This window comes from Micromonospora sp. IBSANI012, from assembly GCF_052814045.1.
The window spans coordinates 5,498,366-5,553,154 of the sequence record NZ_CP199933.1; the positions used below are offsets into that span (position 1 = coordinate 5,498,366).

Here is a 54,789-nt window from a genome sequence, read left to right on the forward strand (position 1 = left end):
TAGGTGGGCCAGCCGTACCGGATCCGGTCGGTGGCCTCGACGATGCGCAGGGCCGGGCCGGCGTCGTCCGCGAAGAGGGTGCGCAGCCGGGCGCGTGACTCCTCCGGGCCGATGGCGGCGAGCTGGTCCGGGGTCAGTTCCGCCGGCTGGGGCGGGTTGGCGAACCACCAGATCTCGTCGTCGCCCACCGGGATCCAGCAGAAGAAGCACCGCCGACCGAAGACCATGTTCATCACGCCCGGCTCGCCGGGCAGCCCCAGGCCGCGGGTGAAGCCACTGGCGTTGAGCAGCGGGACGTAGCGGGGCGCGGGCGCCGCCGGGTCGATGATCTCCCGGGTCCGCGAGCGCAGCCCGTCCGCGCCGATCAGGAGGTCACCCTCGGCGCTCCGACCGTCGGCGAAGCCTGCCCGTACGCCCGCCCCGGTCGACTCGGCCGCGACCAGCCGGGCGCCGTGCACGATCGGTACGCCCTGCCGGGCGGCCTCGTCACGCAGCGCCCGGTAGAGGTCGGACCGCCGCACCGTGGTGCTGCCCCGCCCCCGGGTACGGGTGCCGCTGGTGCCGAACTCGCCCAGCCGGCGGCCCTGGTGGTTGAACATCGCCATCCGGGGAGTCGGGTGGCCGAGCCCGGCGACCAGCTCGTCCAGGCCGATCGCGCGCAGCGCGTCCATTCCGTTGACCGAGAGGGTCAGGAAGGAGCCCACGCCGACCGCGTCCCGCTCGTACGCCTCGTGGACCACCGAGTCGATGCCGGCGCGGCGCAGGGCGAGGGCGGCGACCGGGCCGGCGATGCCGCCACCGATGATCAATGCTTTAGTCATGTAATGACTATACATAGAATGACTATGGTGGGGAAGACCGTCACCTAAGGTGAGGCCATGGCCGCCCGCGCACACCGCCACTCACCGCTGGCGATGATGGTGCTCGCCCTCCTGGTCGAGCAGCCGATGCACGCGTACCGGATGCAGCAGCTCATCCAGGAGCGCGAGAAGCAGGACGTGGTCAACGTCGCGCAGCGCAACAGCATCTACCAGGCCATCGAGCGGCTGCGGCGCGACGAGCTGGTGCGGGTCAGCCACACCGCCCGGGACGAGCGGCGGCCGGAACGCACGGTCTACGAGCTGACCGACGCCGGCCGGCGGACGCTGGACGGCTGGCTGGTCGAGGCGCTCGCCACCCCGGCGCGCGAGTTCCCCGAGTTTCCCGCCGCACTCTCCTTCCTGCCGCTGCTGCCGCCGGCCGAGGCGGCCCGGCAGCTCGAACGACGCGCCGAGACCCTCGCCGCGCGGCTGCGCGAGCGCGAGGCCGTCCTCGCCCGGGTCGACCTGCCGCGGCTCTTCCTGGTCGAGGACGAGTACCGGCTGGCACTGCTGCGTACCGAGCTGGAGTGGGTCCGCGGCCTCGCCGCCGACCTGCGCGCCGGGACGCTGACCTGGTCCGGCGAGTGGCTGGCCGGCTGGACCGGCGCGGCGGACGGCGCCGGGGAATGACCGGTGTGGCGAACGCCACCCGACGCGTCTGACCGATCGGTCAGGCTCTGACCGATCGGTCAGGCATGCTGGAACGCATGGCACGGACGACCCCGCAGACCCACGGCGAGATCCTGGCCGCGGCGGCACGGCGGTTCGCGGTGACCGGCTACAAGGGCACCTCGTTGCAGGACATCGCCCGCGAGGTGGGCTGTTCCAAGGCGGCCGTGCTCTACCACTTCGCCAGCAAGGAAGCCCTGCTCGCCGAGCTGATGGCCCGGCCGATCGAGGTGCTGCGCCAGCTCGACGAGCGGATCGCCGCCCTCGACGGCGCCGCCGCCCAGCGCGCCGCCGCCGAGGGCTTCGTGGACCTCGCGGTCCGCTTCCGGCGGGAGATCGCGCTGCTGCGCGGCGAGTTCCCCGAACTGCTGGCGCAACCGGCCTTCGCCCACGTCCAGCGCATCTCCGAACGGCTGCTCGACGCGCTCGCGGGGCACTGCGAGGGCCTGGGCGGCCGGATCGCGGCGATGGTCGTGCTGGCCGGGGTGCCCCATGCGTGCGCCGAGTTCGTCGACGTGCCCGACGACGAGTTGCGCCCCGCCCTGCTGGCGATCGCCACCCGGGCGCTGGCACCGCTCGACCCACCCAACCCCGAATGAGGACAAGGATCTGATGGCGACCCTGCTGTACCGGCTCGGCCGGGCCTCATTGCGCCACCGGCGACTCGTCGTCGCCGTCTGGCTCGTCGTACTCGTCGGCCTCGGCCTCGCCGCGGCGACCCTGCGCGGCCCGACGGCGAGCAACTTCACCATGCCCGGGACCGAGTCGCAGCAGGCGCTGGACCTGCTGGCCGAGCGGTTCCCGGCGGCCAGCGGCGCCACCGGGACCATCGCGGTCAAGGCGCCGGCGGACGGCCAGCTCGCCACGCCCGAGGGGCAGGCGGTGGTCAAGGGCGTCGTGCAGGAGGCCGCGACCCTGCCCGGCGTGGTCGGCGCCGTCGACCCGTTCCAGGTCCAGGCCGTCTCCCCCAACGGCCGGTTCGCCCTGGTGCAGGTGCAGTTCGCGACGGGCGCCGACGAGGTCACCGACGACCAGCGCGAGGCGTACGAGAAGGTCGGCGCGCAGGCCGAGGCGCAGGGCTGGCAGGTCGCGCCCGGCGGCGAGGTGCTCAACTCCGAGCCCGAGGTCGGCTCCACCGAGGCGCTGGGCGTGCTGGTCGCCGCGATCGTCCTGATCATCACGTTCGGCTCGCTGGTCGCCGCCGGCATGACCATGCTCAACGCCCTGATCGGCGTCGCCGTCGGCATGGCCGGCCTGTTCGCGCTCAGCGGCGCGGTCGAGCTGACCAGCACCGCGCCCATCCTGGCCCTGATGCTCGGCCTGGCCGTCGGCATCGACTACTCGCTCTTCATCACCTCCCGGCACCGGCAGAACCTGCTCGACGGGCTGGAGCCCGACGAGGCGGTGGGCCGGGCCGTGGGCACCGCCGGCTCCGCCGTCGTCTTCGCCGGCGCCACCGTGGTCATCGCGCTGGCCGGCCTGGCCGTGGTCAACATCCCCTTCCTCACCGTGATGGGTCTGGCCGCCGCCGGCACCGTCACCGTGGCGGTGCTCGTCGCGATCACCCTCCAGCCGGCCCTGCTCGGCTTCGCCGGCCGCAAGGTGCTCCCCCGCAAGCTGCGCCGGGCCGACGCCGCGCCGGCCACCGGCGACACCCCGTCCGCCGAGGACCGCTCCAACTTCGGCTTCCGCTGGGCGCACTGGGTCACCAAGCTGCGGATCCCGGTCATCCTGGTCGGTTTGCTCGGCCTCGGGCTGCTCGCGCTGCCGGCGCAGGACATGCGGCTGGCCCTGCCGGACGCGGCCACCGCGCCCGAGGGAAGCGCGGCCCGGGCCAGCAACGACGTCATCCGCGAGGGCTTCGGGCCCGGCTTCACCGGCCGGCTCGCCGTGGTGGTCACCTCGGACTCCCCGCAGGACACCGCGGCCGCCGTACCGCAGGTCACCGCGCTGATCCAGCGCACCGAGGGCGTGCTGGCCGTGGCCCCGCCGCAGGTCGACCCCTCCGGCCGGACGGCGCTGCTCGGCGTCATCCCCAAGACCGGACCGACCGACGCGGCCACCGAGACGCTGGTCCACGACATCCGCGACGGCGTCGGCTCGATCGGCAACGCCGAGGTGCTGCTCACCGGCGTCACCGCGATCGGCATCGACGTCTCCGAGAAGCTCTCCGACGCGCTGCCGGTCTACCTGCTGCTCGTCGTCGGGCTGTCGATCCTGCTGCTGATGCTGGTGTTCCGCTCGATCCTGGTACCGGTCAAGGCGGCGCTGGGCTTCCTGCTCACCGTGGCCGCCACCTTCGGCATCACCGTCGCGGTGTTCCAGCAGGGGCACCTGGCCGACCTGGTCGGGCTGGACACCCCGGGCCCGCTGATCAGCTTCCTGCCGATCCTGCTGATCGGCATCCTGTTCGGACTCGCCATGGACTACGAGGTCTTCCTGGTCTCCCGGATGCGGGAGGACTTCGTGCACGGCGACACCCCGCGCCAGGCCACCATCAACGGGATGGGCCACGGCGCCCGGGTGGTCACCGCCGCCGCGCTGATCATGATCTCGGTCTTCGGCGGCTTCGTCTTCCTCGACGACCCGGTGATCAAGTCGATGGGCTTCGCGCTCGCGATCGGCGTCGCCATCGACGCCTTCGTGGTGCGGATGACCATCGTGCCGGCGGTGATGTCGCTGCTCGACCGGACGGCCTGGTGGCTGCCCCGCTGGCTGAACCGGGCACTGCCCAACGTGGACATCGAGGGTGAGGGGCTGCGCGCCCACCTCGACCGGGAGCCGGTCGACGCCTGACGGACGGGCCTGCCCGGCCGGCCTACACGCCGGCCGGGTAGGTCTCCATCTCACCCATCGCGCTCAGCGCGGGCAGCGGATGCAGCGCGGTGGTCTCGTCGCACCAGATGAACCCGTCGTACCGCTCGGCCAGCCGGGTCGGCACGTAGTTGCCCCAGGACTCGAAGGTCGGGTCGTAGACCACCCCGATCGCCCGGTGGTCGACGGTGCCGGTGATCCACTCCGGCTCGTCCGCACCGCCGAAGACCAGCACCGCCCGCTCCGGCATCAGCTCGTGCAGCCGCCGCTCCACCGAACCCTCCCGGGCCGGCGGCACCACCATCGCCTCGGCCGGCGAACCCCAGCGCGGCGCGGCGACGACCGTCCCCCGGTAGCTGCCGAAGCCGACCAGCACGACCCCGTCCCGGCCCAGCCGTTCCCGGCCCAACTGGCCGATGTTCACCATCCCGTCGGCGGCCATGTCGGTGGCCCGGGCGTCCCCCACGTGCGTGTTGTGCGCCCAGACGATCCCCCGCGCCTGGGGGCCGTAGTGCTCCAGCAGGCGGTCCAGGGTGTCCGTCATGTGGATGTCCCGCACGTTCCACGACTCCGGGCCGCCGCGCACCATCGCCCGGTAGTAACGCTCCGCGCCGGCCACCACCTCCGCGTTCTGCCAGGCCGCGAAGGCATCCGGGCCGTCCGCCGCGGCGTGTGCCCGGGTACGCGCCAGCAGGCGTACCACCTCCTCCTCGCAGCGCGCGGAGACGAACCGGCTGGCCGCGCCGTACTCCTCGACCTGCTTGCCGTACGGCTCGAAGCAGCGGTAGGCCTCCTGCGCCGCCTCCAGCGACTGCGGGTCCTCCTCGCCGAGGTAGTCGAAGATGGCCTGCATGGACTCCCACAGGCTGTACACGTCCAAGCCGTGGAAGCCGGCCCGCTCCCCCGCCGGGCGTTCCATGTTCCAGGCCCGCAACCAGCGGCAGAACCGGTTCACCTCGGCGTTCGCCCACATCCAGGTGGGCCAGCGTTCGAAGCATTCCAGCGCGAGCCGCGGGTCGGCGGCGCCGCCGGGCGCGCCGGTCACCGACCGGTTCACCCGGTCGCAGTCCGGCCAGTCGCCCTCCACCGCTACGAAGGAGAAGCCGTGCTCGGCGATGAGCCGGCGGGTTAACTGCTCGCGCAGCCGGTAGTAGTCGTAGCTGCCGTGCGTCGCCTCGCCGATCATCACCACCCGGGCGTCCCCGACACGCGCGAGCAACGGATCGAAGTCGCTCGGCGCGCCGAGCCGCTGAACCAGCATGTCCGCGGCTACCCGGCGGGTCGGCGACCAAACTCAGACGGTGGCCGCGGGCGTCGATGGCCGTCCCGGTCTCACCTCTCCAACCGGCCATTCCGCCGCTCGCGGTGTGCCGGCGCGCAGGACGGGTAGCCGGGCGGCATGACCGTCACCGGCGCGCAGTTGCAGGACTACCTGGCCGGGCTCGACTACCCGGTCTCCCGCGAGGACCTGGTCCGCTGGGGTCAGGAGAACGGGGCCAGCACCGAGCTGTTGCAGATGTTGCGGGCGTTGCCCGCCGAACAGTTCAACGACCCCGCCGAGCTGCACGAGGCGCTGACCACGCTCGCCTGAGCAGGCCTGGCTCAGGGCAGGCGAGCCCGGGGTGCCGGTCGCGCGGGTCGCGGGCGTGCAGCAGACGGAACAGGACCAGCCACTGCTCCGGCCAGACCAGCCCGACCGGCGTGGCCGGGTCGAGCCGGGCGGCCCGTAGCGCACCGTCCACCCGGCCGCGCGGGTGCGCCGTGCGCAGCGAGGCGGCGAGCGAGCCGCCGGCGCCGCCGAACCCGAGCTCGACCATCCTCCGGTACGCCGGCAGTGCCGCCCGGGGCAGCAGCGGCTCGGGGCGGCGCTCGACCCGCAGGATCCCGCCGTCGACGCCGGGCACCGGCCGGAACGCGGTACGCGGCACCCGCCCGGCCAGCCGCCAGTGGTGTTCCGGCCAGGTGAGCACGGTCAGCCTGCTCCACCGGCCGTGGTCGCCGGTGCGCTTGCGGGCGTACTCCAGCTGGGTGAGCAGCGTCGCGGCCCGCAACCCGGGCGCGGCCAGGCACCAGCGGACCACCGCGGCCGTCAGCGACCAGGGGATGTTGCCGACCACGGAGAACGGCTCGTCCGGCGGCGGCGCGGCGAGGAAGTCCTCCTGCCGGTGGCTGACCTGGGGCAGCTGGGCGGCGAGGGCGGCCAGGTCGCCGGCGGCGGCCGGGTCCACCTCGTACGCGACCAGCCGCGCGCAGCGGGCGGCGAGCGGACGGGTCAGCTGACCCCGTCCCGCGCCGACCTCCAGCAGCAGGTCGTCGGGGCCGGGCCGGGCGGCCCGGACCAGCCGCGCGACGGCGGCCGGATCGGTCAGGAAGTTCTGGGACAGTACGCGACGGGACCGGTCGCGTGCGGTGGTGCGGGATCGGCGGGGCGCCACGGGGATCGTCCTGTCTGTCGCCGGTCGGCGACGGGGTACGGACAGGCAGCGCACATGGCGGGCCTGTCCGAGCGGATCGGGACTCGGACGACCCTGGAAATTCGGCGGGGGACGCGGACGTGCGCCCGCCGACCGCGAGGTGTCAGCGGTCAGCGGTGCGGCGGCGCCGGGTGCGACGCGACGCACCGGCCCCCGGTCGGTGGACCGGTCGGCGACGGTGCGGAGGTCAGGTCAGGCGCGGCGGTGGGCGTCCCGGCCGGCCAGGGCCGGGCGCCGGACTCGCGGGCGGGCAACCAGGAGGAGGCCCCGCACGGCCGGCGCGGCGGCCACGTCGATCAGGGCGTGCGTGAACATGTCGGCCAGGCTAGCGGCGGGCCGGTCGCCCCGCGACGGGTTTCCGGAACCGTCCGGGTCGTCGCCACCCGCCGGCCACCTGGCTGTTCGACTCGCCGAGTCGCCACCGAGATCGCCGGCTGCGGCCGGCGGGCTGTCGCGGCTCGCCCGGCTACGGCTCCGGGTTACGGAGGGTAGCGTCCGCCCCCCACTCCCCACATCGAGCGATATACCTCTGAGGCATAAATATGCCTCAGAGGTATATCGCTCAACACTCATATGCCCTGGGACGGGCGACATGCCCGGCCGGCACCCGCCGGCCGGGGTCACGGACCGGCCGGACCCCGGGAGGGGCTCAGATCTCGACGGTGCGGCCCTCGGCGCGGGCGACCTCGGCGGCGGACAGGATCGCCACCACCTCCCGACCGAAGCGCACGTCGCAGCGGTGGTCCCGGGTGCCGGCGTCGATCTCCTCGAGCAGCTGGTCGATCGCCGTGCCGAAGGCGGTGATGGCGTCGCCGTCGCCCGGCGGCACCGTCTCGGTGCCGTTCTCGCCGAAGAAGACGAAGTCGCGGGTCGTCGCCTCACGAGGCGCGTCCAGGGTGAGCGAGATCGCGCTGGTGGCGCCGCCGACGTGGGTGAGCAGCAGGTGGACCAGGCCGCTCGGGCCGTTCATCGCGGCCACCCGGGTGACCCGGCCGAGCACCGGCAGGATGATCGACAGCGCGTGCGGACCGATGTCCCAGAGGGCACCGTGCTCGATCCGCCACTGCGACTCGCCGTACGGGCTGCCGGGCTGGTAGATCGAGGCGAACATCGTCGCCCGCGCGTGCTGCCAGCCGCCGGCCGCGGCGGTCGAGGCGAGGAAGCCGGTGACGTTCGGGTGGAAGCGCTGGGTGAAGAAGACGACCGAGGCCACCCCGGACTGCTGGGCGGCGGCCACCACCCGGTCGGCGTCGGCGAGGGTGAGCGCCAGCGGCTTGTCCAGCAGCAGGTGCCGGCCCGCGATGGCGGCGCGTACGGCGAGGTCGGCCTGGATGTCGGGCGGGAGCGCCACGGCGATCGCGTCGCACTCGTTCAGCAGCGCGTCGACGTCGCCGAACGCCGGTACGCCGTGCCGGTCGGCCAGCGCGGCGGCCCGCTCCGGGTTGCGTCCCCAGACCCCGACCAGTTCGGCGCGCGGGTGCGCGTCGATCGCGGCGGCGTGCGTCTCCGCCGCCCAGTGACCGGTGCCAAACAAGCCGAACCGCAGCACGAGTACCCCCGGTGTCGTCGTCCGCCACGGCGGTGCCGTGGCGTGATCCAACCTAGTCGCCCCCGGCCGGGCACGTCCGGCCGACCTGGCCGAGTGACCGGGGCGAGGGCGATTACTACGACGATTAGTAGGCTGTGCCGGTGACCGAGACTGGGACGGTGTGCCCGCGATGACCAGCGCAGCCTCAGCCGGCTCGCCGGTGGACGGGATCCTCGCGACGGCAACGATCGTGCTGTCGCTCGTACTCGCGCTCTGGAGCCTGGTGGCGGCGCTGCGCCACCGCGCGCCGGACCGGCTCCAGTTCGTCGGCCTGGCGGTGCTGGAGGTGGCGCTGCTCGCGCTGGCGGTGGCGGCGCTGGTCGCGCTCGGCGGCGGCGAGCGGCCGGGCGAGCCCGGCGCCTTCTTCGGCTACCTGGTGACGCTGGTCTGCCTGCCGCCGCTGGCCTGGGTGCTGGCCAGGATGGAGCCGACCCGCTGGGGCTCGGCGATCGTCTGCGCGATCTGCCTGGTCACCCCGGTGGTCGTGGTCCGGCTCCAGCAGACCTGGGAGGTCCTCGGTGGTTGAGACCGGCACCTCCACGCAGGCCACGAACAAGGGTCCGGGTCGGCTGCTGATCGCGGTCTACCTGCTCTTCGCGATCGCCGCGACCTCGCGGGCCGGGCTCCAGATCGCCACGAAGTTCGACGAGGCGCCGGTGGCGTACCTGCTCTCCGCGCTGGCCGCGGTGATCTACATCGTCGCCGCCGTCGGGCTGGCCCGGGCCGGTCACGCCGGCCGCCGGGTCGCGCTCGCCTGCTGCTCGGTGGAGCTGGTCGGGGTCGTCGGGGTGGGCGTGCTGAGCCTGGTCGACAAGGAACTCTTCCCGGACGAGACGGTCTGGTCCGGATTCGGCAGCGGCTACGGCTACATCCCGCTCGTCCTGCCCGTCCTCGGCCTCCTCTGGCTCTACCGCACCCGCCACACCCCCACCTGACCCAGCGCGACCCCGCCGGCGGCCGCACTTTCGGAGAAGAAGTGGCCTCGGAAGCCGGAATGGCCACTCCTTCTCGGAAAGAGTGGCCAGTTCGCGGTGCGGGGGGCGGGGTCAGTCCTTGGGGCCGCCGGCTACGTAGATGACCTGGCCGGAGACGAAGGACGCACCCTCGCTGGTGAGGAACGCGATGGTGTGGGCGATGTCCTCCGGGCGGCCGCAGCGGCGGACCGGGATCTCGGCGGCGGCGTGCTGCTGCAGCGCCTCGAAGTCGACCTTCATCCGGGCGGCGGTCGCGGCGGTCATGTCGGTGACGATGAAGCCCGGCGCGACCGCGTTGACCGTCACGCCGAACGGGCCCAGCTCGATGGCGAGCGTCTTGGTGAAGCCCTGGAGGCCGGCCTTGGCCGCCGAGTAGTTCGCCTGGCCCCGGTTGCCCAGCGCCGAGGTGCTGGAGAGGTTGACGATCCGGCCCCACTTCCGGTCGACCATGTGCTTCTGGGCGGCCTGGCTGAACAGGAACGCGCCGCGCAGGTGCACGCCCATCACGGTGTCCCAGTCGGCGTCGGTCATCTTGAACAGCAGGTTGTCGCGGAGCACGCCGGCGTTGTTGACCAGCACGGTCGGCCCGCCCAGCTCGGCGGCGATCCGCTCGACGGCCGCCTCGACCTGGGCCCGGTCGGACACGTCGGCGCCGACCCCGAGCGCCCGGCCGCCGTCGGCGGCGATCGCGTCCACGGTCTCCTTCGTCGCCGACTCGTCGATGTCGACCACGGCGACGGCCATGCCGTCGGCGGCCAGCCGTCGGGCGGTGGCCGCGCCGATGCCGCGCGCGGCTCCGGTCACGATGGCGACGCGGGGCTCCTCCGACATGATTACCTCCCGGTAACTTGTGGGTCGATCGAAGGAGCTTAACCCAGGGGTACGCCCACCCGGAGCGGCCCGCAACGGCGGTCCGCGCCGCCGGACGCGGGCCGGCTCTCCGAGCACATCGGACACCGCCGGGCTCGGCCGGAGGTCGGGCGGGAGGGTCAGACCGCCTCGCCCCGGCAGAGCCGGATCCAGCGGTATCCGTAGCCGGCCAGCTTGAGGTTGTCCAGCTTGCCCACCTCGCCGTACCCCCGATCGGCGAGGACGTCCGTCGGCAGGTCCGCCTCGGGGGCGAGGACGCTCAGGTCGACCTCGACGTCCTCGGTGCCCAGGTTGTGCAGGAAGACCATCGTCCCGGTCGGGCCGTCGGCGCGGTGCGCCAGCACCCCGGCCGGCATCGGCACGTCGATGTGCGTCGTCGCGCCCGAGCCGATCTCGGGGGCCTCGCGCAGCGTACGGATCATCCGCTCGAACCAGCCCAGCAGCGACTTCGGGTCACGGCGCTGGGCCGTCACGTTGACCTTCTCGTAGCTGAACTCACCCTTGTCGATCACCGGTCGGACCAGCTTGTCCGGGTCGGCGGTGGAGAACCCCGCGTTCGGCTTGTACGACCACTGCATCGGGGTGCGGATGGCCTCCCGGCCGGGCAGCGACAGGTCCTCGCCCATGCCGATCTCCTCGCCGTAGCGCAGCACCGGCGTGCCGCGCAGCGAGAACTGCAACGCGTACGCCAGCTCGACGCGGCGGCGGTCGTTGCCGAGCATCGGGGCCAGCCGGCGCCGGATGCCCCGGTCGTAGATCCGCATGTCCTCCTCCGGGCCGAACTCGGCGTACACCTGGTTGCGCTGCTCGGCGGTGAGCCGGGAGAGGTCGATCTCGTCGTGGTTACGCAGGAAGGTGGCCCACTGGCCGCCGGCGGGCAGCGCCGGGGTGTCCCGCAGCGCCTCGATCACCGGCTCCGGGTCCTGCCGGGCCAGGGCCAGCATGAGCCGGCCGTTGAGCATGAAGTCGAAGAGCATGTGGATCCGGTTGCCGGAGCCACCGGCGTCGCCGAAGAACGTGGGCAGCTGGTCCGGCTCGACGTTCGCCTCGGCCAGCAGGACCGCGTCGGCGCGCCGCCACTGCACGTGCTGGCGCATCTCGGTGAGGAACTCGAAGTCCTTGGGCGAGTTGGGGTTGCCCGGCTCGGTCAGCTCGATGATGAACGGCACCGCGTCCATCCGGAAACCGGAGACGCCGAGCTGGAGCCAGAACGACATCACCTTCTTGATCTCCGCGCGGACCTCCGGGTTGGCGAAGTTGAGGTCCGGCTGGAACTTGTAGAACCGGTGGTAGTACCACGCCTTCGCGGTGCGGTCGTAGCTCCAGGTCTCGTTCTGCTCGCCGGGGAAGACCATGCCCTGGTGCCGGTCGTCCGGCTCAGTGTCGGACCAGACGTACCAGTCCCGGTACGGCGAGTCGGGCGAGGAGCGGGCGGACTGGTACCAGGGGTGCTCGTCGGAGGTGTGGTTGACCACCAGGTCGATGATCACCCGGATGCCCCGGTTCTGCGCCTGGTGCAGCAGCTCCGCGAAGTCGCCGAGGGTGCCGAAGCGGGGGTCCACGTTGTAGAAGTCGGTGGCGTCGTAGCCGTCGTCGCGGTTCGGCGAGGGATGGATCGGGTGCAGCCACAGGCAGGTCACCCCGAGCCGGGCCAGATAGTCCAGCCGGCCGATCAGCCCTCGAATGTCACCGACCCCGTCGCCGTCGGAGTCCGCGTACGTGTCGATGTCGAGGCAGTAGACGACGGCCTCGGAGTACCACCTGTCACCCATGCCGAACTTATGTCTCCGATCGGCCGTCCCGGCAAACGCGAGACCGCGGCCGCCGGCGGTCCGATCGGCGCTGTCCCGACGGGTACGGTGCCGGGATGGGCGAGGACGAGAGGCTGCGGGACGTCGACTGGACCGACGGCCGCTGGCTGCGCGAGCCGGTACGGGTCGAGCGGACCGACGCGGGTGACCTGCTGGTGGAGCCGGGCGCGGAGAGCGACTTCTGGCGGCACACCAGCTACGGGTTCGTGCACGACGACGGGCCTGCCCTGCTCGCCCCGCTGCCCGGCGGCAGCGCCGTCGAGGTGAGCTTCCGGCTGGACTACGGCGAGCAGTTCGACCAGGCCGGGGTGCTGGTCCGGGTGGACGAGCGGAACTGGGTCAAGGCCGGAGTGGAGGTCAGCGACGGCGAGCCGCAGCTCGGCGCGGTGGTCACCCGGGAGGTCTCCGACTGGTCGGTGGCGCCGGTGCCGGACTGGGCCGGGCGGGAGGTCACCGTCCGGGTCAGCCGGGACGGTGACGCGCTCACCGTCCGGGCCCGGGTGGACGACGAGCCGTGGCGGCTGGTCCGGCTCGCCCCGCTCGCCCCGGAGGCGGCGGCGTCGGCCGGTCCGTTCTGCTGCTCGCCGACCCGGTCCGGGCTGACCGTCCGGTTCACCGGCTGGCGCCAGGGCCCGGCCGACCGCGAACTGCACCCCTCGACCTGACCCGCCCGTCAACGACACGACCCGCGAGTTGCGGAGTGTCGCGGTGTCGCGGGCGCTTGATACCGCGACACGCCGCAAGGGGCAGGTCGGCGGGCGGCCAGGCCTGAGCGGGTGGTCAGTGGGGCGGGTCACCGGCAGGTGTGGGGGTCGGATGCGCGGGTACCACTGTTCGATCCCGGCTGCTCTCGGAAGGACGCCCATGGCTCTCGCCCAGAACGTCGACCCGAACCAGTTCACCGGGCTGACCGGTTGGGTGGCGAGCGTCATCGACTCGCTGGGCGCGGTCGGGGTCGCGCTGCTGGTGGCCCTGGAGAGCATCATCCCGCCGATCCCCAGCGAAGTCGTGCTGGCGATGGCCGGCTACCTGGCCAGTGCGGGCCGTTTCCACCTGGTGGTGATCGTGCTCGCCGCGACGGCGGGCTCGTTGCTGGGCGCGCTGGTGCTCTACTGGCTCGGCTCGGCGCTCGGCGAGGAACGGCTCAAGCGCTGGCTGGACCACATCCCGCTGGTGGACTCCGACGACCTGGAGAAGGCCGACCGCTGGTTCGAGCGGTACGGCCGGTGGGCGGTGCTGATCGGCCGGGTGGTGCCGGTGGTCCGCAGCCTGGTGTCGGTCCCGGCCGGGGCGAACCGGATGCCGCTGGGTGAGTTCGTCCTGTTGACCACGCTGGGCAGCGGGGTGTGGAACACCCTGATCGTGGGGCTGGGCTACGCGCTCGGGTCGCGCTGGGAGGACGTCGACCGGTACAGCAGTTGGTTCAACTACGCGATCTTCGCCGTCTTCGCCGTGATGATCGCGAGCTGGGTGGTGAAGAAGGTCCGCAAGCGCCGGGCGCGGCGCGACCGGCAGTCGGTGACCGCCGGTCGCTGACCGCGACGCCGTCGCTCAGTACTTCGCGGTGATCGAGGTGAACTCCCAGGTGTTCTGGGCGATGCCGGAGCAGTTGGAGACCACTCCCCCGCCCGGGCAGGGGCGGTCCCGGTTGACCGACCAGAAGGTGAAGCGGGACAGGCCGCGGGCCTTGGCCCAGTCCCGGATCTGCGTCCAGGTGGCCGGGGAGGTCAACTCCTGCTGGTCGGAGAGGCCGTTCATGCCGGAGATGCCCATGTGCGCGTACGCGGTGGCGTCCGACCAGCCGAAGGCCGTCTTCAGCGCGTTCTTCAGGCCCTCCGCCGCGTTGACCGTGTTCTGGTACATGTTCGCGCCACCGCCGAAGTCGAACGGCATGATGGTGAAGGTGTCGATGTTCGCGCCGAGCGCGGCGGCCCGGTTGATCAGCCGGGTGCCCCAGTAGTTCGGCCCGGTGGTCGAGGTGCCGAACGTGACGATCGTCTTGATCCCCGGGTTGTTCTGCTTGACGATCTTCAGCGCGCCGAGGATCCGGTCCTGCACCACCTCGTTCTCGAACTCGTCGCTGTTCTCGATGTCGATGTCGATCGCCTTCAGCCCGTACGCGTTGATCACCTGCTGGTACGCGCCGGCCAGGGCGGCGGAGGAGGAGCAGTTCGGGCCGAGCTTGTTGCCGCTCCACCCGCCGAAGGACGGGATCACGTCACCGCCGGCGGCCTTGATCGCGGCGATGGTGTTGGCGTGCGCGCCGCCGGTGAGCGGGCCGCTGCCGTCCCAGGCCGGGGTGCAGCCTCCGCCGGAGAGGACGAACGCGATGGTGAACCACTTGATCCCGGTCGCCCCCATCACGGTCGACGGCGCGGGCGGGTCACCCCAGCCCGGGTAGAGGTAGGGCGCGGCGGCCATCGGGGCGGTGCCGCCGGTGCAGCCGGTGGTGGTGGCGGAGACCGGCGCGGACTTCGCCGACTCGCCGGCGGAGTTGTACGCGGCCACCGTGTAGCTGTGCGCGGAGCAGGCGGCCAGCCCGCTGACCGTGGTCGAGGTGCCGGTGAGGGTGGCCCGGACGGTCGAGCCCTCGTACACCCGGTAGCCGGTGACCGTGCCGCCGACGGCGTTCCACGCCAGCGCGATCGAGGACGCGGTGGTGCCGGTGACCCGCAGGCCGCCGGGGGTGGCCGGGGCGGACGGGTTGCCGCCGCCTCCGCCGGTGCAGGAGCCGCCGTTGACCGTGCAGTTGGTCGGGTCGCCGTTACCGCTGACCACGAAACCGAACGTGGTGCTGGCACCGGGGGCGAGGGTGCCGTTCCAGGACTGGTTCAGCGCGGTGACGTGCTGGCCGGAGGTGGTCAGCCGGGCGTCCCAGAACGTGCCGAGCGAGCTGCCGGCGGGCAGGTCGAACTGCACGTTCCAGGAGCTGATGCTGGCCGAGCTGTCGTTGGTGACGGTGAACTTCGCCTCGTACCCGCTGCCCCAGCTGGAGGTGCGGACGAAGGCGGCGGTGGCGGCGGACGCGGCCGGTGGGGCCACGACGGTGGCCGCGACCAGGGCGGCGGCGAGCGCGACGGCGAACGTCGCCACGCGTGGGGAGCGGAGTTTCACGGTGGCCTCCAGGGACCTGTGGTGGGGGGACCGCCCGGGGGGTGGGCGGGGTCGCCGGCCCGCAGGGGGGCGGGTCGGTGGCGCGGGAGGACCGGCCCGGCGCTGCGTTGGGCCGGCGGTGCGGACGGACCGGCCGGGGATGGGCCGGGGGTGCGGAGGACCCGGGGGTGGGCCGGCGGTGCGGACAGCCCGGCCGGGGGTGGGCCCGGTGGTGCGGCGTGGCCGGCCCGCGGGACGGCGGACCGGCCACGCCCGTCAGGGCAGGGTGGCCAGGTGCGGTTTGACGGTGCGGGCGAAGCCGTTGCCGTTGCTGACGTCCCAGTTCACCGACCAGGTCATCGCGCCCCGGATGCCCGGGTAGGTGCGCGGCGGCCGGAAGCTGCCGCAGTTGGTGCCGCGTGCCAGGCAGTCCAGGGCCGCGTTGACCACGCTCGGCGCGACGATGCCACCGCCGGCGGCGCCCGGACCGGCGGGCAGACCCAGGCCGACCTGGTCGGGGCGCAGCCCCGCCTCCAACTGGATGCAGGCCAGGGCGACGATGAAGTTCACCGTGCCCTGCGAGTACGCGGCGTTCTGGTCGCAGCCGAGCATCGCCCCGGAGTTGTAGAACTGGGTGTTGACCACGGTGAGGATGTCCCGGATGTCCAGCGCCAGCTTGAAGTAGCCGCTGGTGGGCGACTGCATGTCGATGGTCTGCGGTGCCATCGTGATGATCAGGCCGGCGCCGACCTTCGCCCGCAGGGCGCGCAGCGCCTGGGCCATGTACGTCGGGTTGAGCCCGTTCTCCAGGTCGATGTCGACCCCGTCGAAGCCGTACCGCTTGATCAGCGCGTGGACGGTGTCGGCGAAGGCGGTGGCCGAGGTGGCGTCGTTGACCGCGACCCGGCCGGCCTCGCCGCCGACGGAGAGGATCACCTTCTGGCCGCGCGAGCGCAGGGTCTGCACGTCGGCGGTGAACTGCGCGTCGGTGTAGCCGCCGAGTGCGGCGGACAGGCCGGGGTCGACCGCGAACGCCACCGCGCCGGGCGTGGCGGTGGCCTCGCCGAAGGCGACGGCGACGATGTCGTACTCGGCGGGCACGTCGCGCAGTCGCAGCTCGACCGCGGGGTTGTCGAAGTTGTGCCAGTAGCCGGTGAGCAGGTGCTTCGGCAGCCCGCCGGTGGGCGGCGGCGGGGTGGTGGTGGGCGGCGGGGTGGTCGGCGCCGGGGTGGTGGGCGACGGGGTCGGGATGGTCGGCGTCGGGCTCGGCGGGGTGCTGCCGCCACCGCAGGGCGCCCCGTTCAGCAGGCAGTTGGTCGGCGAGCCGGTCCCGGCCCCGAGGAAGCCGAACGACACCGAGGCGCCCGGGGCGACGGTGCCGTTCCAGGACCGGTTGGTGAAGGTGTACCGCTGGCCGGAGCTGGTGAGCAGCGCGTCCCAGTAGCTGCCGACGGTCGTCCCGGCGGGCAGGTCGAAGGAGACGGTCCAGCCCGAGATGGTGCTGCCGCCGCCGTTGGTGATCGTGTACTTCCCCTCCCAACCGCTGCCCCAGTCGGAGGTCTTGACGAAGCTGGCGGTCGCCCCGGCCGCGTACGCGGGCAGCGCGACCCAGGCCGCGCCGAGGGTCGCGACCAGCGCGGCGACCAGGGAGAGGAGCAGGGTTCTGGAACGCGTCATGCGACCCTCCGGACTGCGATCGATCCATGGATGTCGACGTGCGCGCTTATTATTAAGACTGTTAACTGATTCTGTCCAGAGTGGTCGACCCATCGATCGGGGCCCGCGTCCGTCGACGCGGGCCCCGGGCGCGCTCAGCGCCGGAAGGTGAACCAGTTGACGTTGACGAAGTCGGCGCTCTGGCCACTGCTGAAGGTCAGGTAGACGGTGTGCCGCCCGGTCGCCGCGGCGACGTTGCCGGGCACCGAGCGCCAGCTCTGCCAGCCGCCGGTGTTGGCGATGGCGAAGCTGCCGATCGGCGCGCTGGTCGGGCTGTCCAGGCGCACCTCGACCAACCCGCTCACCCCGCCGGCCGCCCCGGAGGCCACCCGGGCCACGAAGTCGCGGGGCGGGGTCGCGCCGAAGTCGACGTTGTCGTAGCGGACCCAGTCACCGCTGCGCACGGCGCCGATGTTCTGCCCGCCCTCGGTGCACGCCTCGACGATCACCCCGTTCTGCGCGGTGAACGCCTCGGCCTGGATCGTCCCGTACGCGTCCACGCCGCCGGACGGTGGCGGGGTGGTCGGCGGCGGCGTGGACGTGCCCCGCCGGTAGACCGCCACGTAGTCGACCAGCATCGACCGGCCGGAGACGGTCGAGGCGGTCGGCGTGGCGTAGCCGGCCACCCCGTTCGGGAACGAGCCACCCATCGCGACGTTGAGCAGCAGGAAGTAAGCGGCGTGGCCGGTCATCTGGGTCCAGTACGGCTCGCCGACCTGGTTCTGGCCGACGGTGTGGAACAGCTGCCCGTCGACGTACCAGCGCAGTTGCTGCGGGGCGACCGAGGCGTCCCACTCGAAACGGTAGGTGTGGAAGGCGGACTGGCAGGTGCTGCCGGGGCAGGGCCGGGAGTTGCCGAGGCCGTTGAACTCGTTGCACGGGCCGCCCGGGGCGTACCCGCAGTGCAGCACGCCCCAGACCTGGTTCAGGCCGTTGACGTTCTCCATCACGTCGAACTCGCCGACGCCGGGCCAGTTCTGGTAGTTGCCCCGGTACGGCGAGCCGAGCGCCCAGAACGCCGGCCAGTAGCCGGCGGCCTGCGCGCCGGTGACGTTGGGCATCTGGATCCGCCCCTCGATGGCGAGCACTCCGCCGGCGGGCGGCTTGAAGTCGGTGCGGACGGTCTCGATCCGGGCCGAGGTCCACCGGCCGGCGCCGTCGCGGACCGGGGTGATCCGCAGGTTGCCGGCGCCGTCGTGGGCGAGGTTGGTGGTGCTGGCGGTGTACGTCTGGATCTCGCCGGTGCCCCAGTTGGCCGGGCCACCCGGGTAGCTGGTGCCGGTGTCGACGATCCAGTTGGCCGAGGACGGCAGGGTGCCGGCGGAGCCGGTGAAGTCGTCGCTCCACATCAGGCTCCAGCCGGACGGGGGCGGCGGGACGGCGGCGTGCGCGGTCACGGTCACGCCGGTCAGTGCGGTGGTGGCGACGGCCAGCGCGACGGCCAGCGGGAGCCGTCGGCGCGACCGGGGTGGGCGGGGGGCGGCGGAGGCCGCCGGGGCAGGGTTCATCGGGGTGCCTCTCTGCGGGGGGACGGGTCGAGAGAGCGCTCTCTGACAGCGATTTGTACGCCGTCGGCCGGACAGATGTCAACGCTTGTCGATGGGTTCCCGCTGCGGCCGGCGCAGCGTCAGCTGCTCCAGCGCCGTCCACGCCGTGGTGGTCACCAGGTAGATCACCGCCGCCAGCGGCACCACCAGCGCCACCAGCACGGTCACGTACGGCAGCAGCGGGATCAGCCGGCCCAGCGTGGCCGCGCCCGGTCCCTCGATCGGCGTACCGGCCACCGTGCCGGTCGACGCCGCGGCGCGCTTCGCCCGCCGGGAGGAGAACCAGGCCAGGCCGGTCAGCGCCGCCAGCAGCAGGCCGAAGACCAGCACCACCGGGCCGGAGAGCCCGTCGCCCAGGTGCCAGCCCAGCGGTACCCCGCCCAGCCGCTCGTCGAGCAGCCCGCCGCCGCCCTCACCGGTGGCGAAGAGCCGGTACATGACCAGGAAGAAGGGCGCCTGGAGCAGCGCCGGCAGGCAGCCGGCGACCGGGTTGGCGCCGGCCCGCCGGTAGAGCCCGAACAGCTCGGACTGCAACCGCGCGGGGTCGTCAGCGTACCGCTGCTGGAGCTGGCGGACCTCGGGGGCGAGCGCCGCGCGGCGCCGCTCCCCACGGACCTGCGCCAGGGTGAGTGGCGAGATCAGCAGCCGGACGGCGATGGTGAACAGGACGATGGCGGCGGCGGTGGCCGTCCCGCCGGTCAGCGGCGCGAGCGCGTCGGAGAGCCAGGTGACGACGGCGCCGGCGGCAGCCACCGCGTCGTGCACGGGTGAGAAGGCGAGCATCAGGTGACCCCTCGGTCCGATTCCGGATGTCCCCCGGCCGGGGCCGGTGGGACGGATGACGACGGAATCGGCCGGGCGGCGACGCGCGGGATCAGCCCGCGACCGGACGCCACCCGGCCGAGGGACGCCACCCCGGAGCCCGGGGACGGGGTCGGCCGGCCGCGTCCGGATCGACCTGGCGCGGCACCCGCCGGCGCCGGGCCCGCTCCCGCAGGCCCACCGCCCGCCGGCCACCCCGGGCCGGGCCGCCCACCCGGCGCGGACGCGCCGCCAGCAGCGTCGCGAGCAGCAGCGCGGCCACCACCGCCGCGCCGGCGAGGAGCTCCGCCGGGCGCTGCCCGAGCAGCGTCAGCTCGGTGAGCGCGTACGCCCACAGACCCGTCACCGCCACCAGCAGACCCGGCACGCGATCAGCCTAGGGTCCGCCGTCCACCCCACCGGCGGGATCGGCGACACGCCGCCCCGACGCGCCGGCCCGGCGTTTTCCGTCGCCGCCACCCTGGGTAACCAGAGCCCCGACCGACGCGGACGGACCGTGACCGGTGCGAACGGACGGTGGTGGCGATGACCAGCCAGGTGGCGGCGGCGAGCCAGGCGGCCCCGAACGGCACCGACCTGCTCACGGTGGGCGTCGAGGAGGAGTTCCTGCTCGTCGACCCGCACACCGGCGCCGCGGTGCCCGCCGTCGACCTGGTGATGGAGCAGGTGCCGGCGGAGCTGCGCGGCCAGGTGGAGCGGGAGTTCCAGACCAGCCAGATCGAGATCGGCAGCCCGCCCGGGCTGGAACTCAGCTCGATCCGCCACTCCCTCGGCGTGCTGCGGGCCGCGCTCGCCGACGCCGCCGAGCGGGCCGGCGTACGGCTGCTCGCCATCGGCACCGGCCCGGTCGACGGCCCGGTCCCGCCGGTGGTCGACAAGCCCCGCTTCGACCAGATGATCGAGCGGTTCCGGCTGCTGGTGCCGGGCCCCGGCAACAACGGCATGCACGTGCACGTCGGCGTCCCCGACCCGGAGACCGGCGTCCAGGTGCTCAACCACGTCCGCCCCTGGCTGCCCGTGCTGCACGCGGTGACCACCAACTCCCCGTTCGCCCGGGGCGAGGACACCGGCTACGCGAGCTGGCGCTCGGTCGAGTGGGAGCACTGGCCGTCGGTCGCCCCCACCCCGTTCCTGGCGTCGCACGAGCACTACCAGCGGCTGATCCAGCAGCTCATCGCCAGCGGCGTGATGCTCGACGAGGGGATGCTCTACTGGTACGCCCGGCTGTCGGCGAAGTACCCGACGGTGGAGATCCGCATCGGTGACGTCTGCCCGTCGGTGGACGACGCGGTGCTGGTCGCGGCCATGGTCCGGGCGATGGTGGCGACCGCGATGACGGACATCGCCGAGGGTCGCCCCGCGGTCAACACCGACCACCACCTGCTGGTCGCCGCGCACTGGCGGGCCGCGCACGACGGGCTGGAGGGCGAGGGCGTCGACCTCACCACCGGCGAGCTGCGCCCGGCCTGGGAGCTGCTGGACGCCCTGGTCGAGCGGGTGCGCCCCGCGCTGGAGAGCCACGGCGACCTGGCCGAGGTGACCGACCTGCTGGGCGGGCTGCGCCGGCACGGCAGCGGCGCCGCCCGGCAGCGGGCCGTCTTCGAGCGGACCGGCCGGCTGGCGGACGTGGTGGCGGACGTGGCGCGACAGACCCGCGGCTGATCCCCTGCGTGGGAGACTGGTCACCGTGGCACAACGGCTGATCGTCATCGGCGGGGACGCCGCCGGCATGGCGGCGGCCTCCCAGGCCCGCCGCCGTCGCCGCCGCCGCGACGACCTGGAGATCCTCGCCTTCGAGCGGGGGCACTTCACGTCGTACTCGGCGTGCGGCATCCCGTACTGGATCAGCGGCATCGTCGAGGACCGCGACGACCTGATCGTCCGCTCCCCGGCGACGTTCCGCGAGGAGCACCAGATCGACGTGCGGGTCCGCACCGAGGTCACCGGCATCGACCTGGACCGCCGCGAGGTCGTCGCCCGCGACCTGGACCGCGGCGGCGAGGTCCGCGAGCGGTTCGACACCCTGGTGTACGCCACCGGCGCGGTGCCGACGAAGCCCGACTGGGCCCGCGACGACGTGGGCGGCGTCTTCGGGGTGCAGACCCTCGACGACGGCGCGGCGGTGCGCGACTGGCTGGACGCCGAGCCGAAGCCACGCCGGGCGGTGGTGGTCGGCGGCGGCTACATCGGGGTGGAGATGGCCGAGGCGTTGGTCCAGCGGGGGCTCTCGGTCACCCTGGTGGAGCAGGGCGAGCAGCCGATGTCCACCGTCGACCCGGACATGGCCGCCCTGGTCGCCACGGCGATGCGCGGCCTCGGCATCGAGATCCGCACCGGGGTCCGGGTGACCGGGATCGAGGAGCGCGACGGCCGGGTCGCCGCAGTGGTCACCGACGCCGGGTCGATGCCGACCGACCTCGTGGTCCTCGGCCTCGGGGTACGCCCCAACACCGCGCTCGCCGCGGCCGCCGGCCTGCCGGTCGGCACCACCGGCGGGGTGCGCGTCGACCGGCGGATGCGGGTGCCGGGGATGCCCGACGTCTGGGCGGCCGGCGACTGCGTGGAGACGCTGCACCGGGTCAGCGGGATGGCCGTGCACGTCCCGCTCGGCACGCACGCCAACAAGCAGGGCCGGGTCGTCGGAATCAACATCGGCGGCGGGTACGCCACCTTCCCCGGCGTCATCGGCACCGCCGTGACCAAGGTCTGCGACCTGGAGGTGGGGCGTACCGGGCTGCGGGAGCGGGAAGCGGCGTCGGCCGGCTTCGAGTTCGTCACGGTGCGGGCCGAGTCGACCAGCCGGGCCGGCTACTACCCGGGGACCCGCCCGATGACCGTCAAGCTGATCGCCGAGCGTCCCACCGGGCGGCTGCTCGGCGCCCAGATCGTCGGCCGCTCCGAGGCGGCCAAGCGGATCGACGCGCTGGCCGTGGCGCTCTGGAACGGTATGACCGTGGACGACATGACCGCGTTGGATCTCGGCTACGCCCCGCCGTACGCCCCGGTGTGGGACCCGGTGCTGATCGCCGCCCGCAAGGCCGTCGACGCGCTCGCCGGCTGACCGCCCCGCCCCACAGGGCCTACCAGGGGGAACCGTCCGCCAAGTCGACCCAGTGTCGGGTCGGTACGCCGTACGCTGCCGAGGTGAATCGGGCACGATGCCTCGTCGCGCTGGCGGCGACCCTGACGCTGGCCGCCTGCGATACCGCGCCGACCCGGCCGGCCGGTGGGCCCGCCCGCTCTGCCCCGGCGGCGGCATCCCCGGCGCGGACCGAGCCCGCCGAGATCACGTTGGCCTTCGCGGGCGACGTGCACTTCGCCGACCGTACGTCTGGCCTGCTGGAGGATCCGGCGACCGCGTTCGGGCCGATCTCGTCGGCGCTGTCCGCTGCGGACCTCGCGATGGCCAACCTGGAAACCGCAGTCACCACGCGCGGAACCCCGGAGCCAAAGGAGTTTCATTTCCGGGCGCCGACGAGCACGTATGACGCGGTGAAGGCGGCCGGGATAGACGTCGCGTCGATCGCGAACAATCATGCGCTGGACTACGGGCGGGTGGGGCTGGCGGACACCGTGGACGCCGCCAGGGCGGCCGGAGTGCCGACCGTCGGAGCGGGCGTCGACGCGGCGGCGGCGTACGCACCGTGGATCACCGAGATACGCGGTACGACAATCGCGTTCCTCGGCTTCAGCCAGGTCTCCGAGCTGTGGACGGCGTGGAAGGCCACCGACACCGAGGCCGGCATCGCGATGGCGTGGGACATGCCCCGCGCGGTCGCGGCCGTGCGGACCGCCCGGCAGCGGGCCGAGGTGGTCGTCGTCTACGTCCACTGGGGCCTGGAAGGCGAGGAGTGCCCACCCGCCGAGGCACGCGCGTTCGCCGGTGAGATGGCCAGGGCAGGGGCCGACATCGTCGTCGGCACCCACGCCCACCTGCTGCTCGGCGACGGCTGGATCGGCAAGACCTTCGTCCAGTACGGGCTCGGCAACTTCCTGTGGTGGCGGGACGACGCGTACAGCAACGACACGGGCGTGCTGCGGGTGACCCTCCATGGTTCGGCGATTGTGAAGACGGAACTGGTGCCGGCGACGATCTCGCGGCGCACCGGCCAACCCGAGCTCGCAGGCGGGGAGGACGCGGCCCGAATCTTGCGGAAGTACGCGAGCCTGCACGCCTGCACGGGACTCGCCGCGGCCCCCACCGGACAGCGGCGCTGACGATCAGCGATCAGGTCTGAGCAGGGAGCGGCGGCGCGGCGCGGCGAGCGCGCCCACCGAGGGCAGCCGGCCGAAAAGGGTTGTGCGGGACGACGCGGGTCCGTCGAAGATGGCCGGATGGAGATTCCGGAGCGGTTGTCCTGGGTGCGCCGCACGCCGGTCGGGCGGGCCTGGCTGGCGACGCTGCCCCGGTGGCGCGACGAGTGCGCCGAGCGCTGGTCGCTGCGGCTCGGGCCGCCGTTCCCGTACGCGTTCGCCTCCCTGGCGATGCCCGCCACGCTGCCCGACGGCACCCCGGCGGTGCTCAAGCTCCAGTACCCGGACGAGGACAGCCGCTACGAGGCCGACGCGCTCGCGCACTGGGCCGGCGACGGGGCGGTACGCCTGCTCGCGCACGACCCGGGGCGGCGGGCGCTGCTGGTCGAGCGGTGCCTGCCCGGCTCGCCGGTGCACGAGCTGCCGCCCGACGAGGCGCTGGACGTCGTCGCCGGGCTGCTGCCCCGGCTGTGGCAACCGGCCGACGGGCCGTTCACCACGCTCGCCGAGGAGGCCGCCGGCTGGCGCGCGCGGCTGCCGGTGAACTGGGAGCGGGCCGGCCGGCCGTACGAGCGGCGGCTGCTCGACGCCGCGCTCGGCCGGCTCGCCGACCTCGTCGACGACCAGGGCGAACAGGTGCTGGTCAACCAGGACCTGCACGCCGGCAACGTGCTGCGCGCGACCCGCGAGCCGTGGCTGGTGATCGACCCGAAGCCGCTGGTCGGCGAGCGGGAGTTCGGGGCGGTGCCGATCGTGCGCGGCCCCGAGCTGGGTCACTCGCCGGCGGCGCTGCGACGGCGGCTCGACCGGCTCACCGGCGCGCTGGGGCTGGACCGGGACCGGGTCCGGGGCTGGGCGATCGCGCAGACGCTGGCCTGGAGCACCGACGGGGAGGTCGTCTTCCCGAACCAGGTCGAGTCGGTCCGCTGGCTCGTCGACGGCGACTGAGCCGAGGTCAGCCGGCCTGGCAGGTGGCGCACCAGTAGAGGTTGCGGCCGGCCAGCACGCCCCGGCGCACCGGCGTCGCGCAGACGTGGCAGGGATCGCCGGGGCGGCGGTAGACGTACACCTCGCCGCCGTGCCGGTCGACGCGGGCCGGGCGGCCCATCGCCTCCGGCAGGTGCGCGTCGCGGACGGTGTCGATCCGACCGCGGTCGACGGCCAGCGTCATCAGCTCGACCAGGTCGGCCCAGAGCGCGTCCCAGCCGGCCGGGGTCAGCTCCCGGCCGGGCAGCGTCGGCGGCAGCCCCGCCCGGAAGAGCGCCTCGGTGACGAAGATCAGCCCGGTGCCGGCCACCACGGACTGGTCCAGCAGCAGCGCGGCGAGCGGGGTGGGGCTGCGCCGGACCCGCGCCCAGGCCCGTCGCGGATCGGCGTCGGTGCGCAGCGGGTCCGGGCCGAGCCGGTCGCGCAAAGCGGCGACCTCGGGCGGGGTGAGCAGTTCGCAGGCGGTGGGGCCGCGCAGGTCGAGCCAGTGCCGGTCGCTGGCGAGCCGCAACCGGACCTGCCCGACCGGGGGCGGCGGCTCCCCCGGACCGTCGCTGAACTTGCCGTACAGGCCGAGGTGCACGTGCAGGGTCAGCTCGCCGGCGAAGTGGTGCAGCAGGTGCTTGCCGTACGCCTCGGTGCCGTCGAGGACGGTGCCGGAGAGCCGGGCGGCGCCCTCGGCGAAGCGGCCCTGCGGGCTGGCGGCGGTCACCTTGTCGCCGGCGAACAGCTCGGCGTGCCGGGCCGCCAGGCGGTGGATGGTGTGTCCCTCTGGCACGACGGCAACGGTAGCCGGGTGTGGGGAATCGGGGCGCTGGGTACCACAGCGGTGATACGCGTGGCTGCCCACCGGCGCTTTCCGAGGCCTCCACGCATCGATCAGGAGGTGTTCGTGATGAAGATTCCTTCGCTGTCGCGCCGGACCGAGCCGGCGCCCACGACCGACCGTAACGGCGACGGGCGCGTCGACGGACGCGACCGGAGCGCCACCGTCGACCCGGTCGACCACCCGGCCGACACGCCGGTGGTCACCGACCGGGACGCCGAGCAGACGACGTACCGCAGCAACGCGCTGGCCACCGACGGCGAGCGCGACGCCGACGCGGAGCGCCGGGCCGCGGAGCGCGCCGCGCTGGCCCGGGCGGCCACCGCCCGCCCCGAGACGGCCCACGGCCCCTCCGGCCGGGTCGCCCCGATCGACGACGAGCCCCGGCGTACGACGTCGGACCGGCTCACCGGCGCGGACCGGGACACCCGGCCGGCCACCCCCCTCGCGGACCCCACCGCCGACCGGACGGTCGACCTGGACCGGGACGGTGTCCCCGACCGGGACGAGGCCCGCCGGGGGACCCCGGTGGTCGCCGGCCCGAAGCCGCGGGCCAGCCTGCTGGCGACCCTCGGCCTGATCGTCTCCGTGGTCGGTGCCCTGTTCGTGCTCACCGGCACCCTGGCCGGGTACGGCATCGCGGTCGGCGCGGCCGGCGCGGTGCTCTCCGTCCTGGGCCTGATGGCGACCCGGCGGCGGCACGTTGCCGGCAAGACCGACGCGCTGATCGGCATCCTGCTGGGCCTGGCCGCCGTGGTGGTCGGGGTGGTCGCGATGACCGGCCAGTTCGACTGGCCGACCGCCGACGGCGACTGGGTGTCCCGGTTCCGGGAGTGGCTCGACTCACAGTTTGTCGACCGGTTCTGACGGGCACCTTTCCGCTCGCCGGCGGTGCGCCGGTGACGCCCGAGCAGTCTGGTGGTTCACCAGCCGGGCACGCATCCTGTCGGGGGCGGCGGTTCGCCGCCCCCGAAGCACGTCCAGGGGCCGCCGCCTCCCGTTCCGGGGGTGGCGGCCCTTCGTCTTAGGGCGGCAAGGCCGAACGCAACAGATCACCGCCCGGACGACGCCAGACGCAACGTTTCGTCGGCGTACGCAAGCCTCGGTGGTGGATGTCGTCGGCCGATGCCGCATACCGTTGACGGACGGCGCCAGCCCGTCGGCCGAGGTGGCCGGGCGCGCCCGACCCCCAGGAGCAGGACATGACGATGGACGCCATCAGCCAGCGCTTCCTGATGTGCCGGCCGACGTACTTCGCCGTCGACTACGCCATCAACCCGTGGATGGACCCGACCGCGCCGGTCGACGCCGACCTGGCCATCCGGCAGTGGGAGCAGCTGCGCCGGACCTACCTCGACCTGGGCCACTCCGTCGAGCTGATCGACCCGGTCGCCGGCCTGCCGGACATGGTCTTCGCCGCCAACGGCGGCACGGTGATCGACGACAAGGCCATGGCGGTGCAGTTCCGCGACCCGCAGCGCGCCGACGAGGCCCCCGCCTACCGCGCCTGGTTCGAGGCCGCCGGCTTCGAGATGTACGACCCGAAGCACGTCAACGAGGGCGAGGGCGACGTCCTGCTGGTCGGCGACTACCTGCTGGCCGGCACCGGCTTCCGCACCGCGCACGCCTCGCACGCTCAGCTGCAGGAGGTCTTCGGCTACCCGGTGATCACGATGCAGCTGGTCGACCCGCGCTTCTACCACCTGGACACCGCGCTGACCGTGCTCGACGAGCGGACCGTGGCGTACCTTCCGGAGGCGTTCTCCCCCGGCAGCCAGGCGGTGCTGCGCCGGCTCTTCCCGGACGCGGTGCACGCCACCATGGCCGACGCCGAGGTGCTGGGGCTGAACGCGGTCAGCGACGGCCGGCACGTGGTGCTGCCGGCGCAGGCCACCGACCTGGCCGCGAAGCTGCGCGACCGGGGCTACGAGACCATCGGGATCGACCTGTCCGAGCTGCGCAAGGCCGGCGGCGGACCGAAGTGCTGCACGTTGCGACTCCGTCAGGGAAAGGCGAGCAAGTGATCGAGGACATGCTGCGGACTCCGGCTGCGGTACGGGACGCGGAGAAGCACACCGCGCACAACTACCACCCGCTGCCGGTGGTGATCTCCTCCGCCGAGGGCGCCTGGCTCACCGACGTGGACGGCCGTCGCTACCTGGACTGCCTCGCCGGCTACTCGGCGCTGAACTTCGGCCACCGGCACCCGACGCTGATCCGGGCCGCGCACGAGCAGCTCGACAAGCTGACCCTCACCAGCCGCGCGTTCATCCACGACCAGTTCGCCGACTTCTGCAAGGAGCTGGCGGAGCTGTGCGGCAAGGACCTGGTCCTGCCGATGAACACCGGCGCCGAGGCGGTCGAGACCGGCGTCAAGGTCGCCCGCAAGTGGGGCTACCAGGTCAAGGGCGTCACCCCCGGCCAGGCCAACATCGTGGTCGCCGAGGGCAACTTCCACGGCCGGACGACCACCATCGTCAGCTTCTCCACCGACGAGGACGCCCGCGCCGACTTCGGGCCGTACACCCCGGGCTTCACGGTCGTCCCCTACGGCGACCTGGACGCGCTGGCCGCCGCGATCGACGAGAACACCGTCGCCGTGCTGCTGGAGCCGATCCAGGGCGAGCAGGGCGTCGTGGTGCCGCCGGAGGGCTACCTGCCGGGCGTCCGCCGGGTCTGCACCGAGCGCAACGTGCTCTTCATCGCCGACGAGATCCAGTCCGGCCTGGGCCGGACCGGGCACACCTTCGCCTGCGACCACGAGGGCGTCGTGCCCGACATGTACCTGCTGGGCAAGGCGCTCGGCGGCGGCATCGTGCCGGTCTCCGCGGTCGCCGCGAACGCCGACGTGCTGGGGGTGCTGAAGCCGGGCCAGCACGGTTCGACCTTCGGCGGCAACCCGCTGGCCTGCGCGGTCGCCACCGAGGTGGTCCGGCTGCTGGCCACCGGCGAGTTCCAGCGCCGCTCCGCCGAGCTGGGCGCGCGGCTGCGCGCCGGCCTGGAGGGGCTGCTCGGCAAGGGTCTGGTCGCCGTCCGGGTCCGGGGCCTCTGGGCCGGGGTGGACATCGACCCGGCGCTGATGAGCGGCCGGCAGGCCTGCGAGCGGCTGATGGAGCGGGGCGTCCTGGCCAAGGACACCCACGGCTCCACCATCCGGCTGGCCCCGCCGCTGGTGATCACCGAGGAGGAGATCGACCACGCGGTGGCCCAGCTCGCCGCCGTGCTGGCCGGCTGACCTCGTACGCGCGAAGCGGGCGTCGGGACCACGGTCCCGACGCCCGCTCGTCGTTGGTGGGTCAGTTGCGGGGCAGGCGCATGGCCATGGTGGGCGCCTCGGCCATCACCGAGGTGGGGGTGAACGGGGCGCCGGTGGGCAGCTCGCCGGCGCGACCGACCTGGACGCCCGGGTAGAGCTCGACCATGTCGGCGCCGCCGAGCACCCGGGACTGGTTCGGCGCGAGCGGGATCCGTTCCGCCTCGGTCATCGACCCGTGCGGACGGATGCCGGAGCCGTTGGTGCTCACGTCGGTCACGATCACCTCGCCGACCCGCAGCTCCAGCTTCAGGTGACTGCGGCTGATCCAGCGCCGGGCCTCGTCGTTGAGCCACTGGCCGAGCACGATCCCGCCGCTGGCCTCGGGCGCCCGCCCGACGAACACCGGCTGCTCCTCGGTGAGCACGAACCGCCGCCGGACCAGGCCGCCGATCCGGACCGCCAGCACCTCGGTGCGGGGGCGTGGCCCGGCGTCACCGAGCCGGGCGCCGTGCCGGGGGCAGGTCGGCACCCCGTTGCGCAGCGCGGGTGGCGGCTGGCCGGCCGGCGCGCGCTCGACCCGGGCCAGGTCGGCGAAGGCGCCGCCGCCCCCGCCACCGCCGAAGAGGGCGCACCCCGGCTCCGGGCAGCGCCACTGCCGGGCCAACAGCTTCGCCCCGACCGGCGAGCGGTCCCCCTCGACCGGGGTCGAGCCGCCGCCGACGTGCGCGGCGAAGACCGGGCCACCGGCGCCGGGCACCGGCGCGAGCACCCGGCCCGGCTGCTCCACCAGCCACGGGAACCGGCCGCGCAGGCCGTCGAACCGGACCCGGGTGAGCACCGGCAGGCCGAGCAGGTCGGCCACCTCCAGCATCCGGTCGCCCGGGTTGTCCAGCACCTCGACCAGGCCGTCGTCGGCCCAGCGCCGGACCACCATCCGCTCGTTGGAGGTGAGGTCGGCGTCGGAGAGCAACGCCCGGTGCACCACGGCGTAGACCGGGACGCTGTCCTCCTCCAGCTCGCGGGAGAGGGCGTCGATCACCATGCCGAGCCGCAACAGGCTGGCCGGCCGGCCGCCGTCGAGGTCCTGGTAGCGGATCACCTCGGCCAGGTCGAGGACGGCCCGGGCCAGTGACGGGTCGGTGCAGACGCGCCCCTCGATGGCGTCCAGCACCTTGCTGATCTCGAATCTCATCGGGCGCTCCGGACGATGTCGTCGATCTGGCGCGCCAGCTCCACGTCCCGGTGGGTGACCCCACCGGCGGAGTGGGTGACGCAGCGGAAGGTGACGGTCCGCCACCGGATGTCGATGTCGGGGTGGTGGTCGAGTCGCTCGGCCACCTCCGCCACCCGGTCGACCACGGCGATGGCGGCCGGGAAACTGCCCAGCTCGACGGTGCGGCTGATCTGAGTCGGGTCGCCCGACCAGTCCGCCAGCCCGCCCAGCTTCTCTCGCACCGCCTCGGCGGTGAGCAGGTCTGTCATGGCCCGACCCTACCGGCACCGGCCTGGGCGGGCCCGACGCGCCGGAGGCGGGTCGGCGGCCGTGGACCGGGTGTGTCGGGTCGGGCACCGACGGCGACGGCGAACGGACATCGACACCAGACTGTCGCTTTCGCCCGCTACGCTGACCGACGGCCCGGCCGGTCGCGGGCAGCACGCGCCGCACCGGCCCACCCTTCACGAGGAGAAATCCACAATGAACACTCGACGGCTGGCGGCCACGGGGGTCGCGCTCGTCGCCGCGCTGGGTCTGCTGACCGGCTGCGGCAACCAGGACGGAGCGGACACTCCAGCCGCCGGCGGAAGCGCCGCGAGCGTCGCCCCGAGCAGCAGCCCGTCGGTCGCGCCGCTCGACGAGCTGACCGCCGGCGCGCTCAAGCTCAACGAGGACAGCGTCCGGGCCACCATCACCTCGTCGGTGCTCAGCGGCGGTGGCCTGATGGACCCGCGGACCAAGGCGATGGACATGACCCTCGACATGGGCAGCCAGGGCAAGGTCCGGATGATCACCCTCGGCGACGACGCCTGGATGAAGATCAGCGGCATGGCGGGCGCGCCGAAGAAGTGGCTGCACATGGACGCCACCAAGCTCGGCGCCAGCGGTCAGATGAACCTGATGCCGGACGGCGACCCGGGCGGCGCCAAGCAGATGATCAAGGGGGTCACCGAGGTCGAGAAGACCGGTGAGCACGCCTTCGCCGGCACCCTCGACTACACCAAGGCCAAGCCGGACGACAAGGGCATCAAGGCGCTCGGCGCCAAGGCCAAGGCGGTGCCGTTCACCGCGAAGACCGACGACCAGGGCCGGCTGATCGAGCTGGTCGTCGACACCACCGTGCTGTCCCCGGCGGCCGGCAAGCTGACCACCACCTACACGGACTTCGGCGCGGCCGTCGCCCCGCAGAAGCCGCCGGCCAGCCAGACCCAGGAGGCCCCGGAAGCGCTGATCAAGGCGTTCGGAGGCTGACCGCCCCGCACCCCGACGCGACGGGGCGGCACCGTGACCGGTGCCGCCCCGTCGTGCGTACGAGGGTCAACCGCGCAGCGGCCGGCCCACCTCGTGCAGGTGCGCCAGCGCCTGCCGGTACGACTCGACCAGCCCGGTCTCGACGTACGGCACCTCGCGCTCGGCGCAGTACGCCGCCACGATCGGCTGTGCCCGGCGCAGGTTGCCCCGGGGCATGTTCGGGAACAGGTGGTGCTCGATCTGGTAGTTGAGCCCGCCCAGCGCGACGTCGACGAACCGGCCGCCCCGCACGTTGCGCGAGGTGAGCACCTGCTTGCGCAGGTAGTCCAGGCCGTCGTCGTCCGTCGGCATCGGCATGCCCTTGTGGTTGGGGGCGAACGCGCAGCCCATGTAGAGGCCCCAGAGGCCCTGGTGGATGGCGATGAAGGCGAGCGCCTTCGCCGGCGACATCACGGCGAAGATCAGCCCCAGGTAGCCGGCGGCGTGCGCGACGAGCAGCAGCGCCTCCACCGCCCGGTGCCGCATCGGCGTCCGCCAGCCGCCGTCCGCCCGGCCGACCAGGGCCCGGACGCTGGCCACGTGCAGGTGGAAGCCCTCCAGCAGCAGCATCGGGAAGAACAGCCAGGCCTGCCGCCGCGCCAGCCAACGCAGGTAGGGCGGCGTCGCCGCCGCCTGCTCGTAGGTCCAGACCAGCGCGCCGCCGCCGACGTCCGGGTCCTCGTCGGTGTGGTTGGGGTTGGCGTGGTGCCGGTTGTGCTTGTCGACCCACCAGCCGTAGCTGAGCCCGACCGCCAGGTTGCCGGCGAGCAGACCGGCCAGCTCGCTCGGGCCCCGGCGGCGGAACATCTGCCGGTGCCCGGCGTCGTGGCCGAGGAAGGCGACCTGGGTGGTGGCCACCGCCATGCCCACCGCCATCAGCAGCTGCGCCCACGAGTCGCCGACCGCCACCACCGCGGCCCAGCCCGCCAGGAAGAACACCGCCGTCAGCGCGATGCGCACCGCGTACCGGCCGGGGCGACGCTCCAGCAGGCCCGCCTCGCTGATCCGTCGGGACAACACCGCATAGTCACTGCCGCGTCGTACCGGTTGGTCCGCCACCGCTGAAGGCGCCATCTCCACTCCCAGTCCTCGGTCGGGGCCGCACCCGTTGGCGGGCCCACCCTTGATTCTTGCGGCGGCGGTTGCGCCTGGTAATCATGGCAACACCCCGATTCGTGGTGGTGGTGCCCCTACCTCAGCCCATCCGGCCGACGGCCGCGCGGAGCCGGGTCAGGTCACGCCGCCGCCGCTCGTAGGTGGCGGCGAGGGCGATCAACGCGAAGCCGCCGACGGCCAGGAAGATCCACCGGGGCAGCAGGTCCCAGCCGCGGACCAGCTCGTGCAGGGCCAGCAGCGTCAACGTGGTCCCCCCGAGCACCACCGGCGCCTGCCAGCGCCGGGTGGCCCCGGCGAGCACCACGGCCAGCGCGGCGAGCCCGAGCAGCAGCCGTCGCCAGGGCTGGGGCTCGGGGGCGACCAGCACCGACACCAGGCCGGGCAGCAGCCCGGCCGCCAGCCCGGGACCGAGCGCCAGCCAGCTGGTCAACCCCGGCCGGGTACGCAGCGCGACCACCCCGGCGACCAGCGCCAGTCCCGCCGCCGGCAGGGTGTACGCCTCCAGCAGCACCACCCCGCCGGCGGCGAGCAGCAGCCAGGCGCCGAGCAGTTCGCTGCCGCCGGCGATGCCCGCGAAGGCCCACCTCCGGTCGGCGGACTCGCCCCGTCGCAGCACCCGTGGCGCCACCGCCGCGCCCCACAGCACGCAGACCGCCGCCGCGTGGCGCGGGGCGGACGCGGTGAGCAGCAGCGCCACCAGCGCCACCGCCTGGGCCGCGCCCTCCGCCGCCCGTCCGGTCACCGCCGTGCGCCGGGCCAGCGGCGGCGCGGCGTACAGCACCGCCACCGCCACCGCGAGCACCGCGAAACCGGCGGTCCGCAGCGGCAGCCCCGCGGCCAGCGACGCGGTCACCGCGAAGCCGGTGGCCGCGGCGACCGCCACCAGGCAGCCGAGCAGCCGCACCTCGGCCCGCCGCCCGGCGACGCCGGCCACCGCCGCCGCCACGACCAGCAGCGCCAGGCCGGCGAGGGTGCCGGCCCGGGTGGCGAGCAGCCCGGTCAGCCCGGCCAGGGTCCAGAGCGCCCCCACCGGCACCGCGACCACGCCCAGCAGGGGACCCGGACGCCGCAGCGCGGCGGCCAGCAGGGCGGCCAACCCGGTGAGCAGCGCCACCGCCGGCACCACCGGCCAGGGCACGCCGGCCGCCCCCAGCAGCACCGGCAGCACGGCGGCGGCGAAGGGCAGTGCCAGCAGGGCCGGGACGGCCGCGCCGCCCCCGGTCCGCCGGCCGACCAGCCCGGCGGCGACCGCCAGCACCAGCAGGGCCGCGCCACCGGCCCACCCGCCGGGCAGCGGCCCGGTCGCGGGTACGCCCGACCAGGGCTCGACCGGCCCGTCGTACGGGGACAGCAGCGCCGTCAGGGCCACCGGGGCGGCGGCGAGCGCGGCCACCACCGCCAGCGCGGCGGCCACCACCCGACCGACGGCCGACGCCGGGGTGTCCGGGTCGACGACCACCAGCAGCAGCGCGGCGAGCGCGGCGTAGAGCGGGACCGGCTCGGCGGCCGGTACGACCATCGGCGCCAGCCCGAGCACGCCGAGCGCCACGGCGGAGGCGGCCGAGGCGTACCCGTCGAGGTCGGGCCAGTGGCGACGGACCGCCCCGAGCACGACGAGCGGGACCACGGCGGCGGCGAAGCCGGCCCGCAGCTGCCACCAGGGGGCCGAGCCGGCGGCGAGGAGCGCGACGACCGTCCCGGCCGGCACGGCGAGCAGCGCCGCGGCCAGCCCGCCCCCGGCGACGGCGCGCTGCGCCGGGGTCCCCCGGCGGGCGAGGGCCGCCACCGCCAGCCCGGCGGGGAGCAGCACCCCGAGCGTCACCAGCATGCCGCCCGGTGCGGCCAGGGCCACCAGCAGACCGTGCCCGAGCAGTGCGGCGCCGGCCAGCGACCCGACCACCACGGTCGAGGTGCGGCGAGCCGGCCGGACGACGGCCAGCAGGAGCGCCACCCCGACCACGAGATCGACGGCGAGCGCCGCCGGCCACGGCGTGGCGGCCACCGCCGGCAGGGCGGACGCGGTCAGCGCGACACCGACCAGCGCGGTCACCGGACGGGCGGTCCGGGGCAGCAGCAGGCCGATCGCGGCGGCGGTCAGCGCGACGGTGACCGGAAGCTGCCAGCCCCAGCCGACCGCCGGGCCGGCCGCCGCGCCCCGCCACGCGGGGAGCGACCGGGCCACCACGCCACCGGCGACCAGCAGGGTGGCCAGGACACCCACCTGGGCCAGCGCGCCGGCGACGAGCAGGGCGCCGACCCGGGGGCCGGAGCGCAGCCGCGCCGGGACCACCCGGGCCGCCCCGGCCAGGGCGGCGGTCACCAGGGCGGCCGCCACCAGCAGCACCCCGGGGCGCAGCTCGACCACCGGGCGGAGCAGAGCGGCGGCCAGCAGCGGCACGAGCAGCGCCGCCGCGACCTGACGGAACACCCGGCCCCCGGCGGCCCACGCCGCGCCGAGCAGGACCAGCCCCACCAGCAGCAGCGGCGCCCCGGCCAGCAGCGGCCGGCCGGCGGCCCGGCCCCAGGCCAGCGGCACCAGCGCGCAGCCGGCGGCGAGCGCCGTCGCGGCACCGAAGCCGAGCCAGGCGAGCACCTGTCCGGCCCGCACGACGGCCGGGACGCGCGGCCCGGCGACCGGTCCCCCACCGGCCGCCGGCCCCCCGATCCGCGCCCCCGGCGTCCCCCCGCCGACCACCGCCGGCACCCCACCGGCCCCCGCCGACGCCTGGCCCGTGGCCGTGCCCTGGTCCGCCGCCTCGGCGGCGGGGGACGGCACCGGACCGGGCCCGGAACGCCCGGCCGGTGCCTGGTCCGCCGCCGTCGCGACCGCACCGGGCGAAGCCGGGGCGGCGACGGGACCGGGAGGCACCGGGCCGGGCAAGGCCGGCGCCGGGGAGCGGCGACGCAGCGCGACCACCACCACGAGGTCGAGCAACGCCACCCCGAGCAGGACCAGGGTCCACCCGGCGGCACCGGGGCGGGCCGCCACCGCCGCCAGCGGCAGCACCGGCTGCGCGACGAGGAGCGCCGCGAACCAGGGCACGGTCAACCGGCTGAGCCGGGCGTACCCGGCGGCGATGGCCGCGCCGGCCCCCCCGACCAGCGCGGCGTACCGGGTGCCCGGCCAGTCGGCCACGCCGAACAGGTCCACCGCCCAGGCGGCGTACCCGTCGAGGACCACCAGCAGCAGCCCCACCGCGGCGAAGGTCTCCGCGGTGCCCCGCAGCCCGCGCCGCGCCGCGACCAGCGGCGCGGCCAGGGCCAGCACGGTGACGGCGGCCAGGATCGCGGCCCGCCCGGCGACCCCGACGGCGGCCCAGGCCACGGCGGTGAAGACCACCGCCGCGGTGCCGAGCAGCAGCCCGCCGAGGACGAACAGCAGCCCCTGCACCGTCCGGGTGGAGGTCTCCGGTCGGCCCGGCGGCGGCGGGACCGGGGCGGGTCGGACCGGGACCGGCGGTACCGGCGGCAGCGGACCGGCCGGCACCGGCCGGGCGACCTCCGCGCGGACCCGGGCCGCCAGCTCCGCCCGCCGGCGCTGCGCCGCGAGCAGCCGACCAGCGAGCCCCTGGTACGCCTCGCGGGCCCGCTCCACCTCCCGACCGAGCGCACGGATCTCCGCGTCCAGCCGGATCACCTCGGCGGCGGGCGGGTACGGCGGGCGGCCGCAGCCGGAGCAGCCGCGGACGAGATCGGCGGGCGCGCCGCAGCCGGGGCAGGGGTAGCCGGTGTTCTCCACCCGGCCATCCTCGCGGCCGGGCCGAGGCGCGCCCAGAGTGCGCGTACCTAGGTTGGTCAACCTGCCGCACGGCGGCGGTGGTTGTTCCCGTACGGCGGTCAGCCGAGCCAGCGGCCGTCGCGCATGAGGACCCGTCCCTGCAGCTCGTTCGCCTCCCGCCAGGCCTGGATGCGCCGCGGCCGGATCAGGAAGTACTGGTAGGGCTCGTCGAGTTCCCGCGGGTCGAAACCGGTCCTGGTGGCGAACGCGTCGCCCAGCTCCGGGCCGAGGTCGGCGATGGCCACCGGCTCGGCGGTGGCGTCGACGATGACGACATCGCGCGTCGGCCCGAGGCTGAGTCGCACCCGGCCGTCCGCCAGCAGGTTGCGGCCGGTGACCGAGGCGCGCGGCGTCGAGATGACGAACGCGGTTCCGTCCCAGAGGTACGAGAGCGGGATGAGGTGGACGCCGCCCGGGGAGCCCGACGTCGCGACCCAGAGGTCGACCTCGCTCTCCAGTTTCGCGCGGGTGTCCCGCAGCCTCTCCTCAAGCCCACGCGGCGGCGCGCCCGTCATGCTTCCTCCAGTCACTTCATGGCGAGCCCTTCCGCCAAGGAGAGGCTCCGTCGGTCATCGGTCGGTTCACCCGGCGGCCGCCTCGTGATCGGTCGCCGGTAGGGCACGCAGCCGTCAGGGCGTGGGTGCCAGCGAGGCGGCCTCCCAGGCGAACCCGTCCGGGTCGGTGAACGGTCCGGCAGCGCCGCCGATCATGAGCCGGTGCGATCCGGTGCCGTCCGGAGCGACGCCGACGTCCTTGGCCAGGGCGCGGCGCCGGTACAGCGCCAGCTTGACGGGACTCGACCCGGCGGCGAACTCGACGTACATGCGGCTGAAGCTCTTCGCCACGGCAAGGCCGCGCTCGACGTAGAACCGCTTGCTCGCGGCCACGTCCGCGACCCCGAGCAGGAGCACGATCTCGTCGATCTGCCGGGTGGCCGGGCCGGTGTCCCTCTTCGCCGAGGTCGCGACCTTCCAGATCGTCCCGTCCGAGGCCTGTACGACACCGCCGTAGCCCCAGAGCGACTTCGCGGCAGGCTTCAGCGACGTGGCACCGGCGTCCAGGGCAGCGCCGATGAAGCCGTCGACGGTGGCCGGCTGGGACACCGTGAGGGCCAGCAGGAACCCACGGAAGCCGGTCGTCGGTGCCGCCGAGGCCCGCAGGCGGATCTGCGTGTCCAACCCGAAGGCGGCGGTGTAGAAGCGGTGGGCGGCCGTGGGGTCGGCCACTTCGAGGGTGACGGATTCGATGTTTGTCATGGTCATCACGCTAGGTGCGGCTCGGCGACCGGCGCTTCTCGATTCCTGACCGGTCTGGTCACCTGTTTCGCCACACACGGCGGCATTCCCGCCGTGGCGCCCGTCGCACGGCGTCGGTAGGCGCTGGGCGGCATGCCGACCAGCTCGGTGAAGCGGGTGCTGAAGGTGCCGAGCGACGAGCAGCCGACCGCGAAGCAGACCTCGGTGACGCTGAGGTCGCCACGACGCAGCAGCGCCATCGCGCGCTCGACGCGCCGCGTCATGAGATACGGGTACGGCGACTCGCCGTACGCCTGCCGGAACTGGCGGCTGAGGTGCCCGGCCGACATGTTGGCGCCGCGGGCGAGCGCCTCGACGTCCAGCGGCTGCGCGTACTCCCGGTCGATCCGGTCGGGGACCCGGCGCAGGCGCGCGAGGTCACTCAGGCGCTGCGCCTCGGCGAGTGCGCGCCCCCATGAGGGGTGACACATGGGAGAACTCCTTTCAACGATGTCCGTGAGCACCCGGTCCCCTGTCGAGCAGGCGACCGGGTGCTCGGCAGACCGGAGGGCTCAGGGCAGCTCCTGGATGCGGACCAGGTTGCCCGCGGGATCGCGGAAGGCGCAGTCGCGGATGCCATACGGCTGCTCGATCGGCTCCTGGACGACCTCGGCGTCGCCGGCCTGCAGCTTCTCGAAGGTGCCGTCGAGGTCGCGCGTGGCCAGCAAAATCCAGCCGTAGGTGCCCTTGGCCATCATCTCGGCGATGGTGCGGCGCTCCTCCTCGGTGACCCCGGGATCGGCGGCCGGCGGCGCCAGGAGGATGGACGTATCGGGCTGGCCGACGGGGCCGACCGTGATCCACCGCATCTTGCCCTGTCCGACGTCGCTGCGGACCTCGAAGCCGAGGGCGTCGCGGTAGAAGGCCAGGGAGGCGTCCGGGTCGACATGCGGGAGGAAGCTGGTGTGAATGGTGATGTCCATGACGATCACGTTAGGTGCGGCACCAGACCCGCACTTCTCGATTCCTGATCGATCCGGCCGCCTGCTCCGCCAGGTGCACCTAGGTACGGGTGTTCTCGTGCACCCAGGCGGCGTACGCCGGCTCCCCGCACTCCACCCGGGACACCAGGATCTCCGGCACCTCGTACGGGTGGGCGGCGCGGATCCGGTCGACCAGCGCGACCACCCGGTCGGGGGCGGTCTTGAACTGCACCGACCACTCGGTGCCGGTCTCCACGGCGGACCGCCACCAGTAGGTGCTGTCGACCTGGCCGCCCACCTGCGCGCAGGCCGCCAGCCGCCCGGCGACCGCCTCGGCCGCGAGCGCGTCCGCGACCGGGCGCGCGTCCACCACCGTCGTGACCACGCAGATCTGTTCCATCAGCGCACCCTACGCGGCGTCGCCACGGGTGGCCCCGACCCGCGCGGTCAGCCGGTCGTCACGCCGTCGCGGTTGGCGGCGATCCAGGCGTCGATCCGGGCCCACCAGTCGAAGAGCCAGTCGATGCGTTCCTGCCGGTCGGTCGGCACCTCCTCCGGCGGCACCGACCAGAAGCGCATCACGATCCGCTTGTCCATCGGCAGCTCCCGCCAGACGTCGGCCACGGTGACCATCCGGTCCAGCCCGGTGTGCGCCACGAAGATCACCCCGGCGTCCGGGGCGGCGTCCAGCGCGGCGAGCAGTCCGCCGGGCTGCGGCGCCAGCACGTGCCTCATCCGCTCGGCGCGCGACGCCATCCGCTCCAGCCCGAGCGCGCGGAGCCGGGCGATGGCCCGCAGCCGGCGGCTTGGCGTGAAGTTGCCGCCCTCCGGGAAGATCACGAACGCGTCGTCGTCGTCGAGTTCGGTGGCGAGCTGGCCGATCTGCCGGACCGCCGACTCACGGCCGTCCGGGCCGGGCGCGATGAACCGGTTGGGCAGCCGGTTGAGCAGCACGTCGATCGCCGGGTCCCACTGCAGGCTCTCCTTGAGCACGATCCGCGGCTCGCGGTGGAACCAGTTGACCAGCGCGTGGATCAGGATGAACGAGTCACCCGGCCCGGCGTGCCGGCAGAGCACCAGCTCCGGCCGGCCGGGCAGGGCCGTGTCCGGGTCGGTGCCGACCACGTCGATGCTCAGCCGCAGCGTCCAGCGGGCCTGCCAGAAGAGCACCCGCAGGAAGCGGCCGGCGAGCACGTAGTGCGCCCGCTGGAAGGCCGGCGAGCGCTTGCGCAGCCCGAACCCGGACGCCAGCCAGAGCAGGAAGAGCGCGGCCAGCGCCGCCGCGTCCCATACCAGGTAGACGGAGCCGATCCAGAGCAGGCGCAGCGGCCGCAGCCGGCCGGGCACGAAGGGCGACAGCGCCAGGCCGAGCAGCGCCCAGACCGGCACCGTGGTGACCACGGCCAGCGCGAGCAGCACCACGCCGGGGGCCAGCAGCATCCGGCGTACCCACCGGGGTGGCAGCGGCATCAGCGGTCCAGTTGGGTGGCCAGGTAGTGCCGGGAGGCGGTGTAGGCCCGGCTGATCCGCCGCCCCACCGCCGCCATGTCCCGGTAGGCCCACGGGCTGTCGTCGCGGGGCTTCAGCCCCCCGGTGGGCAGCACGTGGACCTCCACCCCGTCGGGCAGCGCCGCCATCTCCCGGGCGAACCGGTGCCGCCGGGCGATCTCGAACGCGACCTGGGCGATCTCCCAGGGCCGCTGGGGCGGCGTCAGCTCCCGTTCGATCCGACCCACCTGGAGTACGAAGATCCGCCGCGCGCCCAGCGCGACCGCCTCGCCGATCGGGATGGAGTTGACGATGCCCCCGTCGATGTAGTGCTGGTCGTTGATCCGGGCCGGTGGCAGCAGCCCGGGCACGGAGGCCGAGGCGAGCACGGCCGGCACCAGCGGACCGCTGTCGAACCAGTGCTCGGCGGCCCGCTCGATGTTCGCCGCGCAGCAGCGGAACGGCACCTTCAGGTCGGCGAAGGTGGTCTCGGCGCCCAGTTCGGACTCCAGCAGCTTGCGCAGCGGCCGGGGCGAGTGCAGGTGGGTACGCGCGGCGAACCGGCGCAGCTGGCGGGCGACCGAGTCGCCGTACACCTCGCTCGCCTCGGGCGAGGCCCAGAGCCGGACCAGCCGGTCGGTGACCGCCTCGGTCGGGTCGGCGGCGACCAGCGCGCCGTTGACCGCCCCGATGGAGGTGCCGAGCACGACGTCCGGGCGGATCCGGGCGCGGAACAAGGCGCGCAGCATGCCCACCTCGACCGCGCCGAGCACTCCCCCGCCGCCGAGCACGAACGCCACCGGACCCGCAACCATGTCGTTCATCCTGGCACGTGCCCGTCGCCGCGCCGGGTCCAGCCGCTGGTCACCCGGGTCCGGCCGGATCCAGGTGGCGGCGTGCGAGCCGTCCACGACGGAGGGTGACCGCGAATCCGGACGACCGTTGACACGGCGGACACATTCCCGCAACCTGATACCGCCCCCACCCCAGGCAGGTGCGATCACTGATGGCAGCGCTGCACGCCGGCAGGTTGCTGGCCCGCCGGTACCGGCTCGTCGACCAGATCGGGGCCGGTGGCATGTCGGTGATCTGGCGGGCCCGCGACGAGGTGCTCGACCGGATCGTCGCGGTCAAGGTGCTCGCCCCCTCCCTGGCCGCGGACGCCCGCTTCCGGGACATGGTCCGCGAGGAGGCCCGCTCCGCCGCCCAGCTGGTCCATCCGCACGTGACCTCGGTGCACGACTACGGCGAGACGCTGGCCCCGGACGGCTCGATCACCTCGTTCGTGGTGATGGAGCTGCTCACCGGGGAGGAGCTGGAGCACCGGCTCACCGAGGGGCCGCTGCCCTGGGCCGAGGCGGTCGAGGTGGGCGCCCAGGTGGCCGAGGCCCTCGCGGCCGCGCACCGGCTCGGCATCGTGCACCGGGACATCACCCCGTCCAACGTGATGATGACCCGGGTCGGCGCGAAGGTGCTGGACTTCGGCATCGCCACCCACGTCGGCGCCCCCGACGAGGACGAGGACGGCGGCACCTTCGGCACCCCCGCGTACGTGGCGCCGGAGCGGCTGGATGGGGCGCCGGCCCAGCCGGCCACCGACGTCTACTCCCTCGGCGTGCTGCTCTACGAGACGCTGACGGGCCAGGTGCCGTACCCGGCGGACACCTGGGAGCAGCTCGGCGAGGCGCTGGCCGCCGACGAACCGCCCACCCTGGACGGTGTGCCGGGGCTGCCGGCGCCGGTCGCCCGTACCTGCCTGCGCTGCCTGGCCCGCGACCCGCGCGACCGGCCCACCGCGCACCAGGTGGCCGCGGCGCTGCGCGACCAGCTGCTGCCCGGCGACCCGCAGGCGGCCACGATGCTCGCGCCGACCGTGACCCTGCCCGCGCTGCCCGACCCCGCAGCCGGGCAGGCGGAACCGGCCGGGCGATCCGCGCCGGCCGCAGGGCCGTCGCGGCGCCGGCGGCCGCTGCTGGTGGTGGCCGCGCTGGTGGTGGTGACCACGGCCGCCGCGCTGGTCGCCCCGACCCTGGTGCCGGAGTCGACGCCGCCGCCGGACGCCCGGCGGACCGGCGCCCCGGCGGTGCAGCCGACGATTTCGCCCGCCGAACCGTCCACCCTCCCGCCACGGGAGTCGACCGCGGCGGCGACCAGCGCGCCGCCGCCCCGACCGCGACCCACCCCGGACGGGGGGCAGGGCGCCGGTGGGCTCACCGAGGCCGCCGAGCGGCTGCGCCGGCTCATCGACGACGGGGTGCGCAGCGGCGACGTCCGCACCGACGTCGGCACCGACCTGCGCAACGTGCTGGCCAACCTGACCCGGGCGGCCGCCGACGGGCGGTCCGACCTGGCCGAGCCGGTGGCGCTGCTGCGCGACAAGGTCACTGACCGCGTCGACGAGGGCGGCATCACCCCGGCGTACGCGCGCCGGCTCGACGCGGCCATCGTGGACCTCGGCACCAGCCGGGTCTGACCTCCGGTCCGGGCTGCGCCGGTCCGTCGGCTCGCAGTCGCTGGTCTCCGCCTTCGTCTTCGCCCGGTCAGCGGGTGGCGACCGGCGTCGGCTGCCGGGCCGGCGCGGCGGCGCCGGAGGCGACCTGCCGGTACACCGCCTCGTAGCCCTCCGCCATCCGGTCGGTGGAGAAGTGCCGGGCCACGTGCGCGACGGAGGCCTGCGGGTCCAGCCGGTCCACCGCCAGCAGCGCCGCCGGCAGCTCGTCGGCCCGGTCCCGGGTCAGCCCGGTGACCCCGTCCACCACCAGCTCCGGCACGGCGCCGCGCCGCAGCGCCACAACCGGCGTACCGGTCGCCATCGCCTCCACCATCACCATGCCGAACGGCTCCTCCCACTGGATCGGCATGATCAGGCAGCGGGCGTCCAGCAGCAGTCGCAGGATCGCGTCCCGGTCGGCGTTGAACACCACGGTGACGTCCTCGTCCAGCAGCGGCTCGACCACGTCGGTGAAGTAGTGCCGCTCGGCGGGCTCGTTGCACTTGCCGGCCAGGGTCAGCGGCAGGCCGGCCGCGCGGCAGGCGCGGATCGCGAGGTCCGGGCCCTTGTCCGGGCTGAACCGGGCCAGCCAGAGCACCGGTCCCCGGCCGGGGCCCTGCTTGTGCGGGAACTGCCCCACGTCCAGCGCGTTGTGCACGGTCCCCACCCACGGCAGGGTCGGATTCAGCCGGCGCTGCGTGTGCGAGATGGCCACCAGCCCCACGCCCCGGTCGACGTCGCTGAGCACGGCCCCGTACTCCCCCACGGGGTTGCCGTGCACGGTGGCCACGGTCGGCACCGCCCGTCGGCCGGCGACCAGTGGGCCGATCGTGGTGTGGTCGTGGATCACGTCGAAGTCGGCTGCGGTGACCAGGTGCTTCACCCGGGCCAGGTGGGCGAGTTCCGGCAGCGCCTCGCCCAGCCGGGCGTACTGGAGGTCGTCGACGGTGGAGACGAAGTCGGCGGCAGTGCCGTGGTGCCGGCCCGCGCCGAACAGGGTCACCGCGTGGCCGCGCTCGACCAGCCGGTTCACCAGCCCGTGCACCAGCTGTTCCAGCCCGCCGTAGCCGGGCGGCGGCACCGACAGCCACGGCGGAACCACCATCGCGATCCGCAGCGGCCTTCCCGGCGGACTCTCCGACGGACGGTGGGTCACGGCCACAGGTCCTCCCCGTTGCTTCCCGATGAGCGGGATCGGCGGCGATTTCCCCACCCCGGCTGCGCTAAACGGACATTCGTCGGACGCGGCGGGCGGCTCAACCGGTGACGACGAGACGGTCGTCGACGGCCCGTACGCCCGGTGCCGACCAGGCGACCCGCTCCGCCTCGTCCCGCTCCCACCAGGAGCGGACCGTGCCGCCCAGGACGACGGTGTCGCCGGCCAGCTCGACGGTGATCGCCTCGGTGCCGGTCCGGCGGCGCAACGCCCGGCGCAGGTCCAGGGCGGTCTGCTCGGCGCTGGGCGGGGCCGGCGGCACCACCTCGACCAGGTTGGTCACCCCGCGTACGCCGCGCAGCCGGCGCAGCTCCTGCTCGGCGGTGCGCCGCTGGTAGCCGAACTCCACCTCGCCGCGCAGCATCAGCCAGCCGTCGGAGACCGTCACGTCCAGCCGCTCGGCGGGCACGAAGCTGTCCCACTCCAGCGCCCGTACGGCGGCGAGGGCGAGTTCGCCGTCGTCCTGACCGTCCAGGCCGGGCAGGCGTACCTCGATGTCGTCGGCGACCGCCCGCACGCCTCGTACCCGGTGCGCGCAGCGCTGCGCCGCCCACTTGCGGGCGTAGCTGTCCACCCGGCCGGTAAGGGTGACCACGCCGTCGGCGACGCTCACCCCGATCTCGTGCGGCTGGGCCTGCGGGTCCCAGGCCAGTTCGTCGAGCACGTCGCGCTGGATGTGCGGATCGGTGCGGGTGGCCGCTGCCGTCGTCATGGCGTCCCCTCCCGTGCGGTCGGCTCCTGGCGAGGATGCCGACTCCTCGGGTGAGGCCGGTTCACCCTGGCGGGGTGAACCGGCACCGGACCGGCGTCGGGGGCCACGGGGTGCGAAAAAAGGCGACGGGTGACGGAGCCAACCCCCTTGGCTCCGCCACCCGCCGCCCCGGAGGAGGCAGGTCTGGTGTTATGACGTCTCGGCGAGCGTCACGGTTGCCTTCGCCTCGGCACCATTTCGCTTGTAGGTCACCTCGACCCGGTCGCCGACCTTGCCGGCCTGCACGGCGCCGACCAGATCGTTGGAGTCCTTGACCACCTTGTCGCCGAACCGGGTGATCACGTCGCCCCGCTGGATGCCGGCCTTCTCGGCGGCGCTGCCCGGCACGACCGCGGCGACCAGCGCCCCGCCGTCCTCGGCGGCGTTGACGCTCACCCCGAGGGACGGGTGGCTGACCTTCTCGCCGCGCTGGAGCTTCTCGGCGACGTCCTTGGCCTTGTTGCTGGGGATCGCGAAGCCGACCCCGATGTTGCCGCTGCTGCCCTGTCCGGCGGTGGCGATCGCGGTGTTGATGCCGATCACCTCGCCCCGGGTGTTGACCAGCGCGCCGCCGGAGTTGCCGGGGTTGATCGGCGCGTCGGTCTGGAGCAGCCCGGAGATCGAGCTGGCGCCCTGCTGCGGGTTCTGCTGCTGCCCGTTCTCGCCGGCCTGGATGGTCCGGTCCCGGGCGCTGAGGATGCCGGCGGTGACCGAGCCCTGCAGGCCCAGCGGGCTGCCCAGGGCGAGCACCTGGTCGCCGACCTGCATCCCGTCGCTGTCGCCGAACTTCGCGGCCTTCAGGTCGCTGACGCCGCTGGCCTTGACCACGGCGAGGTCGGTCTTCGGGTCGGTACCGACGATCTTGGCCTGGGCGGTCTTGCCGTCGGCGAAGACCACCCGGACCGTGTCGCCGGAGGCGGAGGCGACCACGTGGTTGTTGGTCAACACGAAGCCGTCCGCGCTCAGGATCACGCCGGAGCCCTCGCCGTTGTCCGTGATGATGGAGACCACGCTGTCCTGCACGGCGGCGGCGATCTTCGGCAGGTCGGCGCTGTTGATCACCGGCGCGGCCGAGTAGGTGCGGGTGATGCCGCCGGAGTCGCCGTCGACCGCGAGAGCGAGCGCGCCACCGGCCACGCCCGAGCCGAGCATCAGGGCGAAGACCGCCACGCCGGCGCCGACGAACTTGGCCACCTTCGAGGGGCGCGGGCCGGCGGCCCAGGGCGGCACCGGCTGCCCGCCGTGCTGCGGCGGGACCGGCCCACCGGGCCCCTGCGCACCCGGGTAGCCCGCCGTCCAGCCGGGCTGCTGCCCCGGCTGGTAGCCGGCGGCCGGGTACTGACCGGCGGACGGGTACGGCTGGTAGCCGGGGCGGTAGGCCTGGTCGCCACCGTGCGCCCCGCCCGGGTACGGCGCGGCGGAGGCCTGACCCGCCTGCGGATACCCGGCTGACGGGTACCCGGCACCGGAAGCCTGGCCGGCGTACGGCGCGGCGGAAGTCTGCCCGGCGGCCGGGTACGGGCCGGCCGCGGTCTGGCCGCCGTACGGGGCGGCCGAGGTCTGGGCGTCCGGCGCGGTGGCGGCGCTCGGCTGGGTGCCGGCCGGCTCCCCCGCGGTGCCGGCGGCGTCGCCCGGGGGGACCGGGCGAGGTTCGGTGGAGTCGGACTGCCCATGCTCGACGCGGGACAGCTCGGCGGTGGGGTGCGACGGCTCCGCCTCGGGGGCGGCCGGCCGCCGCTGCGGGTCGGTCTCGAACTCGGTCATGGCTCCACTTTCTCCCGTCGCACTGGCACCATCCTGGAACCCGCCTGAATGTTTTCTGAAAGTCACTCGATCTCGCCGTCGACGTCCGGCAGCAGCGGCAGCCGGACCCGGAAGGTTGCCCCGCCGCCCGGGGTCTCGGCGACCTGCACGGTGCCGTGGTGGGCGGTGACCAGGGCGGCGACGATGGCCAGCCCCAGCCCGGTGCTGGTGATCCCGCTCGCCCGGCGGGTCCGGGCCGCGTCGGCGCGGTAGAAGCGCTCGAACACCCGCTCGGCCTGCTCCGGGGTGAGGCCCGGGCCGGTGTCGGCCACCTCGACCACGGCCAGGTTCCCCGGCTCGGTGCGCAGGCGCAGGGTCACCGAGGCCTCGGGCGGGGTGTGGGTGAGCGCGTTGGTCATCAGGTTGCCGATGACCTGCCGCAACCGGGCGTCGTCGCCGTGCACCACCAGCGGCCCCGAGCCGGGCTCGATCTCCAGCTCGACCCGCCGGTCGGGGGCGACCACCCGGGCGGCCTGCACGGCGTCGGAGGCGAGCACCGGCAGCTCGACCGGGGCCAGCGAGAGGGGCCGTTCCCGGTCCAGCCGGGCCAGCAGCAGCAGATCCTCCACCAGCAGCCCCATCCGGGCCGCCTCGTCCTCGATGCGGCGCAGCAGGTCGGCGGTCTGCTCGGGCGCGCGGGCCGCGCCCTGCCGGTACAGCTCGGCGAAGCCACGGATGGTGGTCAGCGGGGTACGCAGCTCGTGCGAGGCGTCCGCGACGAACTGCCGCATCCGCTCCTCCGAGCGGCGGGCCCGCGCCTCGGAGATCTGCGCGGCGTGTGCCGCGTCCCGGGCGCCGGCCTCGGCCGAGCGGGCGGCGGTCTCCGACGCGGCCCGGGCGGTGAAGGCGGCCTCGATCTGGGCCAGCATCACGTTCAGCGCGCGGGAGAGCCGGCCAAGCTCGGAGGTCGCGCACTCCTGCCCCTCCTCCGGGTCGGGCACCCGTCTGGTGAGGTCGCCCCCGGCGATCGCGCCGGCGGTGCGCTCGATCTCCACCAGCGGCTTGAGGCTGGTCCGTACGATCGCCGCGCCGATCGAGGCGAGCAGGATCAGCACCGCCCCGCCGACCAGGAGGTCTATCCAGACCAGCCGCTTGACGGCCAGGTCGACGTCGGTCATGTGCTGGCCGACCGCCAGCACGCTGCCGTCCGGCAGCTCGCGGTAGAGCATCCGCCAGCGGTCGTGGCCGTCCTGGGCCCGGACGGTGAAGGGCTCACCCTCCTCGGCCCGGAAGCCGGCCACGTCGGCCGGGATCGGCGGCAGGTCGTCGCGCTCCAGGACCGGGTCGTACCCGATGATCTCGCCGCCGTCGGCGTTGGCCAGCGCGACGACGTAGTCGGTGGGCAGCGACGCGCGCACCCGACCGGACTGCAGGTCGGGCAGGACCCGGCCGACCTGGACGCTGGCCGCCTGGAGCTCGGCGTCCACCTGGCCGACCAGGTAGTTGCGGAGGAAGTACGTGGTCAGCGAGCTGATCACGACCAGCGCGGCGGCGACCAGCGCCAGCACCGCCGCGACCAGCTTGATCCGCAACGGGACGCTGCGGAGTCGGCCCTTCGCGTCGTGCAGGACGCTCATCGGTGCACCGTGGTTCGCGACTGCGGGGCCCGCGGAACCGGCTCAGTCCTCGCGCTCACGCTGCCGGCTTGCGCAGCACGTAGCCCACCCCGCGCAGGGTGTGGATCAGCCGGGGCTGGGTGTTGTCCACCTTGCGGCGCAGGTACGAGATGTAGGACTCGACGATGTTGTCGTCGCCCCGGAAGTCGTAGTTCCAGACGTGGTCCAGGATCTGCGCCTTGCTGAGCACCCGGTTGGCGTTGAGCATCAGGTAGCGCAGCAGCTTGAACTCGGTCGGCGAGAGCTGCACCCGCTGGCCGGCCCGGTGCACCTCGTGGGTCTCCTCGTCCAGCTCCAGGTCGGCGAAGGTGAGCCGGGAGGGGGCGTGCTCGCCTGTGGCCGTACGCCGCAGCACCGCGCGGATCCGGGCGGTCAGCTCCTCCAGGCTGAACGGCTTGGTGACGTAGTCGTCGCCGCCCAGGGTGAGCCCACGGATCTTGTCGTCGGTGGCGTCCCGCGCCGTCAGGAACACCACCGGGGTGCGGGTGCCGCCCTCGCGGAGCATCCGGATGACCTCGAAGCCGTCCAGGTCGGGCAGCATCACGTCGAGGACCACGAGGTCGGGACGGTGGTCCTTCGCGGTGCTCAACGCCGCGCTGCCGCTGGTGGCGGTAGCCACGTCGAAGCCGGCGAAGCGCAGGCTGGCGGAGAGCAGTTCGAGGATGTTGGGATCGTCCTCGACGACGAGCAGTCGCGCCTCGGTCTGGGTAGCGGCCATGCCCGCCATCATCCGCGACGCGGCTGCGCCGGCGCTGGACGCTTCCTGAAAAGACCCTGTGAGCCGCGTCAGCGCAGCAGCCGACGCAGCCCGTCGAGCGCGCCGTCGAGGACCCGGATCGCCGTCCGCAACTGGTTGTCGGAGAGCCGGTGCGCCCGGACCAGCCCGCCGACCTCCATGGTGAAGGCGGCCAGCCGCTGGTCGAACTCGGTCAGCAGCGGTGAGGCCGCGGCGGCGGGAGCCGGCGGCGGCACCGGCCGGTCCCAGCGGGCCTGCCGGGTCTGCCGGGCCGCCTCGCGCAGCTCGCGCTTGAGGTCCCGGACCGAGCCGCGAACCTCGGTCTGGATCTCCCCGGCGAGGGTGGAGAGGTCCTGCACCGAGGCGCTGATGTCGGCTTCCAGGGTGGCCAGCTCGTCGGCGCGCTGCCGCAGCTCCGCCCGGCCGGCCTCGGTGATCTCGTAGACCTTGCGGCCGCCGGCCGCGGTGTGGGTGACCAGCCCCTCCACCTCCAGCCGTTGCAGGCGGGGATAGATGGTGCCGGCGCTCGGGGCGTACAGGCCGAGGAAGCGGTCCTCCAGCAGCCGGATCAGCTCGTAGCCGTGCTTCGGGCCGTCGTCGAGCAGCTTGAGCAGGTAGAGCCGGAGCCGCCCGTGACTGAACACGGCGGTCACGGCAGCTCCTCCTGGTCGTCGTCCACCGGACGGGCGAGCAGCGCGATGCTGCCCGACGTCGCGGAGGCCCAGAGCTTACCCTCGCCCGCCCCGAGGACTCCCTCGCTGTCGCGCACCGCGGCCAGGCCCCGGCTGGCCAGCACCTGGGGGAAGCCGCTGGTGATGCGGCCGGAGGTGGTGTGCAGCCGGACGGCGAGGTCGCTGTCCTCGCGGACCCGGACGGTGATGCTGCCGGAGATGGTGCTGAGCCGGATCTCGCTGCGGCGGGGGTTGTCGAAGTCGCAGGTGATGGCCCCGGAGACGGTGTGCGCGCGGACCTGGCCCGGTGCGCTGTCGGCCAGGATGACCTCGCCGGAGACGGTCTCCAGGGTGACCTCGCCGGCCACCCCGAGCGCCTCCACCGGACCGGAGACGATCTTCGCGGCGGTGGCGCCGCGCAGCCCCATCAGGGTGATCTGGCCGGAGGTCACGTCGGCCCGGGTCCGCCCGCGCAGCCCGGAGGCGACCAGCGAGCCGTCGATCAGTTTGAGGGTGGCCGCCACGTGGGCGGGGACCGCGACGGAGACGTCGACCCGAGGCCAGCGGGCCAGTGGGCCGACCCACCGGAACACCTCCGACCAGCGGAACTTCCGCTCCTGGACGACGCTGAGCCGCCCGTCGCGGTGCTCGACGTGGATCGGCCGGCCCTCGCCGCCGGCCTGGGTGATGTCGACCCGGGCCGGGCCGTCGGTGGCGACCACGTTGAGCCGACCGCTGATCAGCCGCACGTCGAGCTCGGTGACCGGGTCGTCCAGGGTGAAGCGTCGCGGCTGCTCGACCGTCCAGCGGGTCATGGCGTCCTCCCCTCGATGCGCACGGCCGGCGGCCCACGCTCGGGAGGAGCCTAACGCGATACATCGCGATAGAACAAGACACGTCGTGAGTCGGGTGCGCGTCAGGCCGCCAGGTCCAGCTCCCGTCCGGCGGCCGGCGCGCGGGTCGGGACGACCGCGCCGAGGGGACCGCCGACGACCGGCACGGCCACCGGCCGGAGCGGGACGGGCCGAGCCGGCACCAGGTGGACCGCCGACTCGGCGGCCCGCGCCAGCGCCCGCCGGTCCGCGTCCCGGGCGGGATGCAGGGCCGCGGCGACCCGGACGGTGACCACCAGGTCGCGGGCGGCGAGCACCCGGCGTACCGACCGCCAGAGGGTGTCGTCGCCGAGGAAGGCGGCCGCCGTGGTGGCCTCGCCGGTCGCGGCGCAGCGGTAGCCGACGCGCAGCGGCACCACCGGCGCCCCGGCGTCGATCGCCGCCTGGAACACGGCCGGCCGGAACCCCCGTCCCGGCCGGCAGTCGCCGGCGGTCGGGGTGCCGCACCAGGTCGTACCCTCCGGGAAGACCGCGACCGGGTCACCGGCCCGCAGCGCCCCGGCGATCCGGGCGACGGTCGCCGGCAGCTCGCGGGGCCGGGCCCGGTCGACGAAGAGCGCGCCGCCCGCGCGGGCCAGCACCCCGACCAGCGGCCAGGCCCGGACCTCCCGCTTGGCCAGCATCCGGGCCGGCGAGACGGCCAGCACCGCCAGCACGTCCAGCCAGGAGACGTGGTTGGCGACCAGCAGCGCGCGCCGGCGCGGCGGTCGGCCCCGCACCTCCAGCCGCACCCCGAGGGCGCCCGCCGTCGCCCGCGCCCAGCCGCGCAGCGCGGTCGCGCGCGACGCCGCCGGCAGCACCGGCAGCAGGCCGGCCAGGACGGCCCCCACCAGCAGCATCCCGAGTACGCCCAGCAGCCGGGCCACCCGCCGGGCGACGGGTACGGCGGGCACCTGCCCCGACACCGGCAGGCAGTCCGGACCGCAGCCGGAGGTGGGCCGCCACAGCTCGGCGCTCACTCCTGCGCCCCGCCCAGGAAGTGCCGCAGGTAGCGCGGGTTCATCCGGTCCAGGGAGAAGAGCACGTAGAAGTCGGCCACCCCGAAGTCCGGGTCGTACGCCGGCTCCCCGGCGACCCAGGCGCCCAGCCGGAGGTAGCCGCGCAGCAGCGGCGGGATCAGCGCCTGCCCGGCGGCGCCGCCCTCGGCGGTGTCCAGCGCGACCGCCCCCGGCTCGGCGAACCAGGGCCGCAGCGGACGGACCCGCAGCAGCGGCGGCGCCAGGTGCCGGGCGCGCGCCCGGGCCCACACCTCGGCGGCGGCCCGGCCCCCGTCGCCCACCGGCACCGAGGCGCAGCCACCCAGCCAGCGGGAGCCGCGCAGGTGCAGGTAGCGGGTGATGCCCGCCCACATCAGGTTGATCACGGCACCCGAGCGGTGGTCGGGGTGGACGCAGGAGCGGCCGGCCTCCACCAGGACGTCGCGCAGCGGGTCCAGGGAGGCCAGGTCGAACTCGCTCTCGGCGTACCGGCGGTCGGTGCGTCCCGGCGGCAGCAGCCGGTACGTGCCGACCACCGCGCCGGTGCGCTCCTCGCGCACGATCAGGTGGTCGCAGTGGCTGTCGAGGTCGTCGACGTCCAGCCCGGCCCCGCCTGGGCGCAGGGTCGCGCCCAGCTCGGTGGCGAAGACTTCGTGGCGCAGGCGTTGCGCGGCCGCGACCTGGGTGGGGTCGTCGGCGATCAGCAGGGTGTATCCGCTGGTCGTCAGGGGTGCGCCAGCAGCGTGCAGAACGGCCATGGGATCTGTGTAGGTGGCCGGGGTTGCCGGCCGCCCCGGCGAAGAGTGTCGATTTGGTGAACGGCGGTCGGCGGTCCGCCCCGAACCGCCGACGCCGGGCTACCTGACCTTCCGCCGAGCCGGCGTGGCAGGCTGCCCGGGCGGACCCGGCGGCGGTGCCGGGCACGACGGAGGTGCGTCGATGATCATCGAGTCCCGGTTCAACGGGCCGCCCGGATCGGGCAACGGCGGGTGGAGCGCCGGGGTCTTCGCCGAGGCGTACGGGGGCGACCGGCCGGTCGAGGTGACGCTGCGCCGCCCGCCCCCGCTGGAGACCCCGCTGACGCTGGCCGACGGCGACGTCCTCGACCCGGACGGGCAGCTCGTCGCCCAGGTCCACCCGACCGACGACCCGCCCACGGCGGTCGCCCCGGTCGACCCGGCGACGGCGGCGGCCGCCTCGGCCGCGTACCCCGGCCTGCGGGACCACCCCTTCCCCGGCTGCTACGTCTGCGGCCCGGACCGCCCGGACGGGCTGCGGATCTTCCCGGGACGGCTGCCGGACGGCCGGACCGCCGCGCCGTTCCGCGCCCCCGACCGGGTGGTGCCCGCCACGGTCTGGGCGGCGCTGGACTGCCCGGGCGGCTGGGCGGTCATCGCCCCGGGCCGGCCGTATGTCCTCGGCCGGGTCGCCGCGGTCGTCGACGCGCTGCCCCGGCCCGGCGACGAGTGCGTGGTGACCGGCGAGCTGGTCGGCGGCGAGGGGCGCAAGGCGGTCGTGCGCACCAGCCTGTACGGTCCGACCGGCGCGCTGCTCGGCCGGGCCCGGGCCACCTGGATCGCGCTGCCCCCGGAACCCGCCTCTCGTCCCTGAGGACGACCGCCTCCTGCGTGAGGTGGAGCCCGGACTACGGACCGCGCCCGATTGACCGGGTTGCGCGCCCTTGCCAGGCTGTGCCCCGGCGCTCTCCGCAACGGCGCCGCACATCGCGGCGCGTGACGCGCCGCCGCACGGGAGGAGCACGATGTCCGACGGGCAGTGGAGCCCCAGCACCGGGACCGGCCAGATCGTGGTGTCCGGACTGACGAAGCACTACAAGAACGTCCGGGCGGTGGACAACCTGTCCTTCACCGTCGAACCGGGGCGGGTGACCGGCTTCCTCGGCCCGAACGGCGCCGGCAAGACCACCACGCTGCGCATGCTGCTGAACCTGGTCACTCCGACCAGCGGCGACGCCACCGTGGACGGGGTCCGCTACGCCGACCTGACCGACCCGCTGCGGCACGTGGGCGCGGTGCTGGAGGCGTCCAGCGCGCACAAGGGCCGCACCGGCCTCAACCACCTCCGGGTGATCTGCGCCGCGGCCGGGCTGCCCCGGCAGCGCGCCGACGAGGCGCTCGCCCTGGTCGGGCTGACCCCGGCCGCCCGGCGCAAGTTCAAGGGCTACTCGCTGGGCATGAAGCAGCGGCTCGGCATCGCCGCCGCGATGCTCGGTGACCCGCGGGTGCTGATCCTGGACGAGCCGGCCAACGGGTTGGACCCGGAGGGCATCCGGTGGATGCGCGGGTTCCTCAAGAGCCTGGCCCAGGAGGGCCGCACGGTGCTGGTCTCCAGCCACCTGCTCTCCGAGATGCAGCTGCTCGCCGACGACGTGGTGATCATCGCCGCCGGCCAGCTGGTCCGGCAGGGGCCGGTCGAGCAGGTCATCGGCTCGATGGCCCAGGGCGTGCGGGTGCGGGTACGCACCCCGCAGGCCGACGAGCTCGTCGCCGCGCTGAAGGCGCAGTCGGCCACCGTCACCCCGGACGAGCACGGTGTCCTGCTGGTGGACGGGGCGGACGCCCCGACCGTCGGCCGGGTCGCCCTGGCCGCCGGGGTGGAACTGCACGAACTCACCACGGAACGACCCGACCTGGAACGGGTCTTCCTGGAACTGACGGCCGGGAAGGCGGGCATCCGATGAACCTGGTCCGAGCCGAGCTGCTCAAGATCCGTACGACCAACACCTGGTGGCTGTTCGGCCTCGGCGCGCTGGTCACCCTGGCCCTGGCGTTCCTGGTCAACGCGCTCAACGCCAACCTCATCCTCAGCGGCCCGCAGGACGTGGAGGGCCTGCCGCGGGAGCAGGCCGAGCAGGTCCTGGCCTCGGCCGACGAGGTCTACCAGGCGGCGAACCTGTTCACCTCGGGGCAGTACTTCGGACTGCTCTTCGTGCTGCTGCTCGGCATCATCGTGGTGACGAACGAGTTCTACCACCAGACCGCGACGTCCACCTTCCTCACCACCCCGCACCGGACGGTGGTGGTCGCTGCCAAGCTGGTCGCGGCGGGGCTGATCGGCGCGTTCTTCTGGCTGGTCACCACCGTGCTGACCGTGCCGGCGACGCTGATCTTCTTCGCGGTCAAGGGGTGGGACGCGCACCTGGGCGAGTCGGACATCACCCGCGCCATCCTGCTCAACCTGCTGGCGTACGTGCTCTGGGGCGTCTTCGGGGTCGGCTTCGGCGTGCTGATCCGCAGCCAGATCGGGGCGACCATCACCGCCGTGGTGCTCTACCTGGTCGGCACGACCGCGGCGACCCTGGTCTTCTTCCTGCTCCAGCAGTGGCTGGAGCAGGACTGGATCAGCAAGCTGGCGGTGATCGTGCCGTCCACCGCGTCCTCGCTGATGATCAGCGGCACCGAACTGCCGGGCAACCCGCCGCAGTGGGTGGGCGCGGTGGTCCTGATCGCGTACGCCGTGGTGACCTCGGCGGCCGGCAGCCTCATCATGCGGCGCCGCGACATCGCCTGAGCCGGACCCGGGCGACGGCCCCGGCGGTGGCGGTGACGTCACCGACCGGGGCCGTCGCGTCAGGGCCGGCCCTAACAGGAGTGGACGCGACACGCAGCGTTTGCCGAACTTCTGGCATCTTCTGTGAAACGGGCCACCCGTCGGAGGCGGAAATGCCTGCGGCATTCGTACGGCGTAGCCTGGGAGCCGTCTCCCGTGCGCCGCTAACCGGGCACGGGTGCCGACCGCGTGACATACGAACCCGCGTGAAAGAGGCGATTACCGGCCGTGTCGACCCAGCAGACTTCGCAGGAGAACCCACTGGCGGGTTTCGGCCCGAACGAGTGGATCGTCGAGGAGATGTACCAGCGCTACCTCGCCGACCCGTCGAGCGTCGACTCGGCCTGGCACGACTTCTTCGCCGACTACCGGCCGGCCCCGGGCGCCGCCACGCCGCG

The 54,789-nt window shown here is 74.2% G+C and carries 53 protein-coding genes and 1 pseudogene (2 of these 54 only partly in view); 21 read left to right on the forward strand and 33 right to left on the reverse strand.

Annotated features, from left to right (window positions below; translation table 11 throughout):
* Positions 1-821, reverse strand: the 5' portion of a protein-coding gene (locus ACTWM8_RS25365) for an FAD-dependent oxidoreductase (protein ID WP_446211192.1). The gene continues 427 nt to the left of window position 1, outside the view; the window shows 821 of its 1,248 coding nt (coding positions 1-821); its start codon is at positions 819-821; its stop codon lies off the left edge, out of view.
* 57 nt (positions 822-878) lie between these two features.
* On the opposite strand from ACTWM8_RS25365, the gene ACTWM8_RS25370 reads away from it, so the two are divergent.
* From ACTWM8_RS25370 to ACTWM8_RS25380, 3 genes are all read left to right on the forward strand, one after another.
* Complete coding sequence (locus tag ACTWM8_RS25370; RefSeq protein WP_446211193.1) at positions 879-1,490, forward strand: PadR family transcriptional regulator; 612 nt, start codon at positions 879-881, stop codon at positions 1,488-1,490.
* A 77-nt stretch (positions 1,491-1,567) separates the two neighbouring features.
* The gene (locus ACTWM8_RS25375; protein WP_446211194.1) at positions 1,568-2,128 is read left to right on the forward strand and encodes a TetR/AcrR family transcriptional regulator; all 561 of its coding nucleotides are present in this window, start codon (positions 1,568-1,570) and stop codon (positions 2,126-2,128) included.
* Between the two features lie 13 nt (positions 2,129-2,141).
* Positions 2,142-4,325: an MMPL family transporter gene (locus tag ACTWM8_RS25380; protein WP_446211195.1), complete on the forward strand. Its 2,184-nt coding sequence runs from the start codon at positions 2,142-2,144 to the stop codon at positions 4,323-4,325.
* 22 nt (positions 4,326-4,347) lie between these two features.
* Here ACTWM8_RS25380 and ACTWM8_RS25385 read toward each other — a convergent pair whose 3' ends face one another.
* On the reverse strand, positions 4,348-5,604 hold the full coding sequence (locus tag ACTWM8_RS25385; protein ID WP_446211196.1) for an erythromycin esterase family protein: 1,257 nt from the start codon (positions 5,602-5,604) through the stop codon (positions 4,348-4,350).
* A 138-nt stretch (positions 5,605-5,742) separates the two neighbouring features.
* On the opposite strand from ACTWM8_RS25385, the gene ACTWM8_RS25390 reads away from it, so the two are divergent.
* Positions 5,743-5,934, forward strand: coding sequence for a DUF2795 domain-containing protein (locus ACTWM8_RS25390; protein ID WP_446211197.1), 192 nt, complete (start codon positions 5,743-5,745; stop codon positions 5,932-5,934).
* 52 nt (positions 5,935-5,986) lie between these two features.
* On the opposite strand, the pseudogene erm reads toward ACTWM8_RS25390, so the two are convergent.
* The 3 genes and pseudogenes from erm to ACTWM8_RS25405 form a co-directional block, all read right to left on the reverse strand.
* Positions 5,987-6,778 (reverse strand): annotated as a pseudogene (gene erm / locus ACTWM8_RS25395) (ErmE/ErmH/ErmO/ErmR family 23S rRNA (adenine(2058)-N(6))-methyltransferase); the annotation flags it as partial.
* 231 nt (positions 6,779-7,009) lie between these two features.
* Positions 7,010-7,132 (reverse strand): hypothetical protein, encoded by a 123-nt coding sequence (locus ACTWM8_RS25400; RefSeq protein ID WP_255540576.1) that lies wholly within the window; start codon positions 7,130-7,132, stop codon positions 7,010-7,012.
* 334 nt (positions 7,133-7,466) lie between these two features.
* Positions 7,467-8,366, reverse strand: a complete 900-nt coding sequence (locus ACTWM8_RS25405) for a Gfo/Idh/MocA family protein (protein WP_446211198.1) — start codon at positions 8,364-8,366, stop codon at positions 7,467-7,469.
* Positions 8,367-8,535: 169 nt separating this feature from the next.
* On the opposite strand from ACTWM8_RS25405, the gene ACTWM8_RS25410 reads away from it, so the two are divergent.
* Positions 8,536-8,931, forward strand: coding sequence for a hypothetical protein (locus ACTWM8_RS25410; protein WP_238448462.1), 396 nt, complete (start codon positions 8,536-8,538; stop codon positions 8,929-8,931).
* Positions 8,924-9,340 carry a hypothetical protein gene (locus ACTWM8_RS25415; protein WP_446211199.1) on the forward strand — a complete coding sequence of 139 codons (417 nt, stop codon included), beginning with the start codon at positions 8,924-8,926 and terminating at the stop codon, positions 9,338-9,340. The genes ACTWM8_RS25410 and ACTWM8_RS25415 overlap by 8 nt, the downstream gene beginning before the upstream one ends.
* A gap of 111 nt (positions 9,341-9,451) precedes the next feature.
* On the opposite strand, the gene fabG is transcribed toward ACTWM8_RS25415, so the two are convergent.
* Positions 9,452-10,210 carry a 3-oxoacyl-ACP reductase FabG gene (fabG, locus tag ACTWM8_RS25420; RefSeq protein ID WP_446211200.1) on the reverse strand — a complete coding sequence of 253 codons (759 nt, stop codon included), beginning with the start codon at positions 10,208-10,210 and terminating at the stop codon, positions 9,452-9,454.
* A gap of 158 nt (positions 10,211-10,368) precedes the next feature.
* Complete coding sequence (locus ACTWM8_RS25425) at positions 10,369-12,021, reverse strand: alpha-amylase family protein (RefSeq protein ID WP_446211201.1); 1,653 nt, start codon at positions 12,019-12,021, stop codon at positions 10,369-10,371.
* A gap of 95 nt (positions 12,022-12,116) precedes the next feature.
* Here ACTWM8_RS25425 and ACTWM8_RS25430 point away from each other — a divergent pair, with 95 nt between their 5' ends.
* Positions 12,117-12,725: a DUF1349 domain-containing protein gene (locus tag ACTWM8_RS25430; protein WP_446211202.1), complete on the forward strand. Its 609-nt coding sequence runs from the start codon at positions 12,117-12,119 to the stop codon at positions 12,723-12,725.
* Between the two features lie 199 nt (positions 12,726-12,924).
* The gene (locus tag ACTWM8_RS25435) at positions 12,925-13,596 is read left to right on the forward strand and encodes a DedA family protein (protein WP_446211203.1); all 672 of its coding nucleotides are present in this window, start codon (positions 12,925-12,927) and stop codon (positions 13,594-13,596) included.
* Positions 13,597-13,611: 15 nt separating this feature from the next.
* Here ACTWM8_RS25435 and ACTWM8_RS25440 read toward each other — a convergent pair whose 3' ends face one another.
* The 5 genes from ACTWM8_RS25440 to ACTWM8_RS25460 all read right to left on the reverse strand — a co-directional run bounded on the left by ACTWM8_RS25440 (position 13,612) and on the right by ACTWM8_RS25460 (position 19,605).
* Positions 13,612-15,153, reverse strand: a complete 1,542-nt coding sequence (locus tag ACTWM8_RS25440; RefSeq protein WP_446211204.1) for a cellulose binding domain-containing protein — start codon at positions 15,151-15,153, stop codon at positions 13,612-13,614.
* Between the two features lie 276 nt (positions 15,154-15,429).
* Positions 15,430-16,830, reverse strand: coding sequence for a chitinase (locus ACTWM8_RS25445; protein ID WP_446211205.1), 1,401 nt, complete (start codon positions 16,828-16,830; stop codon positions 15,430-15,432).
* A gap of 134 nt (positions 16,831-16,964) precedes the next feature.
* Positions 16,965-18,377 (reverse strand): carbohydrate-binding protein, encoded by a 1,413-nt coding sequence (locus ACTWM8_RS25450; protein WP_446211206.1) that lies wholly within the window; start codon positions 18,375-18,377, stop codon positions 16,965-16,967.
* A 78-nt stretch (positions 18,378-18,455) separates the two neighbouring features.
* The gene (locus tag ACTWM8_RS25455; RefSeq protein WP_446211207.1) at positions 18,456-19,199 is read right to left on the reverse strand and encodes a YidC/Oxa1 family membrane protein insertase; all 744 of its coding nucleotides are present in this window, start codon (positions 19,197-19,199) and stop codon (positions 18,456-18,458) included.
* A 91-nt stretch (positions 19,200-19,290) separates the two neighbouring features.
* Complete coding sequence (locus ACTWM8_RS25460) at positions 19,291-19,605, reverse strand: DUF6412 domain-containing protein (protein ID WP_231925303.1); 315 nt, start codon at positions 19,603-19,605, stop codon at positions 19,291-19,293.
* A 158-nt stretch (positions 19,606-19,763) separates the two neighbouring features.
* Here ACTWM8_RS25460 and ACTWM8_RS25465 point away from each other — a divergent pair, with 158 nt between their 5' ends.
* The 4 genes from ACTWM8_RS25465 to ACTWM8_RS25480 all read left to right on the forward strand — a co-directional run bounded on the left by ACTWM8_RS25465 (position 19,764) and on the right by ACTWM8_RS25480 (position 24,440).
* On the forward strand, positions 19,764-20,900 hold the full coding sequence (locus ACTWM8_RS25465; protein WP_446211208.1) for a carboxylate-amine ligase: 1,137 nt from the start codon (positions 19,764-19,766) through the stop codon (positions 20,898-20,900).
* 25 nt (positions 20,901-20,925) lie between these two features.
* Positions 20,926-22,299, forward strand: a complete 1,374-nt coding sequence (locus ACTWM8_RS25470; RefSeq protein WP_446211209.1) for an FAD-dependent oxidoreductase — start codon at positions 20,926-20,928, stop codon at positions 22,297-22,299.
* Positions 22,300-22,382: 83 nt separating this feature from the next.
* Entirely contained in the window at positions 22,383-23,456 is a 1,074-nt protein-coding gene (locus ACTWM8_RS25475; protein ID WP_446211210.1) for a CapA family protein, read from the forward strand.
* A gap of 117 nt (positions 23,457-23,573) precedes the next feature.
* The gene (locus tag ACTWM8_RS25480; protein WP_446211211.1) at positions 23,574-24,440 is read left to right on the forward strand and encodes an aminoglycoside phosphotransferase family protein; all 867 of its coding nucleotides are present in this window, start codon (positions 23,574-23,576) and stop codon (positions 24,438-24,440) included.
* A gap of 7 nt (positions 24,441-24,447) precedes the next feature.
* Here the strand turns inward: ACTWM8_RS25480 and ACTWM8_RS25485 are convergent, their stop codons facing one another.
* Positions 24,448-25,257: an Fpg/Nei family DNA glycosylase gene (locus tag ACTWM8_RS25485; protein ID WP_446211212.1), complete on the reverse strand. Its 810-nt coding sequence runs from the start codon at positions 25,255-25,257 to the stop codon at positions 24,448-24,450.
* 117 nt (positions 25,258-25,374) lie between these two features.
* On the opposite strand from ACTWM8_RS25485, the gene ACTWM8_RS25490 reads away from it, so the two are divergent.
* The 3 genes from ACTWM8_RS25490 to rocD all read left to right on the forward strand — a co-directional run bounded on the left by ACTWM8_RS25490 (position 25,375) and on the right by rocD (position 28,540).
* Complete coding sequence (locus ACTWM8_RS25490) at positions 25,375-26,172, forward strand: thrombospondin (RefSeq protein ID WP_446211213.1); 798 nt, start codon at positions 25,375-25,377, stop codon at positions 26,170-26,172.
* A gap of 341 nt (positions 26,173-26,513) precedes the next feature.
* Positions 26,514-27,329 (forward strand): dimethylargininase, encoded by an 816-nt coding sequence (gene ddaH, locus ACTWM8_RS25495; protein ID WP_446214672.1) that lies wholly within the window; start codon positions 26,514-26,516, stop codon positions 27,327-27,329.
* Positions 27,326-28,540 carry an ornithine--oxo-acid transaminase gene (rocD, locus tag ACTWM8_RS25500; protein ID WP_211364541.1) on the forward strand — a complete coding sequence of 405 codons (1,215 nt, stop codon included), beginning with the start codon at positions 27,326-27,328 and terminating at the stop codon, positions 28,538-28,540. The genes ddaH and rocD overlap by 4 nt, the downstream gene beginning before the upstream one ends.
* Positions 28,541-28,601: 61 nt before the next feature.
* On the opposite strand, the gene ACTWM8_RS25505 is transcribed toward rocD, so the two are convergent.
* Together ACTWM8_RS25505 and ACTWM8_RS25510 are read right to left on the reverse strand one after the other, a co-directional pair.
* Positions 28,602-29,753: an FHA domain-containing protein gene (locus tag ACTWM8_RS25505; protein WP_446211214.1), complete on the reverse strand. Its 1,152-nt coding sequence runs from the start codon at positions 29,751-29,753 to the stop codon at positions 28,602-28,604.
* Positions 29,750-30,043 carry a 4a-hydroxytetrahydrobiopterin dehydratase gene (locus ACTWM8_RS25510; RefSeq protein ID WP_154942219.1) on the reverse strand — a complete coding sequence of 98 codons (294 nt, stop codon included), beginning with the start codon at positions 30,041-30,043 and terminating at the stop codon, positions 29,750-29,752. Before ACTWM8_RS25510 ends, ACTWM8_RS25505 begins: the two co-directional genes overlap by 4 nt.
* 214 nt (positions 30,044-30,257) lie before the next feature.
* Between ACTWM8_RS25510 and ACTWM8_RS25515 the strand changes: the two genes are divergently transcribed.
* Positions 30,258-31,028 carry a hypothetical protein gene (locus ACTWM8_RS25515; RefSeq protein ID WP_446211215.1) on the forward strand — a complete coding sequence of 257 codons (771 nt, stop codon included), beginning with the start codon at positions 30,258-30,260 and terminating at the stop codon, positions 31,026-31,028.
* Between the two features lie 66 nt (positions 31,029-31,094).
* Here the strand turns inward: ACTWM8_RS25515 and ACTWM8_RS25520 are convergent, their stop codons facing one another.
* From ACTWM8_RS25520 to ACTWM8_RS25560, 9 genes are all read right to left on the reverse strand, one after another.
* The gene (locus tag ACTWM8_RS25520; protein ID WP_446211216.1) at positions 31,095-32,141 is read right to left on the reverse strand and encodes a fatty acid desaturase family protein; all 1,047 of its coding nucleotides are present in this window, start codon (positions 32,139-32,141) and stop codon (positions 31,095-31,097) included.
* Positions 32,142-32,262: 121 nt separating this feature from the next.
* Positions 32,263-35,922, reverse strand: a complete 3,660-nt coding sequence (locus tag ACTWM8_RS25525; RefSeq protein ID WP_446211217.1) for an SCO7613 C-terminal domain-containing membrane protein — start codon at positions 35,920-35,922, stop codon at positions 32,263-32,265.
* 98 nt (positions 35,923-36,020) lie between these two features.
* Positions 36,021-36,476 (reverse strand): pyridoxamine 5'-phosphate oxidase family protein, encoded by a 456-nt coding sequence (locus ACTWM8_RS25530; protein WP_446211218.1) that lies wholly within the window; start codon positions 36,474-36,476, stop codon positions 36,021-36,023.
* 114 nt (positions 36,477-36,590) lie between these two features.
* Positions 36,591-37,217 carry a glyoxalase gene (locus tag ACTWM8_RS25535; RefSeq protein ID WP_446211219.1) on the reverse strand — a complete coding sequence of 209 codons (627 nt, stop codon included), beginning with the start codon at positions 37,215-37,217 and terminating at the stop codon, positions 36,591-36,593.
* 5 nt (positions 37,218-37,222) lie between these two features.
* Positions 37,223-37,687 carry a helix-turn-helix transcriptional regulator gene (locus tag ACTWM8_RS25540; protein ID WP_446211220.1) on the reverse strand — a complete coding sequence of 155 codons (465 nt, stop codon included), beginning with the start codon at positions 37,685-37,687 and terminating at the stop codon, positions 37,223-37,225.
* A gap of 81 nt (positions 37,688-37,768) precedes the next feature.
* Positions 37,769-38,179 (reverse strand): VOC family protein, encoded by a 411-nt coding sequence (locus tag ACTWM8_RS25545; RefSeq protein WP_446214673.1) that lies wholly within the window; start codon positions 38,177-38,179, stop codon positions 37,769-37,771.
* A 79-nt stretch (positions 38,180-38,258) separates the two neighbouring features.
* Complete coding sequence (gene cutA / locus ACTWM8_RS25550; protein ID WP_154942211.1) at positions 38,259-38,579, reverse strand: divalent-cation tolerance protein CutA; 321 nt, start codon at positions 38,577-38,579, stop codon at positions 38,259-38,261.
* Between the two features lie 47 nt (positions 38,580-38,626).
* Complete coding sequence (locus ACTWM8_RS25555; RefSeq protein WP_446211221.1) at positions 38,627-39,649, reverse strand: 1-acyl-sn-glycerol-3-phosphate acyltransferase; 1,023 nt, start codon at positions 39,647-39,649, stop codon at positions 38,627-38,629.
* Positions 39,649-40,482, reverse strand: a complete 834-nt coding sequence (locus tag ACTWM8_RS25560) for a patatin-like phospholipase family protein (protein WP_446211222.1) — start codon at positions 40,480-40,482, stop codon at positions 39,649-39,651. Before ACTWM8_RS25560 ends, ACTWM8_RS25555 begins: the two co-directional genes overlap by 1 nt.
* Positions 40,483-40,673: 191 nt before the next feature.
* Between ACTWM8_RS25560 and ACTWM8_RS25565 the strand changes: the two genes are divergently transcribed.
* Positions 40,674-42,140 (forward strand): protein kinase domain-containing protein, encoded by a 1,467-nt coding sequence (locus ACTWM8_RS25565; RefSeq protein ID WP_446211223.1) that lies wholly within the window; start codon positions 40,674-40,676, stop codon positions 42,138-42,140.
* Between the two features lie 67 nt (positions 42,141-42,207).
* Here ACTWM8_RS25565 and ACTWM8_RS25570 read toward each other — a convergent pair whose 3' ends face one another.
* The 9 genes from ACTWM8_RS25570 to ACTWM8_RS25610 form a co-directional block, all read right to left on the reverse strand.
* Positions 42,208-43,263, reverse strand: a complete 1,056-nt coding sequence (locus ACTWM8_RS25570; RefSeq protein ID WP_446214674.1) for a glycosyltransferase family 4 protein — start codon at positions 43,261-43,263, stop codon at positions 42,208-42,210.
* Positions 43,264-43,414: 151 nt separating this feature from the next.
* Positions 43,415-44,086 (reverse strand): BON domain-containing protein, encoded by a 672-nt coding sequence (locus ACTWM8_RS25575; protein WP_446211224.1) that lies wholly within the window; start codon positions 44,084-44,086, stop codon positions 43,415-43,417.
* Between the two features lie 189 nt (positions 44,087-44,275).
* Positions 44,276-45,889, reverse strand: coding sequence for a trypsin-like peptidase domain-containing protein (locus tag ACTWM8_RS25580; protein WP_446211225.1), 1,614 nt, complete (start codon positions 45,887-45,889; stop codon positions 44,276-44,278).
* A gap of 62 nt (positions 45,890-45,951) precedes the next feature.
* The gene (locus ACTWM8_RS25585; RefSeq protein ID WP_446211226.1) at positions 45,952-47,505 is read right to left on the reverse strand and encodes a sensor histidine kinase; all 1,554 of its coding nucleotides are present in this window, start codon (positions 47,503-47,505) and stop codon (positions 45,952-45,954) included.
* A 55-nt stretch (positions 47,506-47,560) separates the two neighbouring features.
* A complete protein-coding gene (locus ACTWM8_RS25590; RefSeq protein ID WP_334569091.1) occupies positions 47,561-48,262 on the reverse strand; it encodes a response regulator transcription factor in 702 nt (233 codons plus the stop codon).
* Between the two features lie 68 nt (positions 48,263-48,330).
* Positions 48,331-48,933 (reverse strand): PadR family transcriptional regulator, encoded by a 603-nt coding sequence (locus ACTWM8_RS25595; protein ID WP_446211227.1) that lies wholly within the window; start codon positions 48,931-48,933, stop codon positions 48,331-48,333.
* Positions 48,930-49,766: a DUF4097 family beta strand repeat-containing protein gene (locus tag ACTWM8_RS25600; RefSeq protein ID WP_377607617.1), complete on the reverse strand. Its 837-nt coding sequence runs from the start codon at positions 49,764-49,766 to the stop codon at positions 48,930-48,932. Before ACTWM8_RS25600 ends, ACTWM8_RS25595 begins: the two co-directional genes overlap by 4 nt.
* Before the next feature lie 101 nt (positions 49,767-49,867).
* On the reverse strand, positions 49,868-50,803 hold the full coding sequence (locus tag ACTWM8_RS25605; RefSeq protein WP_446211228.1) for a lysophospholipid acyltransferase family protein: 936 nt from the start codon (positions 50,801-50,803) through the stop codon (positions 49,868-49,870).
* Complete coding sequence (locus ACTWM8_RS25610) at positions 50,800-51,579, reverse strand: GNAT family N-acetyltransferase (RefSeq protein WP_446211229.1); 780 nt, start codon at positions 51,577-51,579, stop codon at positions 50,800-50,802. The genes ACTWM8_RS25605 and ACTWM8_RS25610 overlap by 4 nt, the downstream gene beginning before the upstream one ends.
* Positions 51,580-51,760: 181 nt before the next feature.
* Here ACTWM8_RS25610 and ACTWM8_RS25615 point away from each other — a divergent pair, with 181 nt between their 5' ends.
* The 4 genes from ACTWM8_RS25615 to ACTWM8_RS25630 all read left to right on the forward strand — a co-directional run.
* On the forward strand, positions 51,761-52,432 hold the full coding sequence (locus ACTWM8_RS25615; RefSeq protein ID WP_446211230.1) for a hypothetical protein: 672 nt from the start codon (positions 51,761-51,763) through the stop codon (positions 52,430-52,432).
* A gap of 151 nt (positions 52,433-52,583) precedes the next feature.
* Positions 52,584-53,522 (forward strand): ABC transporter ATP-binding protein, encoded by a 939-nt coding sequence (locus tag ACTWM8_RS25620; RefSeq protein WP_210774495.1) that lies wholly within the window; start codon positions 52,584-52,586, stop codon positions 53,520-53,522.
* Entirely contained in the window at positions 53,519-54,352 is an 834-nt protein-coding gene (locus ACTWM8_RS25625; RefSeq protein WP_446211231.1) for an ABC transporter permease subunit, read from the forward strand. Before ACTWM8_RS25620 ends, ACTWM8_RS25625 begins: the two co-directional genes overlap by 4 nt.
* 267 nt (positions 54,353-54,619) lie before the next feature.
* A protein-coding gene (locus ACTWM8_RS25630; protein WP_446211232.1) for a multifunctional oxoglutarate decarboxylase/oxoglutarate dehydrogenase thiamine pyrophosphate-binding subunit/dihydrolipoyllysine-residue succinyltransferase subunit crosses the window boundary here: on the forward strand, positions 54,620-54,789 show its start. Its footprint extends 3,538 nt past the window's final position; only the first 170 of its 3,708 coding nucleotides appear in the window; its start codon is at positions 54,620-54,622; its stop codon lies beyond the right edge, outside the window.

Excerpts from the sequence above, each read along its gene's own strand:
- ACTWM8_RS25590 (WP_334569091.1), bottom strand. The coding sequence starts at position 48,262 with ATGGCCGCTACCCAGACCGAGGCGCGACTGCTCGTCGTCGAGGACGAT.
- ACTWM8_RS25425 (WP_446211201.1), bottom strand. The coding sequence starts at position 12,021 with ATGGGTGACAGGTGGTACTCCGAGGCCGTCGTCTACTGCCTCGACATC.
- ACTWM8_RS25370 (WP_446211193.1), top strand. The coding sequence starts at position 879 with ATGGCCGCCCGCGCACACCGCCACTCACCGCTGGCGATGATGGTGCTC.
- ACTWM8_RS25375 (WP_446211194.1), top strand. The coding sequence starts at position 1,568 with ATGGCACGGACGACCCCGCAGACCCACGGCGAGATCCTGGCCGCGGCG.
- ACTWM8_RS25570 (WP_446214674.1), bottom strand. The coding sequence starts at position 43,263 with ATGGTGGTTCCGCCGTGGCTGTCGGTGCCGCCGCCCGGCTACGGCGGG.
- ACTWM8_RS25400 (WP_255540576.1), bottom strand. The coding sequence starts at position 7,132 with ATGTTCACGCACGCCCTGATCGACGTGGCCGCCGCGCCGGCCGTGCGG.
- ACTWM8_RS25620 (WP_210774495.1), top strand. The coding sequence starts at position 52,584 with ATGTCCGACGGGCAGTGGAGCCCCAGCACCGGGACCGGCCAGATCGTG.
- ACTWM8_RS25610 (WP_446211229.1), bottom strand. The coding sequence starts at position 51,579 with ATGGCCGTTCTGCACGCTGCTGGCGCACCCCTGACGACCAGCGGATAC.
- ACTWM8_RS25580 (WP_446211225.1), bottom strand. The coding sequence starts at position 45,889 with ATGACCGAGTTCGAGACCGACCCGCAGCGGCGGCCGGCCGCCCCCGAG.
- ACTWM8_RS25575 (WP_446211224.1), bottom strand. The coding sequence starts at position 44,086 with ATGACGACGGCAGCGGCCACCCGCACCGATCCGCACATCCAGCGCGAC.
- ACTWM8_RS25530 (WP_446211218.1), bottom strand. The coding sequence starts at position 36,476 with ATGACGGGCGCGCCGCCGCGTGGGCTTGAGGAGAGGCTGCGGGACACC.
- ACTWM8_RS25585 (WP_446211226.1), bottom strand. The coding sequence starts at position 47,505 with ATGAGCGTCCTGCACGACGCGAAGGGCCGACTCCGCAGCGTCCCGTTG.
- ACTWM8_RS25515 (WP_446211215.1), top strand. The coding sequence starts at position 30,258 with ATGAACACTCGACGGCTGGCGGCCACGGGGGTCGCGCTCGTCGCCGCG.
- ACTWM8_RS25535 (WP_446211219.1), bottom strand. The coding sequence starts at position 37,217 with ATGACAAACATCGAATCCGTCACCCTCGAAGTGGCCGACCCCACGGCC.
- ACTWM8_RS25380 (WP_446211195.1), top strand. The coding sequence starts at position 2,142 with ATGGCGACCCTGCTGTACCGGCTCGGCCGGGCCTCATTGCGCCACCGG.
- ACTWM8_RS25520 (WP_446211216.1), bottom strand. The coding sequence starts at position 32,141 with ATGGCGCCTTCAGCGGTGGCGGACCAACCGGTACGACGCGGCAGTGAC.
- ACTWM8_RS25560 (WP_446211222.1), bottom strand. The coding sequence starts at position 40,482 with ATGGTTGCGGGTCCGGTGGCGTTCGTGCTCGGCGGCGGGGGAGTGCTC.
- ACTWM8_RS25510 (WP_154942219.1), bottom strand. The coding sequence starts at position 30,043 with ATGACAGACCTGCTCACCGCCGAGGCGGTGCGAGAGAAGCTGGGCGGG.
- ACTWM8_RS25445 (WP_446211205.1), bottom strand. The coding sequence starts at position 16,830 with ATGACGCGTTCCAGAACCCTGCTCCTCTCCCTGGTCGCCGCGCTGGTC.
- ACTWM8_RS25505 (WP_446211214.1), bottom strand. The coding sequence starts at position 29,753 with ATGAGATTCGAGATCAGCAAGGTGCTGGACGCCATCGAGGGGCGCGTC.
- ddaH (WP_446214672.1), top strand. The coding sequence starts at position 26,514 with ATGGACGCCATCAGCCAGCGCTTCCTGATGTGCCGGCCGACGTACTTC.
- ACTWM8_RS25430 (WP_446211202.1), top strand. The coding sequence starts at position 12,117 with ATGGGCGAGGACGAGAGGCTGCGGGACGTCGACTGGACCGACGGCCGC.
- ACTWM8_RS25450 (WP_446211206.1), bottom strand. The coding sequence starts at position 18,377 with ATGAACCCTGCCCCGGCGGCCTCCGCCGCCCCCCGCCCACCCCGGTCG.
- ACTWM8_RS25565 (WP_446211223.1), top strand. The coding sequence starts at position 40,674 with ATGGCAGCGCTGCACGCCGGCAGGTTGCTGGCCCGCCGGTACCGGCTC.
- ACTWM8_RS25385 (WP_446211196.1), bottom strand. The coding sequence starts at position 5,604 with ATGCTGGTTCAGCGGCTCGGCGCGCCGAGCGACTTCGATCCGTTGCTC.
- ACTWM8_RS25390 (WP_446211197.1), top strand. The coding sequence starts at position 5,743 with ATGACCGTCACCGGCGCGCAGTTGCAGGACTACCTGGCCGGGCTCGAC.
- ACTWM8_RS25480 (WP_446211211.1), top strand. The coding sequence starts at position 23,574 with ATGGAGATTCCGGAGCGGTTGTCCTGGGTGCGCCGCACGCCGGTCGGG.
- ACTWM8_RS25410 (WP_238448462.1), top strand. The coding sequence starts at position 8,536 with ATGACCAGCGCAGCCTCAGCCGGCTCGCCGGTGGACGGGATCCTCGCG.
- ACTWM8_RS25555 (WP_446211221.1), bottom strand. The coding sequence starts at position 39,649 with ATGCCGCTGCCACCCCGGTGGGTACGCCGGATGCTGCTGGCCCCCGGC.
- ACTWM8_RS25490 (WP_446211213.1), top strand. The coding sequence starts at position 25,375 with ATGAAGATTCCTTCGCTGTCGCGCCGGACCGAGCCGGCGCCCACGACC.
- ACTWM8_RS25545 (WP_446214673.1), bottom strand. The coding sequence starts at position 38,179 with ATGGACATCACCATTCACACCAGCTTCCTCCCGCATGTCGACCCGGAC.
- ACTWM8_RS25615 (WP_446211230.1), top strand. The coding sequence starts at position 51,761 with ATGATCATCGAGTCCCGGTTCAACGGGCCGCCCGGATCGGGCAACGGC.
- ACTWM8_RS25625 (WP_446211231.1), top strand. The coding sequence starts at position 53,519 with ATGAACCTGGTCCGAGCCGAGCTGCTCAAGATCCGTACGACCAACACC.
- ACTWM8_RS25435 (WP_446211203.1), top strand. The coding sequence starts at position 12,925 with ATGGCTCTCGCCCAGAACGTCGACCCGAACCAGTTCACCGGGCTGACC.
- cutA (WP_154942211.1), bottom strand. The coding sequence starts at position 38,579 with ATGGAACAGATCTGCGTGGTCACGACGGTGGTGGACGCGCGCCCGGTC.
- fabG (WP_446211200.1), bottom strand. The coding sequence starts at position 10,210 with ATGTCGGAGGAGCCCCGCGTCGCCATCGTGACCGGAGCCGCGCGCGGC.
- ACTWM8_RS25455 (WP_446211207.1), bottom strand. The coding sequence starts at position 19,199 with ATGCTCGCCTTCTCACCCGTGCACGACGCGGTGGCTGCCGCCGGCGCC.
- ACTWM8_RS25600 (WP_377607617.1), bottom strand. The coding sequence starts at position 49,766 with ATGACCCGCTGGACGGTCGAGCAGCCGCGACGCTTCACCCTGGACGAC.
- ACTWM8_RS25465 (WP_446211208.1), top strand. The coding sequence starts at position 19,764 with ATGACCAGCCAGGTGGCGGCGGCGAGCCAGGCGGCCCCGAACGGCACC.
- ACTWM8_RS25540 (WP_446211220.1), bottom strand. The coding sequence starts at position 37,687 with ATGTGTCACCCCTCATGGGGGCGCGCACTCGCCGAGGCGCAGCGCCTG.